We start from the raw sequence: 57,671 nt of genomic DNA, 5'->3' as shown, positions 1-57,671 counted from the left end.
CTAATATTTTTTATGATTTCTAAGGGGGAATATCAATGGAGGGAGACCCTGGTAGTAGTATATTACCAGAATTATTATTAATACTATTTTTAGTTTTAATTAATGCCTTTTTTGCTGCAGCGGAGATGGCAATCGTATCGCTAAATAAAAATAAAGTAAATCTTCTTGCAGAGGAAGGAAATGAAAAGGCAAAATTATTATTAAAGTTGACGGAAGAGCCAAGTAGGTTTTTATCTACTGTTCAGGTTGGAATTACTCTTGCAGGATTCTTCGCAAGTGCATCTGCGTCTGCAAGTATAGCTGACAACCTGTCACCTTTGCTTAATGAACTAGGTATACCATATAGTGAGAAAATTTCTGTGATTTTAATTACTATTGTTCTTTCTTACATTACTCTTGTCTTTGGAGAATTGTTTCCTAAGAGAATAGCATTACAAAAATCAGAGACACTAGCGATGTTTGCAGTAAAACCAATTATAGTTGTTTCTAAGTTAACTCTGCCTTTTGTAAAGTTGCTTTCAGGTTCAACAAACTTACTTCTTAGAATCTTCGGAATAAATATAGATAATCTAGAAGAAAAAGTATCTAAGGAGGAAATTAAGTCATTAATTGAGGTAGGACAAGAACATGGAGTTATTAATGAAACAGAAAAGGAAATGATAAATGGTATATTTGAGTTTGACAATAAGCTTGCAAAGGAGGTTATGACTCCAAGAACAGAGGTATTTTTAATTAATATTGATACACCAATAGATAAAGTTATTGATGATATACTTGAGGAACAATTTTCTAGAATACCAGTTTATGAAGGTGATATTGATAATATTATAGGTATTTTATATATAAAGGATGTCTTTGTTGAGGGCAGAAAAACGGGAATGGAGAAGGTAGATATTAGGAAAATTTTACGACCAGCTTATTTTGTTCCTGAGACTAAAAATATTGATGATTTATTTAAGGAACTTCAAAATACTAAAAACCATATGTCAATTTTAATTGATGAATATGGTGGTTTTTCAGGTATTGTTAGCATAGAAGACTTAATAGAAGAGGTAATGGGTAATATCTTTGACGAATATGATGAAGTTCAGCAGGATATAAAGAAAATTGATAACAATACTTTTATCTTAGATGGATTATTACCAATTGATGAGGTAAATGAACACCTTCACCTAGACATAGAGTCATATAATACTGATACCATTGGAGGGTTTGTTGTTAGCTTGCTAGGAAGTATACCTAAGGATAATGATCAAAATGTAATTGAGTATGAAAACTTAATTTTTAAGATTGAAAAGGTAACTGAAAAAAGAATTGAAAAACTAAGATTATGTATACAAAAAGAGGCCTAGGCCTCTTTTTTTTTTACTTAAAATAATGGAAAGGTGTATTGCATTTATATTCATTAATATGTATAATTATAAATATATTGTAGTATATTATTATAATTATACAACTACACATAGTTATTAGGTAATTCAATACTCATATTATTATATATTTTCATGTCATTATGAAAAAGGTATGCAGAGTAATGGAGGATTATAATTATACACAAGGATTTGTAAAAAACAATAAAGCAAAACTCAAGGAAAAGAGAATATTTATCTATAGAATAGAAAGGAGATTATAAATGAAAGCAATACTTGTACTTCAAGATGGAACCTATTTTTCAGGAAATTCTTTTGGATCTCAAGGTGAAACCTTTGGGGAAGTAGTCTTCAATACCTGTATGACTGGATATCAAGAAATTCTTACAGATCCATCCTACAATGGTCAAATAGTTGCTATGACTTACCCCCTTATAGGAAACTATGGCTTCAACGATATTGACAAAGAATCATATAAACCCCATGCAGAGGGATTTATTGTTAGAGAAGGCTGTGATACTCCAAGTAATTGGAGGGCTAGCATGAGTGCAGAAGATTACCTGATTAAAAGTGGAATTGTAGGAATTAAAGATATTGATACAAGAGCTCTTACGAAACACATTAGAAAATTTGGAAGTATGTTTGGAATAATTTCAACGGAATGTTTTGATATAAAGAAAAACATTATGCTTATAAAAGAAAAAGCATTAGAAAAGAGAAAATTAGTTAGAGAAGTAAGCACTAAGGAAATGTATAGAATAGAAGGTAACGGTAAAAGGGTGGCAGTAGTTGATTTCGGAGTTAAGCGTAATATACTAAGGTCTTTAAAAGAAAGAGGATGTGATATATACGTATTTCCTTCTGATTCATCAATAGATAGTATTTTATCCGTTAATCCAGAAGGAATTATGTTGTCTAATGGCCCTGGAGATCCTGAGGATTTAACAGATGTTGTAGAGAATGTTAAAAAACTTATCGGTAAAAAGCCTATAATGGGAATCTGTCTTGGACATCAGCTTTTAGGAATGTCTCTTGGCATAAAAACCTATAAATTAAAATTTGGTCATCATGGAGGAAATCATCCGGTAAAAGATTTAACTACAGGTAGAATATATATTACATCTCAAAATCATAACTACGCTCTTCAGGAAAGTTCTAATGAGGAAATTCAAGTTACACATTTAAATGTTAATGATGGAACAATAGAAGGTTTCAGGCACAAGCGTTTTCCAATTCTCAGTGTACAATATCATCCAGAAGCAACTCCTGGTCCACAGGATTCAAATTACATTTTTGATCAATTTATTAAGATGATGGAGGTATAGTTATAATGCCGAAAAGAGAGGACATAAACAAAGTAGTAGTAATTGGATCAGGGCCTATTGTTATAGGCCAGGCTGCAGAGTTTGACTATTCTGGTACCCAGGCCTGTAGATCCTTAAAGGAAGAGGGAATAGAAGTTGTTCTTATAAATAGCAATCCGGCAACTATTATGACAGATAAGGATATAGCAGATAAGGTATATATAGAGCCTATAACCTTAGATTTTGTTAAAAAAATTATTTATAAAGAAAGACCAGATGGAATTCTTCCTTCTTTAGGAGGACAGACAGGACTGAATATGGCTGTGGAGCTTGCTGAAGATGGAATACTAGAGGAGTTTAATATAAGGTTACTGGGAACATCACTAGAATCCATTAAGAGGGCAGAAGATAGAGAATTATTTAAATCCACCATGAAGGAAATCGGAGAAAAGGTTCCACATAGTAAAATAGTAACTAACTTAGAAGATGCAATTGACTTCGCAGAGGCAGTTGGTTTTCCTATAATTATTCGTCCTGCCTATACCCTAGGAGGTACTGGCGGTGGAATAGCTAATAGCCTGGAAGAATTTAAGGATATTGCTAGTCGTGGATTAAAGCTTAGTATTATACATCAAGTTCTTCTTGAGCAGAGTGTTGCGGGATGGAAGGAAATCGAGTACGAGGTTATGAGAGACAATGTAGATAACTGTATTGTAATATGCAATATGGAAAACTTTGATCCTGTGGGTGTTCATACTGGAGATAGCATTGTAGTGGCACCTAGTCAAACCCTTAGTGACATTGAATATCAAATGCTTCGCTCTGCATCAATAAAGATAATCAGAGCCCTTAAAATAAATGGAGGATGTAATATCCAGTTTGCTTTAAATCCTAATAGTCTTGAATATGTGGTTATAGAGGTAAATCCAAGAGTAAGCCGTTCTAGTGCATTAGCTTCAAAGGCTACTGGCTACCCGATAGCTAGGGTTACTGCTAAAATTGCCATTGGTTTAAATCTTGATGAAATAAAAAATTCTATTACTGAAAACACCTATGCTTGCTTTGAACCATCACTGGACTATGTGGTGACAAAGGTTCCTAGATGGCCTTTTGATAAATTTATAACTGCAAATCGTACATTAGGTACACAAATGAAGGCAACCGGTGAAGTTATGGCAGTAGGAAGAAACTTTGAAGAGTCCTTTCTAAAGGCAATAGATTCACTAGATGTAAAGCTAGATTATCAGTTAGGATTAAAGCTATTTGAAGATAAATCTGTAGAAGAACTTAAAGAGTTTATAAAAAGTGCCAGTGACGAAAGAGTATTTGCTATATCAAAGGCTCTTCAGAAAGGAGTATCTGTAGAAGAAATAGTAGGAATAACGGAAATAGATTACTTTTTTATTAGTAAATTGGAAAAAATAGTTCTACTGGCAGAAGAGATAAAAAATAGTGATATTTGCAATATAGATTATGAGCTTATGTATAAAGCTAAAAAGATAGGCTTTGGAGATAGCTATATAGCAAACTTATTAAACACTTCAACGGAGGCTGTAACTGAAAAGAGAAAGAAATTTAATCTCCGCCCTGTATATAAAATGGTAGATACCTGTGCCGGAGAATTTGAAGCTGCTACACCATACTATTATTCAACTTATGAAGAAAAAGATGATGTAGAGGCAGATGAAGGAAGAAAGGTTATAGTAATAGGCTCTGGCCCTATAAGAATAGGCCAGGGAATTGAATTTGATTACTGTAGTGTTCACTCAGTTAAGTCTCTTAAAGAAAAAGGCATAAAGGCAATAATTATAAATAATAATCCTGAGACTGTAAGCACTGACTTTGATACTTCTGATAGACTTTATTTTGAACCTCTTACCATTGAATGTGTACTGGACATCATTGAAAGAGAAAAACCAGAAGGGGTAATCATTCAATTTGGAGGGCAGACTGCTATAAACCTTGCAGAAGGTCTTGAAAAAGCTGGTGTTAGAATCCTGGGAACGGATGTAGAAAGTATAGATACTGCGGAAGATAGAGATAAATTTTTAAAACTGCTGCAGAAGCTTCAGATCCCAATTCCAGAAGGAAGTACTGCTTATTCTATTGAAGAGGCTCTGAAAATTGCTGGTGAAATTGGCTATCCAGTCTTAGTGAGACCTTCCTATGTGTTAGGTGGAAGAGCTATGGAAATAGTTTATAGTGATAAAGAATTAAGAGAGTATATGCAGCTGGCAGTAGATGTGTCTAATGTGCACCCAATACTTATAGACAAATATATTATGGGAAAAGAGGTAGAAGTAGATGGAATTTGTGATGGGGAGGATGTACTGATTCCAGGAATAATGGAGCATATAGAGAGAGCAGGAGTTCATTCAGGAGATAGTATGGCTGTATATCCACCCTGGGATTTAAGCGAAGACATCCAAAATACCATTGTAGACTATACTATGAAATTAGCAGTTGCATTAAGAGTAAAGGGATTATTTAATATACAGTTTGTTATAGATGAAGAGAATAAGGTTTATGTAATTGAAGTGAATCCTCGAGCCAGCAGAACGGTACCCCTATTAACAAAGGTTACAGGTATACCTATGGTGAAACTAGCTACTGAGATTATTATGGGAGGTACTCTTAAAGATATGGGGTATGCTTCAGGTCTTGCAGACATAGGAGAGTTGATAGCTGTAAAGGCTCCTGTTTTTTCCTTCTCAAAGCTTACAATGGTGGACACTTTCTTAGGTCCAGAAATGAAGTCTACTGGAGAGGTTATGGGAGTAGATAAAAAAATAGATAAGGCCCTATATAAAGCTTTATTGGGCTCTGGTATGAAGCTATCAAAGGATGGTAATGTGCTTTTATCCATTGCAGAAAGAGATAGAGATGAAAGTATTAAACTATCAGAGGAACTGCTCAGCCTAGGGTATAAGTTGTTTGCTACAGATAACACATATTCTTATTTAAAGGAACAAGGAGTTAATATTAGCTTACTTCCTATGAAGGATGTTAACAAGTGGATTAAGGAAAATAAGTTGACTATGATTGTCAATACTCCTACAAAAGGAAAGGTAAATATAAGAGATGGGTTCTTACTAAGACGTACTGCCATGGAGTATAATGTGACCTGTATAACTTCCCTAGACACTATAAAGGCAGTTATTAGGGCCCTTACAGTTTACAAAGAAGAAGATGAAATTGAAATTTATTCATTAGATCAGTACTAAAAATGCAGAGGGGGTTATTACAATGAAGGATTTAATAAGCTTACACTACCTAAGTACGGGGGAAATTTTTGAAATTTTAAAGGTAGCTGAAAAGTTAAAGTATGAGCTTAAAAATGGTATAGCTCATAATATATTAAAGGGTAAAACTTTAGGAATGATTTTTACTAAGTCCTCCACTAGAACTAGAGTTTCTTTTGAAGTTGGAATGGCTCAGCTAGGGGGATATGCCCTATTCTTGAGTTCTAATGACATACAGCTTGGAAGAGGGGAAACTATTTATGACACAGCTAACGTACTTTCAAGATATATAGATGGAATCATGATAAGAACTTATAAACACAGTGATGTAGAAGACCTTGCTAAATACTCATCTATACCAGTTATAAATGGACTTACAGATCTCCTTCATCCCTGCCAGGTATTAGCAGATCTATTAACTATTTATGAGCACAAGTCAAAGCTTGAAGGACTTAAGCTTGCATATGTAGGAGATGGAAACAATGTAGCACATTCTCTTCTTTATGGTTGTGCAAAGGTAGGAATGGATATATCAGTAGCTACACCTAAAGGATATCAGTGCAATTTCGATGTGGTTGAAAGTGCAAAGGAAGATGCAAAGCTTACAGGAGCCAAAATAGTGACTACAGAAGATCCTGTAGAGGCTGTTAAAGATGCAGATGTGATATACACAGACACCTGGGTAAGTATGGGACAGGAAGATGAAAAGAAGGAAAGAATAAATATATTTAAACAGTATCAGGTTAATGGAAAACTTTTCTCAATGGCAAAGGAAGATGCAGTGTTTCTTCACTGTCTTCCTGCTTACAGAGGTCTTGAGGTAACAGAGGAGGTTATTGATGGGCCACAGTCCTTGGTTTTTGATGAAGCGGAAAATAGACTTCATGCTCAGAAGGCGGTTATGGCACTGCTTTTAGGAAAATAAAATAAGTGAAGAGGATGTAACCTAGGGAACAGTACCCTAGGTTACATCCTCTTTACTGTAGTTATAAAGTTCACTAATGTGCAAATGCCATGAAAGATAGCTTCATCAGAAGCATCAAAATCACAGGAATGCAGGGGATGAGTCCCTTTAACTCCATCTGATATTCCAAGCCTAAAGTGAACTGCTGGAACTTTTTCAGCAAAAAAAGCAAAATCCTCGGCAGCAAAAGTTCTCTCTAGAGGAAGAACATTATGTTCCCCAACTAATTTTTTAGCAGTTTTAATAAAAGCATCCGTTAAGTCAGGATGGCTTACAAGTGGAGGATATTGAAATTTATAATCTACCTCAGCACTGCAATCATATTTTTTAGCACATATATAAGAGTTCTCTAAAAAATCTTCATGTATTTTTTTTCTCAGATTGTTATCAAAAGTTCTAACGGTTCCACAAATTTTACAGTCATCTACAATTATATTAGGTGCATTACCACACTGAATTGAAGTAAAGGTGATCACATGAGAGTTTAAAGGATTGCTCTCTATCTGGGATTTTACATTAATTGTTTGAATAAAATCTATAGCAGGATATAATGGGTTTTTAGAAAGGTGGGGCATGGCTGCATGACCACCTTTTCCCTTAAAGGTTATATAAAAATCATCCACTGAGGCCATAGAAGGACCGCTGGAAACTTCTATCTTACCAACATGTAAATTAGGCCATACATGAAACCCTAATATAGATTTAACTTTAGGGTTTTCAAGAACTCCTTCTGCTATCATTGTCTCAGCACCACCAGAAGCTTCTTCTGCCGGCTGGAAAATAAATTTTACTGTTTTATTTATTTTAAGCTCTTTAAGAACTAAGGCAGTTCCTAATAAGATTGCAGTATGGTAATCATGTCCACAGGCATGGGAAATGCCATTGACAGGGAGAGCATCTATATCAGCCCTAATTGCAATACAATCATCACCACTATTTAAAGTAGCTGCAACTCCAGTTTTAGCAAATATTTTAGCATCTAACTGGAGTTTGTTTAAAAAATCTAGAATAATAGCCTTAGTTTTATATTCTTGAAAGGCTAATTCTCCATTAAGGTTAAGTTTTTTTCTTAAGTTTATTAACAGGTTCATATTTTCCTTTACTACTTCCTTGATACCCATTAACTTAACTCCTTAATTGCTTCTTCAAGTATTTTAACAGCTGCATCAATTTCTTCTACAGTAACATTAAGTGGTGGAAGAAGTCTTATAACATCTGTTCCAGCAGTGACTACTAGCAAACCCTTCTTAAAGCATAAGTTTGTAAATTCCTTTGGACTTGTATTAATACTTATTCCTAATAATAATCCCATACCTTTAACTTCATTAATTAAACTATACTTATTTTTTAATTCATTTAGCTTTTCTTCAAGATAGCTTCCTTTTTCCTGTACAGAATTGATAACACCACCATCAGTTAACTCCGTTATAACTGCTAAAGCAACAGCGCAGCCTAGAGGATTTCCTCCAAAAGTACTGCCGTGGTCACCAGGTACAAAAGCTTTAGCAGCTTTTTCATTGGCAATAACTGCTCCTATTGGAAAACCACCTCCTAAAGCTTTAGCTATAGGAATTACATCAGGAATTACATCAAATTGTTTATAGGCAAATAGATTCCCTATTCTACCCATGCCGCATTGTATTTCATCGAATATTAATAGAGCATTAAATCTATCACATAGTTTTCTGGCTTCTTTCAGGTATTCAGTACTTGCAGCGTTAATGCCGCCTTCACCCTGAATTGGCTCAATAATTATGCCGCAGACTTCATTGGTGAAATTTTCATATAAGTCTTCTATATCATTAAAGTTAATCTTCTTCACTCTAGGAATTAAAGGAAAAAAGTCCTGTTGATATTTTTCTTGACCTGTTACAGAAAGGGCTCCCATAGTTCTGCCATGGAATGAATTATCCATATATAAAATTATATCTTTATTAGTATTTTGAGATTTTCCATATTTTCTAGCTAATTTTAAAGCCCCTTCTATTGCTTCTGTTCCACTATTGCAGAAAAATACCTTGTTATGATCACAGTGCTCTATTAACTTTTCAGAAAGCTTTATGTGTTCAGTATTCCAATAGTAATTTGATACATGAATTATTTTTTTGCTTTGCTCTGAGAGAGCTTTAACCATAATAGGGTGACTGTGTCCCAGACAGTTGACGGCTACACCAGAAACAAAATCCAGGTATTCTACTCCATTGGTATCATAAATTTTAGTTCCAATACCCTTTTCAAAGATAACATCAAATCTTCCGTAGGTATTCATTAAATTATTTTTTTCCATTGATTTACACCTCTTTCACTAATAATTTTAGTTCCACAGTTTCTAGTTATACCATAGATAAGACTATGCTCTTTTCTACCATCAATTAAATGAACATCTTTAGTTCCTTTTTCCAGAGCACTGATACAACATTCTAGCTTTGGAATCATACCACTGCTAATAGCACCAATTTCTGAAAGGTGTTTTATTTCATCAGTTGTTATAGATGATAAGAGGGTAGAGGGATTATTTATATCTGTGTATACCCCTTCGATATCTGTCAAAATTATTAGTTTTTCAGCCTTTAAAGCACTACTTATAGAGGAAGCTGCATAATCTGCATTTATATTATAGCTATTGCCATCTGTATCTGAGGCTACAGGAGAAATTGTAGGAACATATCCCCTCTCAAGAAGGCCTAAAAGAACTTTTTTATTTATATTTACAATTTCTCCTACAAAACCTAAATCTATCATCTCATTATTTTCAAAAAGGTATTTTTTCTTGGCATTGATCAAATTACTATCTTTACCGCTTATACCAATAGCATTAATTCCTATTCTACTTAAATCTGATGCAAGTTCCTTATTTACGTGCCCTGATAATACCATTTCAACAATTTCCATTGTAGTTTTATCTGTAACTCTTAATCCTTTAATAAAGTTGCTTTCTATACCTATTTTGTCAAGCCACTTAGAAATTTCAGGTCCGCCGCCATGTATGATGACAACTTTAATACCTAAATTTGTTAATTGTAATACATCATTGACAAAGGCAGTTTTAGAGAGTTCATTGTTCATTATGCTGCCACCATATTTAATAACAAAAGTTTTTCCACTATATACTTTAAGCTTTGATAAAAGTTCTATGTCTACAGAACCATGTTGGACAACCATTTCATCACTCCACTCTGATGTATAATATATGAATAATTATACTAGTTATTTAATAAAAATTCAATAAGTTATTGTATTTTTTCTAAAAATGTTGCATAATTATACTATAAATAAATTAGCAAATCTGAGGTGGTATTTATGATTAATGTTGGTATAATTGGAGCTACAGGCTATGCAGGAGAACAATTAGTTTGGATACTGAATAATCATTCAAAGGTGAATATAGAGTTTATAAGTTCCTATAATTATTCAAATGAGAGATATAGTGAAATTTATAATAATTATTATAGTTTCTTTCAGCAAATTTGTATTGATACAGAAGAAGCATTAAATAAATTAGAACTTATAGATGTATTATTTATTGCTCTCCCTCATAGTAAGTCCTTTGAGATAACTAGAAAGGCCTTGCAATTAGGAGTAAAAGTTATTGATTTGGGGGCTGATTTTAGGTTGAATTCAGAAGAAGAATATGAAACTTGGTATGGAGCTCAGCATGGCTATCCTGAAGTACTAAAGGATGCAGTTTATGGCCTAACTGAAGTTAAAAGAGAAGAAATAAAGAAAAGCTCCTTAATAGCTAATCCAGGGTGTTATCCTACTGCAAGTATATTAGGGCTGGCACCTCTTTTAAAAAATAGTTTAATAGATGACAGATCAATAATTATTGATGCAAAATCAGGTGTATCCGGTGCAGGAAGAGCAGCGACCATAGGAAATATTTTTTCAGAATGTAATGAATCTATAAAGGCTTATTCTGTAGGAAAACACAGGCATACTCCAGAAATTGAACAGGAATTAGGTAAAGTTTCAGGAAAAGATATAATTTTATCTTTCACTCCCCATTTAGTACCAATGAATCGAGGTATTCTTGCTACCTGTTACAGCAGATTGAAAAATAAAATTACAAAGGAAGATGTGTTGGAATTATACAGGAATTTTTATAGGGATGAATATTTTATTAAGATTATTGATGGTCTTCCTGAAACCAGATGGGTTAAGGGGTCTAATCTTTGTCATATAGGAATAGAAGTGGATTCCAGAACGGATAGGGTAATTGTAGTATCTGCAATAGATAATCTAATAAAGGGAGCTGCTGGGCAGGCAGTTCAAAATATGAATGTGATGTTTGGTATAGAAGAAACTAAAGGTTTAGATTTTGTAGCAATGTTCCCTTAACTAAAATAAAGTTAAAAAAATTTTTTATCTAGGGTTGTTATTTATAAGTATACCTTTGTTCAATGAAAATATTATAAGAAAGGATGATTAGCGTGGAAGTTATAAACAATAAAACTATTACTGATGTACCTTATTTTAAAGCCTCAGGAATTCACATAGGATTAAGAAAGAAAGAAAAAAAGGATTTATGTGTGATATATAGTGAGAAAAAAGCTGTGGCAGCTGGGGTGTTTACAAAGAATAAAGTTAAAGCAGCCCCTGTTATAGTAGATATGAATCATATTGGTTCAAGAAATACTCAAGCTATTGTAGTTAATAGTGGTTATGCTAACTCTTGTACAGGCAGCAAAGGGATCGAAGATGCTTACGAAATGGCAAGAGTTACAGCGGATTGCCTAGGGCTAAAGCCAGAGGAGGTGCTAGTTGCGTCCACAGGGAGAATTGGAGTGTCATTACCTATGGATAAAGTTATTCCAGGGATAAGATGCGGCTGCAGCGAACTGTCTTATGATGGAGGAAAGGATGCAGAAGAGGCTATTTTAACTACAGATACCTTTACAAAAAGTATCTTTGTTGAACTTAATATAGATAATAGAAAAGTTTATATAGGTGGTATTGCTAAAGGTTCCGGTATGGTTCATCCTAATATGGGTACAATCTTAGGGTTTATTGCTTCTAATATAAATATAACTAAAGAGATGCTAACCAAAGCTTTAAAAGATAGCGTTACTGATTCTTATAATATGATATCCGTAGATGGTGATACTAGTACCAATGACATGGCTATAGTTCTTGCTAATTGCACTGCTGGAAATAACTTAATAGATCAGGAAAATAGCCAGTATTATAAATTCAAAGAAGCTTTAGATTTTGTAAATAAAGAACTTTCAAAGATGATAGCTAAGGATGGAGAAGGTGCTACAAAGCTTATAGAGATAAGCTTAAAAGGTGCAAGAAGCAAAGAAGATGCCAGAATTTGTGCCAAGTCTGTTATCTCTTCTAGTTTAGTTAAATCTGCTTTTTTTGGAAGTGATGCCAATTGGGGAAGAATTATGTGTTCCCTAGGGTATTCAGGAGCTGATTTTACACCACAAAAGGTTGACATAGTCTTTAAAAATAATTCAGGAACTATAATGGTAGTTAACAAAGGTGCGGCAGCTATATTTAATAAACAACTAGTAGAGGAAATATTAAAACGGGATTATGTAAATATATTAATCGACTTAAATGATGGGATTCATGATGCAGTAGCCTGGGGCTGTGATTTAACTTATGACTATGTGAAAATTAATGGATATTACTGGACTTAGCCTATATTGCCAAAAGAGGAGTAAATCCTCTTTTGGGGACTTAGGGGTAAGTAAGGTGAAAACTTAAGCTTTTTTAAAAGTATGTCAAGGTTGCCTTTAAAAGTGAAGAATAGTGCTCTATCTTTATTATCAAATACCATAAGGTAAGGCGTTTCATCCTTTGGTAGTATTATAATCACTTCATCTACAAAGGATTTAAGTAGTGGATTTTCTACTTCTACAGGAGTATCAAAAGGAATTTTAATCATATAACCATTATTAGGAATAGGATTAAATTTAGTAATTACACCATTTATATTTTTCAAGTAACCTTCCGCTTCTTTTTGCAGTTCAGGATCTGATTTAATTCGTTTTACTACTGATTCTTTTCTTACATCAAAAATCTCTATATTTGTAAGTTCTTCTGCTGAAACATTTATTGAAAATAGTATTAAAGAGATTAAGACTATCAATAATTTTTTAGTCATTAGCCATCACCTCATAATTAGTATTACCAATAAAGTAGAAGCTATAAAAAGTTATCTATAACTAATGAAGATATTTTAAGTTTTAATACTAAAAACAAATAAACAAGGAAAGTAGTTATATATTAAAAACTCATCCTTGTTTATTTATGTGGCTATTTTATTTTAAATTTATTATTACCAATAGTAATTAATTTATACATGATTTTCAATAATTATTTAATTTGGCTATAAAACTTAACCTAATAGTGAAAAAATCTACTTAGCTTCTTTAGCAGCTTTTAAAATAGCTTCATAGTTTGGATAATCTGTGACTTCAGGTACATATTCTACGAAAACAACCTTATTACTACTATCAATTACAAAGGCAGCCCTAGCAAGAAGTCCTAAATCTTCAATGTAAGTTCCAAAATTCTTGCCTACTGTTCTATCTTTATAATCAGATAGAGTAATTACACTTTTTATACCATGAGCTGCACACCATCTTGATTGGGCAAAAGGTAAATCCATAGATATTGTGTAAACAGTAACGTCAGGAATTTCAGAAGCTCTTTCGTTAAAAGTTCTTGCTTCTAAATCGCAAACAGGTGTATCTATAGAGGGAACGGTAAGTATTATTCTTACTCCTTTTGTATCTTTTAAAGAAATTGGTGCCATAGAGTTATTTATAACAGTAAAGTCTGGTGCCATGTCGCCTACCTTAACTTCATTCCCCAAAACCTTTACTGGATTTCCTTGAAATTTTAATTCCATATTACACGCCTCCAATAGTTTATATTATTTAGTAATTATTATCTAATAATATTTTAACATTATCTTTAATGTTATTCAACTAGTTTTTTCCTAAAAAAATTAATTGTTCCATATATAATGGAAATATCAATCTATAGTAAATTTTTTAGCTAATTTAGTGGGTACGTAAGTAAGTTTTGCTTGTCTAAGCCCCTCTATTCCTAAGTCTTGTTCTCTATTTATATAAGGCACCTCCATAAAATGATCCTCAATAAAGGTTTTATTAATAAAATTATATAAACCTCTAATGTCTGGATCAGCCTTTTCTATATGAATTATAGCCATGTTTTCATTCATTTTTTCCCCAATGGTGAAGGCTGACAATTTACCTTCTACATAAACTACCATACCTATAAAGTCTAAATTTGATGAATTCCTTAACATTTCCTCTATAGATCTTAGTTCGTAAAGTAAGTATCCTTTGCAAACATGTTTATGACACCATTCCCGCGCAGACTTTATACAAGGCTGAATTAATTCAGAGGTAATAGGAGCCACTTCATAATTATAATTTTTTATAAAATAATTATAATGGTTTTTTTTCTTATGAAGTTTTTTTCCAGACAGGCTAGAAAGAGCCTTGCTTTCATATATGTAATCAAAGTTATCTCTATCTTCTGATATAGCAAATTTACCTTCGCCATAGACTGACGTTAGTTCTTCAACAAACCATTCCTCAACATCCTTAAAAAGATGAGGGAGGCCTAACTGGCTTTTTAATTCTATTAAGAAGTTAATAATCTCTTCTAAGTTTTCTCGTTTATAACCTATAGGTTGCATGAAGTGAAGTTCACCTTCAAAATCAGATTTAAGAATAATTAATACATCTTTATATAAAGCATATTGTATGTCTAAAGCTTTTCTCCATATAAAAAGGTTTGTAAAGGAATATTCACAGGTTTCGAAGATATATGGTTTTAGATATTTGTCAAAGAGGTCTTTATCATTAATGGTTAAAGGTTTAAATTCAAGCATGTTAAAAACATCCTTTCTCTAAAAATAAGCGTAAATCAAAGTGTAACGTTGCTGAATTTTGCAATAGTATTATATTATGAAAAAAATTGATATAAATGCAGCTATAATAATATTATTTTAAATTAATTAACAAATTTAATACTTCCTGCAGTACAAAAGTTCAATTATTATTAAGGTATTTGGTAATAAGTTATAAGTTTGTTAATTTGATAGAAATTAATTTGTTGAATTTAATTCTTCATAGGATTAATATATTAATATGTAAGTTTTAAAATACATTAATAGCAGCTTATATTTTAGCAGGGAGTGAATAGTTAAGTGGAAAATTTAAATGGCAAAGTTGCAGTTGTTACTGGGGCATCGAGGGGGATAGGGAGAGGAATTGCAGTGGAGTTAGCTCGTTGTGGAGCAAGTATTATTATTAACTATAAAAATAGTGAGGAAGAAGCACAAAAAACTTTAGATATAATAAAATGCTTAGGTGGTTACGCTATTAAAGTTAAGGCTGATATAAGTAATTATAGTCAGGCAAAGTTACTTATAGATACTGCCGTAGAAACCTTTGGAAAAATTGATATTTTAGTTAACAATGCTGGAATATCCAGTGTAGGATTATTTATGGATATGAGAGAAGCTGAATGGAATGAGATGATAGATATAAACTTTAAAGGAGTTCTAAATTGTTCTCATAGCGCTCTCAAGTATATGGTTTCTCAAAGAAGTGGAAATATAATCAATATATCTTCAATATGGGGAAACTCAGGAGCATCTTGTGAAGTAATCTATTCTGCTGCAAAGGGAGCTGTAAATTTGTTTACTAAATCCCTTGCAAAAGAAATGGCTCCTTCAGGTATAAGAGTTAACGCTGTGGCACCAGGAGTTATAGACACAGAAATGAATAGTTGGTTAAGTAGTGAAGAGAAAAAACAATTAGAAGAGGAAATTCCTATGGGCAAGTTTGGAGGTGTACAAGATATAGGTAGAGCAGTGGTATTTTTAGCTAGCAAGGAATCTCAATATATAACAGGACAGGTATTAACTATAGACGGTGGTATGATTTAATTATAGTTATTATAAACTTAGGAAGGAAAAGTGCGTACAAGACTTGAAGAACTTAAGTTTTTAGGTCAAGTAAAGAGTGTTTAGATAAGAGAAAGAAGAAGGAGTTGTGATTGGTGTTTGGAAGCTTAAAAAAAAGAATAAACTTTGGCTTTATTGCAGTAACACTTTTGTGTATATTGTCAATAACCTCTCTGTCTGTATATCAGACAATAAAAACAGCAGAAAATCAGATGAAAAATGATGGAGAAACTATTGTGGCTTTAACTAATCAAAGCATAAGTACATATAGTGTAACTAAAGATTTGGATAAAATAACAAAAGTACTGAAAGATACTAAAAGTGCCAGTGGTAACAGTATAGCATATGTTTCCGTAATAGATACTAGTTGCAAAATAATAGCACATAATGATGATAGTATGTTAGGTCAAAGTTCAGATAGAAGCAAGTTTAGCAAGGTTCTTGATGATGGTAAGAATGATGGGTTTATGTTTTTAAGACCTACAGGAGATAGAGTTTACAATGTGTCCATGCCCTTAAAGGAGCAGGGGAAAATAGTAGGGGCTGTCTCTGTTGGTATTTCACTAGAAGCTATGACTAGTATAGCTAGAGAAAGTTTTATGTTGAATATAGTATTATCCTTAATAATATTAGCTATTTCAATTATTGTAGGAGCTATCATTTCTCATAATATTTCAAAGCCGTTAGTACAAATACAAGATAAAATGAAAAAGCTGGCAGAAGGGGACTTTACAGTAGAGTTTCATGCAAAATCTAAGGATGAAATAGGATCTCTGATGACTACATTAAGTTTTGTAATAGGAGAAATAAGAAGTATGATGGCTAGGCTAAAGGAAGCTATAGAAAACTTAGATAACATGTCAAACAACTTATCAGCTTCCGGTGAAGAAGCGGCAGCATCAAGTGAAGAGGTGGCAGCTTCCGTTATGAATGTGGGCAATTATACTGCAGACCAGAATGATAAGATAGAGAAGATGAAAGGCTCTATAGAGGATTTTGCAGAGTCTTTAGATTTAATAAACCATAAGCTTTCAAAGGTTTCTCATGGAAGTGAAAAGATAAAAGTATCTGCAGATACGGGAGCTGTAGAGTTAGAGAACTTGGTAAGTTTAATAGATGAGGTAAGAAGAGAATTTGAGGATACGGAAAAAAGAATAAGTAATTTAAATCAAAATGTAGGTAAGATATCAGAAATAACTGACGTAATAAATTCTGTAGCTGAGCAGACAAATTTACTGGCTTTAAATGCGGCTATTGAAGCTGCAAGAGCAGGAGAATCAGGAAGAGGATTTTCTATAGTAGCAGACGAAATAAGAAAGCTTGCAGAACAGGTACTAGAATCCTCCAAGACAATAAATAGTTTAGTTAGTACTATTACAAATAATACAGAAAATGTTTCCAGTATGACTAAAGAGGTGTCAGGCAAAATGGAAAACCAAGTTAACTCTGTAAAGAAAACAGTAGAATCCTTTGGTCATATTCTTCAGCAAATAGATGGAATACTTCCGCAGATGGACAATGTTTATGGTGAATTAAACAGCTTGATGAACAAAAAAGATAATTTATTAGAGCAATCTAGCTTTATTGCAAATTTATCAGAACATATAACAGCTTCTTCTCAGGAAATATCTGCTGCTGTTGAAGAACAGAATTCGATTACTGAGGAGCTATCAGCTTCTGCAGAAGATCTTAAAAATACAGCAGATAGCATAACTGATGCTTTGAATAAATTCAAAATATAGTAATTATTCAAAATAGACTAGATTTTTCTGAGAATTTGTTTTATCATAATGACATAATACTTTGACAAGCATAATTATTTAAAAGGGGTGTGGCATTATGATAAACTCATTAATTTTTGGACTAGTAACACTAGCGTTTGGGATAATTCCTAAAATAGTAAAACCTAAAAAAATTAATTCATGGTACGGTTATCGTACACCTTTGTCAATGAAGAATCAAGAGATATGGGATGAAGGAAACAGATATTCAACAAATCAATATATAATTGCAGGAATTATTTTATTAATAATAGGTAGAATAGGGTATGCTTTTTTAGGAACTAAAGGATATCTAGTTCCACTAATAGGTTTTTTGCCAGTACTATACTTCACTATATTTACAGTTGATAAACATTTAAAAAAGACTTTTGATAGTAATGGGATGAGGATAAATAGTAGTCCTGCAAAATTAAATAGAAAAAGTGCCGAACAATAGAATAAATATTGAACAATATAGGGGTTGATTGCTACTTAAGCATTGAACTCCTATATTCTTTTTATTTATATTATTATTTGATTAATACTTATATAAAACATATATTAAGATAATTATAAAAAAATTACAAAAATTTACATATAATAATAACGCAACTATGATATAATTTTAATTAGGAAATGATTTGAAAAAATTCATTATTTTTCGTGACGATAGGAGGTTATGTTTTGAAAAAGAATAGCAAGTTATTAATTGGATTATTCATAGGGATAATGGTTTTATCTGGAGTAATTGGTTTTGCAGCAATTAATAAGGGCTTTAGTAAAGATAGTAATACTTCAGAAAACATTGACAAAATCACAAAGGTATTTAAGAAAGATGAAATCAAAGACAAAAAAACCTTAGAAGCGTATCAAAAGGTTCATGAAATGGCCAATACAAAAATTATTGCAGAAGATGGTTTAATATGGGGTGAAATAGAGCCTACGGCAGAAAAAATTGACTTGCTTATAAAAGAAGTTTCTAGTTCTAATTATGAAGATAAAGACAAGCTATTACAAATCTTAAATAGGTGGAAAAGCAGTGATTTTAGTAATTGTGTAGAAGAACATAATTTTGTTTGGAAGAAGCTGGGAGGAGAGGTAGGGAAAGCCTCAAAGTTAAGAGAAGGAGTTAAATAGCATTTTATTGCGTAACAAAAGTTTGGTGCACTGAACACCGGTGTTCAGTGCATCTAAACCTTTATGTCGCATTATACTTATATTTTAATGTAATCTGAGTGAACATATCCAACTTCTGATCCCGATTTTACCTTTAGCCATCTTCCGTTAGTCCCCAAAACCTCAACTTTCGTTCCGTAAGAGAGAGTTGAAACTATTCGTCCAGTCCATGGATTATTTCTTAAGTTTAGAGTGGAGGAGTGATCGCTTAGTACAACTGTTCCGATCTTAGAATCTGGTGAAGTGTTATTTGCGGTATTAGTTTTTGCTGCTTGAGAAACACTTACAAAGTCAGAATGAACATAGCCTATACTTCCATTTGCCTGTACCTTATACCAGCTACCACTAGTCTCTAAAATATTAATTTTTGTGCCATGACTTAAAGCTGTTAGCACATTCCCACCTGGCGCAGTTCTTAGATTTAAGGAAGATGATGTATTCTTCAATTGTACTACTGCAGAGGTTCCACTACCGGAAGATATGGAAGAAGGGTTTCCGGTTGAAGTTGACGGCGTTGTAGTATTTTGTCCTGATATACTTATATATTTAGAACTTACATAGCCATAGGAGGAATTATACTTAACTTTATACCAGTCGCCGTAGGTACCAACTATGTTAACGGTTTCTCCCTTTCTAAGCAGTCCTATAACTTCAGAGGAGGCAGCTCCACTGCTTCTTACATTTAGAACAGAACTGGAACTTGAAATATTAACTGTTCCTTTGTTAATTACAGGCTCATTATTACTAGGAGCTTGTACATTTCCATTACTCGGTGTACCGTTATTAGAAGACTGATTTTTACCATCACCTAAGTAAATGTATCCCTTTAAATATAGGTTTCCTCTTTTTTTAATTTCTTCTTTAGAAAGGGTTTTGATTTTACCATCATAATCACCACGAACACTAAAGTTTCCCTCTGTAAAGTATACTGTATTGCCTTCTACTTTCTCAACGAAGGCAACATGGCCGTAGCCTTTATTACCGCCAGACCATACAACAATAGAGTTAGCTTTTGGCTCAGTACCATAGGAGTATACTTTATCCCGAGCATTAGCATACCACCAATCTACTGCATTTCCGTAAAATTCCGTTGGTAATGACAGGTTTAGCTTTTCAAGCACTCTTCCATATGTAAACCATGTACATTGCCCTTTATACCCGTACTTTGTAAAAACATTAGCACTACTGGTGTAGGCACTGCTCTGAGGATTAGGTGTAGTTTCAGCAGCTTGTACACTATTATGTAATAACAATTTGTTATTCATAAGAGCTGCAGATATAAAAAAAGCGAAAATTATTTTCTTAGAGCTTTTCATGCTGGAGCCTCCTTGAATTATATGATATGAAATTAACTTTCATTAAAGTTTCAATTAAAGTTTATGAATACAAAAGTATTATCGTAAATAACTTAAAATAATTTATAGTTCTTTGGAATAATTTAGTGATAAATTCAATATATTTATATTTTATCACAATTTCCAGTACTTTGGGAGTAATTTACTTTACTATTTTATTCTTATTTTTATTAGAAATCTTTTACTTACTTTTTTCTCAGTAAGATGTAATTATAAGAAAACAAGGCACTAGAAATAGTTACACTTGTTAAGGGTTGTAAATTCTGTTTTACGACATAAAATTAGTAGATTTTTTCACAAAAAAAGAGGAATTTGGAAGATGGTGTAGAATTTATTTTCTGACGTAGAATTTATTTTTTGTTGAGTTAACAGAATTTATATGGGGATTAGGTTATTGTTATTAATGCACTTTAAAATTTGCAGGAGGGGAATATTGTTATGAAGAAAATTAGAAGCAAAATCATTCTAGGAATATTAGTTTGTACCTTTATAATGGCACTGTTAATTGGTGTAACTAGTATAAACGAGGCATCAAGAGCAATAGATAAGGAGGCTAGAGATAAGCTTCTTTCTATTACAGAGAGTAAGTCAAAGGATTTCAGCGCAATGTTTAAAGATATAGAAAAAACTGTAGATTTTGTATCTAATACAGTTTTGTCGGATTTTGATTTAGAAAAAGCAAAGTCGGACCCCGCTTATCTACAGGAATATGAAAATAAGATAGAACCTCTTATTAGAAAATTAGGAGAAACTACAGATGGGGCAATGGGAAGCTATATATACTTTAATCCTGAACTTGTAAATGTATTAAATTATGTTTCCTACGATGATACAGATAAGGATAAAAAATTTACAAGGAAGACTTCTTATACTATTGATAACTTTAAGAAGGACAATAAAGATATGGATTGGTTTTATGGACCAGTGAAAAAAGGAGCTGGAACATGGAGTGATATTTACGTAGATATGCATTCAAAGGTAGAAATGATTTCTTATGGTAAGCCTATTTTAATAAATAATACTTTAGTTGCTGTTGCTGGTATGGATGTTGATTTCAATTTATTTCGAAATGCCATTAACAAGATAAAGCTATATGATTCAGGCTACTCATATTTAGTGTCGGCAGAAGGAAATATGTTAGTTCATCCTAAATACAAGAGAGAGAATACTATATTCTCAGTAGAAAACGGAACTTTTAAAAATGTATGGGATGAATTTAAGAAAAATAAATCAGGAGTAACAGAGTATAATTATAATGGAAAAAAGATGACAGGATACTATACTATGCCTAACGGGTATATTCTGAGTACTAGCGTTCCTTATAATGAAGTTTTAGCAAGTATTAATAAGTTAGAATTACTGATACCTATTATAGTAGTAGCAGGTATGATTATAGCTGTAATAGTTGCGGTACTTATTGCTAATAAAATCTCAAAACCTCTTATGGAAGCTATAAGATTATTGAATAAGATTTCCAAACTAGATCTAACTTATGATATCAGTTACGAAAAGTTAGCAACAAATAAAGATGAGATAGGAATTATGGCTCATGCACTGGGAGCAATGAGAGAATCCTTGCAGACTATGGTGGGAAGCATTAAAGGTGGTTCAAGAAATACTGCCACTAGCGCTGAGGAACTATCAATTATATCTAAAGAAAATGCTAATTCTATCGATGCAGCTGCAAAGGCCACATCCGAAATTGCACAAGGATCTACTGAACTTGTTAAAAACGTAGAAGTTGGAGTAGAAAAGCTAGACTATTTAGCTAAACAGATAAATAATTCTGTAACAAACTCAAACCTAATCAGAACTAATATGGATAAAACCAGCAAAGTTAACGCAGAAGGTATAGAATATGTAAATAAGTTAGAGACTGCAGTTAAGGAAAATGTTCAAGTTATAGAGAAGGTAACTTACCAGGTTAGTGAACTAAATAATAAGTCTGAATTGATAGGTAAAATTACAGATACTATTAAATCTATTACAGATCAGATTAATTTGTTATCTTTAAATGCAGCTATTGAGGCTGCCAGAGCTGGAGAACAGGGTAAGGGTTTTGCGGTAGTAGCAGATGAAATTAGGAAACTAGCTAGCGAAACGGCTACGTCCACAAAGGAAATTGAGAACATTGTCAGAGATTTTAAGTCAAACATTGAGGATACTAAACAACAAGTTGGTGAAGCGAAAACTGTTATTGATAAAACAAATGAAGTTTCTAAAAATACAAAAAAAGCTTTTTCAGCTATTGATAAATCAGTTTCTAATGTTATAAAGCAAGTTGACATGCTTATAGAGAATATTAACAGCATAGGTGAAAATAAGAACGAAGTAGTTAATTCTGTGGATAGCATATCTGCAATTTCTCAGGAGACTGCAGCAACTATTGAAGAAATCTCAGCATCTGTTCAGGAACAATCTGCAAGTATGGAACTTCTTTTTAAATCTACCAATGAGTTAAGCAATATAGCTATGGATTTAGAGAAACAAGTAGATAAGTTTATAATTTAAAAGTTTGAAATTTTAGGTAACAGAGCAAGATAAGGAGATGTAGTTTTATTCCTGCTCTATTATCTATATTTATTTGTAATTATATGATATTGCTCTAAAGTTAATATGCCCTTAGAGTTAAAATTTAATTCATAGGCATCTAAACTCTAATGGTTGCAATTTCCGGTTTGAAAGAGATAAAACATATATTATAATAAAAATATCTCCTTTTTAAACTTAATTTTGTTTGTTGTTATTTAAGTAAAGGGAAAGCTTGATTAAGAAGACAAGCTTTCCCTTTTTTTATATTTTAAATCTATTAAGTTGGGATGTGATCTTCTGTGCTACTTCATTTAGCTTCTGTGCGGAATTTGATACCTCTTCCGAACTTGCACTCATTTCCTCACTGGAGGCAGAGATTTGTTCTGCAGCAGCAGAAGTCTCCTCAGATACAGAAGATACAATTTCTATCTTTTCTACTATCTGGTCTTTTTCTACATTAATAGTCATAGCTGAATCTTTTATAGCATTCATTTGAGGAAGTATTACCTGGATGGCTGCTACAATCTCCTTGAAAGAATTTATTGAATCCTTAATTCCTTCTACTTGATTAAATAGTACATCTTTAACCTGCTTAGTGGAATCAGTAACTACACTAGACCTTCCTGTTATATCATTTAGAAGTTTATTTATGTCAAGAGAAGACTCTTTAGACTGTTCAGCTAGTTTTCTAATTTCATCTGCAACTACAGAGAAACCCCTTCCAGCCTCTCCAGCTCTAGCTGCTTCTATGGCAGCATTTAAAGCTAGTAAATTTGTTTGATCTGCTATATTGTTAATAACAGTAGTAATTTCATTAATCTTTTTCATATCTTTCTCAAACCCTAATATCTCACTAATTAGTCCTGAAAAAGCATTATTTAATTCTTTTATTGAGTTTGACATTGCTTGCAGTTCAGTACTGCTGTCCTTTGCCATTGAATCTATTCTTAGAGCACTGTCATCAACGTCATCTATTTTTCTGCTAATATTATTTACTTCATCACCGAAATTAGCGGTTCTATCATTTACTGCCCCTAGCTGCTCAGCCTGTTCGGAAGCCCCTTGAGCAACTTCTTGTATAGCGTTTGCAACTTCCTGAGATGAAGAACTTAACTCTTCTGATATAGCGGATAAGCTTTCTGCTTGCTCGTGAAGTATACTAGAGTTAGCTTGAATTCCTTTAATCATTCCTGATATATTTAAAACCATAGAGTTAAAGTTATCTGAAAGCTCCTTTAGTTCATCTTGTCTATTTAACTTAATAGGTTGAATTTTTAAATTTCCAGACTTAACTTCATTCATAGCTTCAGCAATTCTTTCTATAGGGTTTGATATCTTTTTAGACATAAAGAAGGTTATTATAGAAGTTAAAATCAATATAATAAACCCAACTCCAAATACAACAAGTAATGCTTTGTTTTGTGTTCCTGTAAAATCTTTAATATCTCCACTTAATACAACATACATGTCCCATTTCTCATAGTAAGTATAGTAAGCAAATTTCTTCTTCCCTTGCCAATCGTATTTAAGTTCTTTAACCATTGCATGTCCATACTTTTGATTTGAAAATTCACTGTTATTTTTGATCATTTCTTTTATGAAATCATATTGGTTTCCATCAGTGCCTATAAGTTTTGTATCAGGATGAAAGATAAATTTTCCCTTAGAGTCAAAGGTGTATCCGTATCCATTATTTCCAACTTGACGAGAGATTATGTATTTAGAAAAAGCAATTTTAGCTTCTTCTTCTGTTTTAGAGTTAAAATTTAGTCCATCTGCAACATCCCAGGCGCACATAACCCTTTCTTCCATTTGAATTCTTAGAGTTTTATTTGATTCACCAACAATGGTAAAGTAACTAGGTACTGCAATAGCTATTAATGTAATTAGAATCAAAGAAACGATTGAAATTACTAATTTTACACTAAGTTTTTTCATATTCATATATTTACTCCTTTCAGGATTAAAATCTAATATTATTTATCGATAGTATATATTTATGCTATAAAGAGGCTAGAATATTATCACAACTTATTATAAGGACTTTATAATTATGTTAGAACTAAGTTAGTTGCAAGAGTTATATCTATCATAAGTGAATTATAACAGATTTTGGATTGAAATAAAAGTAATAATTATTAAAAAGTAATAATTATTACTTTTATGGTTTATAACCTGTTAATACTCTCTTCATTGAATTTGAGGAGAAAGTAGTATATACTATATCCGTAAATATAATAATTAAATAATGTATAAAAGGAGAAGTGTAAATGGATTTACTAAAGAGTTTTATAGATGTTATTATTCATCTTGATAAGTATTTAAACATAGTAATACAAAACTACGGAACAGGAACATATTTAATTTTATTCTTAATTGTATTCTGTGAGACTGGATTGGTAGTACTTCCTTTTCTTCCAGGAGATTCTTTGCTCTTCGCAGCAGGAGCTTTCGCAGCTCTTGGATCACTAAATGTTTACTTGCTATTTTCACTTTTAGTCATCGGAGCTATTCTTGGAAATACAGTAAATTACTATGTAGGAAGAGCTATTGGACCTAAAGTATTTAGTAAAGAAAATGTTAAGTTTCTTAATAAAGAATATTTAGATAAGACTCAGGCTTTTTACGATAAGCATGGAGGAATAACTATAATAGTAACAAGATTTATGCCTATAATACGTACTTTTGCGCCCTTTGTAGCGGGAATTGGAAAAATGAATTTTGTTAAGTTTATGTCTTATAATATAGCTGGTGGAGTATTATGGGTTGCTTTATTTGTATTTGGTGGATATTTCTTTGGAAATATTCCTATTGTGAAGAAAAACTTCACTGTGGTTATCTTTGCTATAATTTTCATTTCGTTACTTCCAGCAGTAATAGGAGTATTAAAAGAGAAATTTGGGAAAAAAAAACAGGTTAATGAATCAAATGAACTAGATAACAAGATAATATAGAAGATAAGTATAATTCAATAACTATAGGGTTCCAAGCTTTAAGAGTGGAACCCTATAGTTATTTGTGAGTCTAACATAAAAATCCAATTGTAAAATATAAGAACATTCTTTAGAATGTAAATAGGTGATTTTATGGAAAGTAATATAATTAGGATATCCGTAAGAAATTTAGTAGAATTTATTTTAAGAAGTGGAGATTTAGATAGTAGATTTACGGGATTTAGTAGAGCACAAGAAGGTACTAAGGCTCATCAAAAGCTTCAAAAAGAATATAAAGATAAATACTCTGAGGAAAGACAGGTACAGTTAGAGGAGATTGATCAAACTAAAAATATAAGAATTGAATACAATGCAGAGGTGAGTTTAAAGCATACCTTTGAATATAAAGATTTCTCCTTTGTAATTGAAGGCCGTGCAGATGGAATAATAGTAAAAGATGAGGAGGTAACTATAGATGAAATAAAAAGTGTAACAAGACCACTAGAGTTTATAGACGAAAATTATAATCCTCTTCACTGGGCTCAGGCTAAATGTTATGCCTATATCTATGGTGTTCAAAATAACCTATCACATATCAATGTACAAATATCATATTATAATTTAAATAGTAATACGACTAAAAGGCTGGTAAAAGGCTTTGATATAGAGGAACTACAGCAATTTTTATTTTTTTTATTAGATAGTTATTACTTTTGGGCTAACTTCACTAGAGATTGGATGATAAAGAGGAATATTTCAATAAAGAATATGTCCTTTCCCTTTGAAGCTTATAGAAAGGGTCAAAGGGAACTAGCTGTTGCAGTGTATGGGACTATAAAGGAAGGAAAGAAACTTTTTGCACAAGCACCTACAGGAATAGGAAAAACTATATCCACACTGTTTCCTTCTGTAAAGGCAATGGGAGAAGGGTTAATTACAAAAGTATTCTATTTAACAGCTAAAACAATAACGAGAACTGTTGTAGAAGAAACGGTATTAAAAATGGGTGTTGCAGGATTACAACTAAAAACAATAACGCTGACAGCTAAGGATAAAATATGTTTTCAAGAAAAGTCTTCTTGTAATCCTGAAGACTGCCAATATGCAAAAGGACATTTCGATAGGGTAAATGAAGCTATTAAGGAAATTTTGACTAAAGAAAACATTATGAGTAGAGAAGTGATAGTAAAGTATTCAGATAAATATAAAATTTGCCCCTTTGAATTTTCACTAGATTTAGCACTATTAGCTGATTGTGTTATTTGCGATTACAATTATGCCTTTGATCCAAGAGTTTACTTGAGAAGGTTTTTTGATAGCGGAGAAGAGGATTATGTATTTTTGATTGATGAAGCACATAATTTAGTAGATAGAGCTAGAGAAATGTTTTCAGCAGAACTTAATAAGAGTTCCTTTTTAGAGTTGAAAAAGGTTATGAAGAAAGTAGCGCCTAAGGTTGCTAGAGCTCTTGAAAAAATAAATTCTTGTATGTTAGGGTTTAGAAAGCTATGTGAAGGGGAGGCTTTGGAAAAAGACTCCATAGATGGATATAGTGATGTAAATACAGAGTTAAAGATGGCAGATAAGAATGTGTATATACAAAAAAAAGAATTTGAAGAAATATATCCCCTTTTAAGAAGATTTTCCTCTGAAGCTGAAGAATTTCTTACTAGTAATGAAAAGATAGAAAACCAAGAGGAACTGTTAGAATTATATTTTAACGTGCTTACATATACTAGAATAGCAGAATTATATGATGAACACTTTGTTAATTACTTGCAAAAAATCAATAGTGATGTAAAAATGAAAATATTTTGCCTAGACCCTTCTCATCTTCTAAGGGAGGCTATGAAAAGAGCAAAGGCTATTATTCTGTTTTCAGCTACACTATCACCTATGAATTATTTTAAAGAGATATTAGGTGGAACTAAAGATGATTATTCAGTTAGATTGTTATCACCTTTTTCTGTAGAAAATAGAAAACTGTTAATTGCAGATAGAGTTTCTACAAAATATAAGCATAGAGAAAACACTTATTCTACAGTATCAGAGTATATAAAGGCTGCTGTTGACAATAAAGTAGGAAATTATTTAGTGTTTTTTCCATCCTATAGCTACATGGAAAGGGTTTATGAGGATTTTAGTGAGAACTATCCTGGATATGGCACTATAATACAAAAAAACAATATGGTAGAAGAAGAACGAGAGATTTTTTTAGGAAATTTTCAGGAAGGTAATGGAGAAACGCTAGTAGCCTTTGCCGTATTGGGAGGAATATTTTCAGAAGGCATAGATTTAAAGGAAAACAGACTAATTGGTGCTGTTATTGTTGGAGTAGGACTACCTCAGCTTTCTTTGGAGAGAGATATAATAATGGACTACTTTAACAAAAAGAATAGTTCTGGCTACGAATATTCTTATATGTATCCTGGCATGAATAAAGTATTACAGGCTGCAGGAAGAGTAATTAGGACAGAAAGAGATAAAGGTATTATTTTATTAATAGATGAAAGGTTCGGAAATAGAGCATATAAGAATCTTTTTCCAAAAGAATGGCATCCTAATACAGTTGTCAGAAGTGCTAGAGATATACAAAATAATATAAATGATTTTTGGAGAAAATAATATCACTAATTCTTAAAAGAAGGTGAGAACTAGATGGAAGATTTACAGGAAATATTTAAAGACTTTGATAAACATTTGATGTCAGATGAAGAGCCTTCAAGATATTTTAATGAATTAATAAAAAGTGGAGTATTTGAAAATACTTACCCCCTTACTATGTTAGGAGATTTAATTAAAACTCCCCAATCACCAGTATATCATCCAGAAGGAAGTGTATGGAATCATACTATGCTTGTGATTAATGAAGCTGCAAAGAGAAAGAACAAAAGTGAAGATTCAAAAGCCTTTATGTGGGCAGCTCTTCTTCATGATATTGGAAAGGCACCAACCACAAAAATGAGAAAGGGAAGAATAACTTCCTATGATCATGATAGGGTAGGTAAAAAACTTTCTATAGAATTTTTAAGAGAGTTTAATTGCAGCGAAGATTTTATAAAAAAGGTATCTTCTATAGTAAGGTGGCATATGCATACTTTATTTGTAGTTAAAAACTTACCTTTTGCAGATGTTAATACCATGATAAAAGAAGTTAGTATTAAAGAGATAGGATTATTTTCTTTATGTGATAGACTTGGCAGAGGTAATATAACTCCAGAAAAAGTGAAAGAAATACATGAAAATATAGAGTATTTTACTAGAAAATGTGAAAAGTATATGGCTGTGCCGATTCATAATTAACCATTAGTTATAATTAATAGTAGAATAGATAGCTAATTACTACAAAAAGGCTTTTCTCAGCTTAACTGAGAAAAGCCTTTTCTTTAGAGCTTAATATATGTTAATTATTATTCAAAAATATTTTTAATTTAAGTAATATTATTCCATAACTCATCATATGGTAAAGTGTGTTTACTATTTATATGTTAGAAATGATGTAAACATAATAAACTATTTGGGGATGATATTATGGAAAAACTAAAATCATTTATATTGGACATTCTTATGTTCATGATTATACTTTCAGTCGTATCTGTAGCAGGACTAATAGACATAAGGACATCACAATCTAATGAAGGGTCACCTATAGAAAAAGAAATAGGATTGCAATTAGAAAAGTATAATAATGATATTAAGACTATGGGAGATAAAATAGCTAAAGAAACTAAGGAACTTGAGGAATTAAAAAAACAGATAGATAGCATGAAGGACAATAACAACTCTAAAAGTTGGAATAGCAGCATAATAACCTACAACACCAAGTTAACTCAGTATAAAAAAGATATGGAGGAATATAACAAGAAAATAGAAGAACATAATAAAATCTATAGTCAATATACATTACTTGGAGAAAAAAATGAAAGTGTCCTAGTATGGGTTAAGACGCTAATAGGAATATGATAAGACAAAGTTAATAGGCTTTGTCTTATTTTTATACTTGTACTAATATTTTGAATTATCTCAGTACTAAATAGTCCTTACCAATTGAAAATAGCTCTGTATTAGAGTAAAATTTAAATTACTAGGTGTATGTTTAGTACAATTATGTTAAATAATGCTTGATTTTTTATATACAGTAAAAATTTATAGGCAAGAGGTAAGATTATGAAGTGGATAAAAAATATGAAGATAAGGCAGAAGCTTTTAAGTGCATTCTTACTTGTATCCTTATTTATAGCAGCTGTTGATTTTATATCTATAAGCAGTATGCAGAGAATAAAATATAATTCGGAAAGTGTTTATGCAAATAATCTCGTTTCAATACATGATTTAGATGTATTAAACGAAAATATTTTAGATATTCGTTCAAGTATACTAACTATTATAAACACAAACTTTGATGAAGATAACATATATAGGACTTTAAATCGAATAGAATACTTAGATAGAGTAAATAAAGCCCTTATGAGTAAATATGAAAGAACTAAATCCACTAATCATGAGAAGGATATCTATTCTAATTTCAAACAGGAATATGAAAGTTATATAGCAGAAAGAAATGAGATAATTAAACTTATCCAAAAAGGAAATTTTGAAGAAGCTAAAATAGAAGTTCAAAAGGCTTCGAAAATTAAAGATAGTGTGTTTAAGTCACTAGATACACTCATAAGTATTAATATGAATAATGCAATGCAGAGCAACATAAGAAGTGATGAGGTATATAATAGAGTATCATTAGCAATTAAGCTTTTAATGGTTGCTGAATTATTTACAGCAGTATTCCTAGGAATTTATATTTCCAAGTATATGTCCACACAGTTGGAAAAGGAATTAAAGTTTGCTGAAGAATTAGCTGAAGGTAATTTAAATGGAGTTATTGATATAGACACTAAAGATGAGTTTGGTGTGTTATCAAAAAAATTAAATAAGGCAGCGGAAAATACTTTAGAACTCATAGAAGAGCTTACTGCTAAAGAAGAGGAGCTAAGAGAGCAGATGAGTGAGCTGCAGAATATGCATGAAAAACTAATGCTTAGTGAAGAGAGGTATAGGCTGGCTATAGATGGGGCAAATGATGGTATTTGGGATGCAGACTTTGTAAATAATAAAATTTTTGTATCAGATAGATGCAAAGAAATTATGGGACTTCAATCTAAAGGGAATAACTATAACTTGGATTACTGGCTTACAATGGTATTTGGATACGATAGAGAATATATTATGAATAAAATTACAGAAAACTTTGAAGAAAATACATCTTTTTATAGTTTTGAATTTCCTGTGTGCACTCCTTTTGGTGAATACAAATATGTTTTATGTAGAGGCAAAGCTATAAAAAGCAAAAAAGGATATGTGTCGCATATGGCAGGTTCACTTACAGACATAACTGAAAGAAAGAAAGCTGAGGAAATAATTAGTAATATGGCTTATTACAGTGAAATCACAGGTTTACCTAATAGAACCTATGTTATGAAAAAACTATACAATCATGTGGAAGATTTAGCAGTTAATAATAAAAGTTTTGCCCTATTCTTTCTAGATATGGATAACTTTAAGACAGTAAATGACAGTTATGGTCATGATGTTGGAGATGGATTTTTAAGTAAGGCCGCTGAACTGTTTAAAAGTTGTTTAAAGGAAGGAGATGAGGTATGTCATCTAGGTGGAGATGAATTTATATTCTTAATTTCCTCCTGTGAGGAAGCAAAAGAAATTACTGAAATTGCAGAATTAATACTAGATATATTTAAAAGGCCCTTTAATATAAAAGGTCATGAGATTCTCTATGTTACAGCTAGTATGGGAATTGCTATCAGTCCTTGTGATGGAAGAGATCTAGAAGAACTGCTAAAAAATGCAGATACTGCTATGTACTATGCTAAAAATACTGGAAGAAATAAATTTGAGTTCTTTAATGGGCATATGAACTCTGAGGTAGTAGAAAAGATAAAAATGAAAAGCGAGTTGAGTAATGCACTTATTAATAGAGAATTTACTGTGTTTTATCAACCAAAGGTCTCTGCTAAAGAGGGTACTATCGTAGGAGTTGAGGCTTTAGTAAGATGGCAAAATCCTAAGGAAGGATTAGTTTCTCCAGGGAGATTTATTCCTGTTGCAGAAGAAACTGGTCTAATAGTACCTATTGGTGAGTATGTTCTTAGAAGCGCTTGCATGCAGAGTAAGGCTTGGCAGGAATCTGGCAAAGAGCCCTTGAGATTAGCGGTAAATTTATCTGTAAAGCAACTTCAGAGGAATGATATAGTAGAGGGAATTAAACAAGTATTGCAGGAGACAGGTTTAGAAGCCAAATGGCTTGAGATAGAAATTACAGAAAGTGTTGTCATGGAAAACTTTGATAGAGCTATTGATGTATTATCTGAACTAAAATCTATGGGAATACATATATCTCTAGATGATTTTGGAACCGGATATTCATCACTAAACTATTTGAGAAAGCTTCCTATTAATGCTATAAAAATAGATAAATCATTTATTGATGGACTTCAACCAGGAGCTACAGAAAATCTTATTGCTTCTTCCTTAATAAACTTAGCCCATGGAATAGGAATAAGAGTTGTTGCAGAAGGTGTTGAGAATATAGACCAAATAAACATCTTAAGAAGTTTCAATTGCGATGAAATACAAGGATACTTTTTCAGCAGACCTGTTAACGCAAAGGAATTTGAAAAATTAATAGATAATGAGCAATGCCAGCTGGTTATATAGAATGTTTAATGAGTTGTTAAAAATAATTAAATTTTTAATGGCTCATTTTTGTAATTTGTGTTAAAATTTCTATATAGATGTGTATAGAGGAGTGATAATCTTGAAAAGAAAGAAGAATCTTTCTCCTGTATTATTTTTTGTGTTTGGAATAGTCTTAATTTCTCTTATTACAGGATTATCTATAAAAAGACATGTAAAGAATAAAAACATTGAATCATATAAACAAGTAAATACCAGTAAGGATAAAGAATCTACGGAAACATACAATAGCAATCAAAGTAAAGTTCAGGAACTTGAACTTTTTTTTAGTAAACCGGAGACTACACCAAGCAAGACTTTAGTAAAAGTTTATAAGGAAAAGAGATTGCTAGAGCTTTATGGAGATGGAAAGCTCATAGCAAGATTTAAGATAGGCCTCGGAAGATCTCCTTGGGATGATAAGGAAAAGGAGGGGGATAATAGAACACCAATAGGAACCTATTACATATGCTCTAGAAATGGAGCAACAAAGTACACCTATTTTATGGGACTAAGCTATCCAAACACTAAGGATGCACAAAAAGGTTTTGATAAAGGTCTTATAGATAAAGCTACATATAATAAAATAAAAGATTCTATAGAGTTAAAACAGCAGCCACCATGGAATACTCCACTGGGCGGGGCAGTAGGAATTCATGGTGGAGGAAATAAATATGATTGGACCTATGGTTGTATTGCAATGACAAATGAAGATATAAATTTACTTAAACAGTATACTCCTGTTAAGACTCCCGTTGAGATTTATAAGTAACTAACAGAAATCTTGAGCAGTAAAAAGGGCTCCCTTTTGGAGCCCTTTTTACTGCTCAAGATTGTCTTAAGATATTTTACCTTTAGATGCTTCAATAGATATACTTTTTAAAGCTTTTACGAGTATATCTATGTCTTTCTTTCTATTAAAGTATCCTATACCAATTCTAACTGTCCCTCTATCCAAAGTATCTATAACAGTGTGGGCTGTTGGTGCGCAGTGAAGACCAACCCTTACTGCAATATCATATTTACTATCAAGTTCACGAGCTATTTCCTCTACAGACAGGTTGCCTAAGTTAAAAGATATAACGCCAACTATTTTCTTTGTATCCCTAGGACCATAAATTTTTATACCCTCTACTTCTGTTAGCCTTTTAAGAGCATAGTCTACTAGTTCTTCTTCTTTTTTTCTAATTTTATCTATTCCGATGGAAGAAAGGTAGTTTAAGGATTCACCAAGTCCTACAATACCCGCTGTATTTGGCGTGCCTGTTTCATATTTAGTTGGGAAACCCTCTGGTTGATATGGATTTTTAGAATCACCACCGGTACCTCCAGATTTTAGCGGTGACATGCGAGTATCACAATTTATTAGGAGACCTCCCGTACCAGTAGGGCCTAAAAGACTTTTATGACCAGTAAAAGCTAGGTAGTCTATGTTGTCTTTTACAACATCTATGGGGTATGCGCCTGCAGTTTGAGCTGAATCAACAAGCAGTGGAATTTTATGAGTTTTAGCTATTTTGCCAATTTCTCTTATAGGCTGGATTGTACCTATTACATTGGAGGCATGAGTAAATACTATAAGCTTGGTATTTGGTTTTATTAGTTTCTCTACGTCGATAGGATCAGTAATTCCAGTAGTAGTACAAGCAGTTATGGAAATTTGAACTTTTTTATCTCTTTCTAAAGTCTTTAAAGGTCTTCTTACGGCGTTGTGTTCTAGACTACTGACTATAACATGATCCCCTGATCTTAAGAGACCAGTGATTACTAGATTTAAAGATTCTGTAATATTAGATGTAAATATTACCTTGTTCGGGTCACTGCCGTTAAATAATTTACATATTATTTTACGACAATTAAAGAGGAGATTATCTGTTTCTTTTGCATTTTTATAAGCTCCCCTACCAGCGGTGGCGCCTATCTTTTTCATATAACTAGCCATTGTGTCTATAACTACATTAGGTTTTGGGTAAGAGGTAGATGCATTATCTAGGTAAATTGGCAACTTAAACACTCCTTAATTATGGTTACATTAATATTATATTCTTTTATATAACTAAGGTGCTTTACAATACAAAGATAGAACGGTAAATTAGCTTACCGCTCTATTTTTGTGTTGTAAAATATTATTAACGCATCCACCAAGGTCTTGGTCTATGAGGATAATAAGGATATTGAGGATAGTAAGGATAAGGAGGATAGTAAGGAGGACGGCGACGACGGCGTGGTCGATGGTGATGATGCTGTCTATCCATATCGTCATCATCATGTTCATAAACATCATCAAAATCTTCACGAGTCATATTACAAGGCATCATAGCAGCAGGTTGTATTTGCTGATCATGCATCATAGGGCAGTGCATCATCTGTTGTCCGTGCATCATAGGGCAATGCATATTTTCATGTTCATGCATCATAGGACATTGCATCATCTGCTGTCCATGCATCATAGGACATTGCATACATGGTGAATAATGCATTGGCTGCATTTCAAATGGCATCATTTCAAATCCGTCAGTAGTTTTATCAGTAGTAGTATCAGTAGTGTGGTGGTGATGGTCGGTAGTATGATGATGATGATCAGTAGTATGATCTGTGCAGCCGCACTTATTTTGATGTTTTTTCTTACGAGGATCGTCTACTGCCTCATTAAAGTTTTGATCAAAATCCATATTGTCATTTCTATAATACATAAGTACCTCCATAAAATTAACTACACTATTATACTATTCTGAAGGTAAAAAAAGGTTACAACTTTTAAGAAAATTCCAGTTGAATAAAACTTCTAGTATTAGAAAAAACTATAAAAAAGTAAATAGGGGTTTTGCCTATGAATATCATTAAACATTTTATAAATAAGAGTAAAAGTTCGTCGACATCTAATAGTATTCAATCAGATACAGTTTTTCAAGCGGACCCGTTAAGTTGTAATATACAGGAGAATATCAATAGTATTAATAAGAAGACAGGGAGCAGTTCAGATATAGTTATAAGAGAACTAACCGGTGGAGCAGATAATAGTGTAAGGATAGCAGTGCTCTATACAGAAGGTTTGGTAGATAAAGAGTACATAGTAGATTATGTGCTAGAAAATATAGCAGAGGGACTAAAAGGAAACAGTCTAAATCAGCAGAACTGTTTTGATGCTCTAAAAGGAGTAGACCTTCCTGTAGCTAGTATAAAGGTAATAGAAAAAATAGATAATCTTTTTACAGATCTGCTTTCTGGAGAAACTATTATTTTAATAGACGGATTCAATCAATGCCTTTCTATAACCTCAAAGAAATGGATAGATCGTGGTGTACAAGAGCCAAGTTCTCAGACCGTAGTCAGAGGTCCAAAGGATGGGTTTACAGAAACTTTGAGAACTAATACAGCACTTATTCGAAGGAGAATTAGAGATCCTAATCTTTGGATAGAAACAAAGCAGATTGGAAGGAGAACAAAAACAGATGTAGCTGTTGCTTATATAAAAGGTATAGCAAATGATAAAATCATTCAGGAGCTATATACACGATTAGATAAAATCGATATAGACGGAATATTAGAAAGTGGATATATAGAAGAGCTTATTCAGGATGAAGGCTTCACTGTTTTTCCTACTGTATATAACACCGAGCGGCCAGATGTAGTGGCTGCAGGATTATTAAGTGGGAGAATAGCAATAATAGTAGACGGAACTCCTTTTGTTTTGCTGATACCTGTACTATTTGTTCAATTTTTTCAGGCTAGCGAGGACTATTACAATAGAGCTGATATAAGTACTCTTATACGTATCCTCAGATTTATTTGCTTTATGCTAGCACTACTTGTTCCAGCTACCTATGTGGCAATAACTACCTTTCATCCAGAGATGATTCCAACAACACTGCTTACCAGTCTTGCATCCCAACGTGAAGGAGTGCCTTTTCCTGCAGCTGTAGAGGCTCTGCTTATGGAAGTTACCTTCGAAGTTCTTAGAGAAGCAGGTATTAGAATGCCAAGAGCTATCGGATCAGCTATATCTATTGTAGGGGCGCTAGTATTGGGGCAGGCAGCGGTGGAAGCAGGAATTGTATCACCTATAATGGTAATTATAGTATCTTTTACTGCTATATGCAGTTTTGTATCTCCATCTTTTAATATGGCAATGTCTATAAGAATGCTCCGTTTTGCATTTTTGCTTTTAGCTGCTACCTTTGGATTATTTGGAATTGCTTTAGGGTTAATTACTATGGTACTTCACCTTTGTAGTCTCCGTTCCTTTGGAATTCCTTATTTATATCCTATGGGGCCTTTCAATTTAGAAGATCAGGAAGATTCAGTAATTCGTGTTAATCGGAGAAATATGGTTACACGTTCTCGTTTAATTAACGAAGACGATGTTGTCCGTGAAGGTGCAAGTCTACAAAAGGAAACACAGGATAAAGGCGACGAACAGTAGAATAGTAAACCATAAAGGTAGGAGAATCCTATTGAATAAAGGGGAATGGTTATGAAGAGAAGGATAGCTATAATATTGATTTTCATATCAATGGCAAGTCTACTTACGGGATGCTGGAGCAAAAGAGAGCTGAATGAACTTTCTATTGCGACAGCTATTGGTATTGATAAAAGTGGTGACAAATACACCGTTAGCGTTCAACTTATGAATCCATCAGAAATTGCTGGCCAAAAATCCTCTGGACAACGGGCGGCTTCAGTTGTGTATAAAGCAGAGGGGAAAAGCATATTTGAAGCTTTAAGAAGAATGACCTTGTCTACTTCCAGAAGAATATATGTTTCCCATGTTAGAGTAATTATATTTGGAGAACAAGTATCTAGAGAAGGCATTAAAGATCTGCTAGATTTTTTGTCAAGGGATCATGAAATGAGATCCAATGTATATATGTTGACGGCAAAAAATTCTAGAGCTGAAGATGTTTTAAGCGTATTATCCGTTATTGAAAAGATTGCAGCCAATAAAATATACTTATCTCTTAGAAGCTCAGAACAGTCTTGGGCAGCAACTAGTGTTGTCAAGTTAGATGAATTAATAAATAGTATTAGTAGTAAGGGAAGAGACGCGGTGATGAATGGGGTATTAGTAAAGGGAAATTTAGAAATTGGCAGCACAAATGAGAATATAAAAAACTCCCAACCCCCTGCAACTTTGGCCATAGACAACATAGGGGTATTTAAAAAAGATAAATTAATTGGATGGTTAAGTGAAAAAGAGGGCATAGGGTATAACCAGATAACAGGAAAGATTAAAAGCACAGTTGTTACCGTTAATAGTCCTGAAGGTGGTAACGTAGGTATTGAAATTAAGAATTCAAAGTCCTCAGTAAAAGGAAAGGTTGAAAATGGTAAACCCAAGATATATATAGATTTTAAAGCATCGGGAAATGTGGGAGATGTACAAAGTACTGTAGATGTAACAAAGACAGAAAATATAAGAAAATTAGAAGCGGAAACAGAAAAGAATATGGAAAAAAACATGAAGGAGGTGATAGAGAGAGCGCAAAAAGAGTTTCAGAGTGACATATTTGGCTTTGGAGAAGCTATTCGTAGAAGCAACCCTAAAGAATGGAAAAAAGTTGAGAGAAATTGGAATAATAAATTTAAAGATTTATCTGTAGATATAAATACGACAGTAACTATTAAACAAATTGGAACTACAACAAAACCTATTCCAGGGGAAATTAAGGAGTAAGGAATATGAAAATAGTTTTACTTATACTGCTACTAACTGTAGTTATCATATTGATAGAGGTTCCAGCACTGATAAAAAAAGGACTAAAGAAAGAGTTAAAGGTTTTTTTTGTACTGCTTTTTATTTCAATGTCCTTAAGTATAGCAAAAGGTTTAAACATGAATATACCTAATCCTTTTGATTTATTAACAATTATATACAGTCCTATAATTAAAATTGTAAGCAATATATTTAAATAGAAATCAGTATTTTAAATTTAGAAACGAGGAAATATAATGCTAGAAAGTGGAAGTATTAGTGAACACCAAATTAAGGTCTTAGTAATGTTAAATTTTATAGGCACAGCTGTAATAAATGCACCAGGGGCCTTAATGATGGAGGCAAAACAAGAGGTTTGGATTGTTGGCATTATTGGGTTAATAATTGGATTAGCACTTATGAAACTCTACACGGCTTTAGGAATGATGTTTAAGGGAATGACCATAGTTCAATATTCTAGAAAACTACTTGGTAAGATTTTTGGCACATTGATATCCTTTTGGTTTATTTTGTTTCTAATACTTAACACTTCCGCCTTTCTTTGGATTGAGGGCGATTTTATTTCTACACAGATTATAACTGAAACACCACAATTAGCCACAAATATACTTTTTATGACTGTTGTAATTTTTGCAAGTAGGCTTGGTATAGAAGTATTAGCAAGAACAGCGGAAGTTCTATATCCCTGGGCGGTAGGTGGCATTGTGATTCTAACCATACTTGTATCTCCTTCAATAGAAGTTAGAAATCTAATGCCTATACTGGAAGTGGGCATAAAACCTATAGCTAGAGGAGCATTATTTTATCAAAGTTTTATTTCACTTACATTTGTGGCTTTTTTGATGATTTTTCCTGCCTTTGTTAACAATGTAGAGAATGCGAAAAAATCCTTTTTCACTGGTATGATACTTGCAGGATTATTATTTGAAACTATAATACTAGCAACAGTGCTGGTAATGGGAGCTAATGTGGCCTCTAGAAACCTATACTCTACTTACGCATTAGCGAAGATGATAAGTATAGGTGAATTTGTTGAGAGAATAGAAGCAATAATAGCCATGGTGTGGGTAATTTCAATTTTTTTCAATACAGTATTGTACTTCTATGGAGCATTGATAGCATTGGCCCAATTGCTAGACTTAAAGGATTATAAGGCTTTAACTATACCTTTAGGTATCATAGTAATTATTCTTACAGAAATTAGGTTTCCAAACAGTGCCTATGCCCTTCAATGGAATACTACAACCTGGGTAGCTTACGCACTTACAAATGGATTAGTTATTCCATTACTGCTTTTGGTAGTTGGTAAAATAAAAGGTAAGAAGACCTAAGTATATTCTATACAAACAAAAGGTAAAGGAGCGCTATCTATGACAAAATACAAAATTAGCTTAAGACAGCTATTTGCCATGATGGTATTATTTCAGCAAGGCAGTGCAGTAGTTGTAGGATTAGGAATGAAGGCAAAACAGGATGCATGGATAGCTATCCTTTTGGGGATGATCGGTGGATTGACATTATTTATATTATATTTTTATATTTATTTTAAAAATTGCAATTTACCTTTCACCAGTATTATCAAGAAGCTGTTAGGTAGGTACTTAGGAGGTTTTGTTGCAGTTGTTTATATTTTATATTTTGGTTATATTTCTGCAAGAGTACTAAGAGATTTTACTGAGCTTGTTATAACTAGTATTTTAGAAGGAACACCTTTATCTGCAGTCAGTTTTATTATTATAATAGTTGTCGGTTACAGCTGTTATTTAGGAATTGAGGTTTTAGCAAGAACAACTGAAATATTGTTTATAGTAATCTTCCTTCTTACCCTGCTGCTTGTAGTTTTAGTTATAAGTGGTGCTAACCCTGAAATTAAGAATCTTTTACCGATATTAGAAAATGGGTTGAAGCCGATTTTTGCTACAGCATTTCCTTTGACCATAACATTTCCCTTTGGTGAAACTATTGTATTTACAATGTTTTTTTATAATTTAAATAAACCAAAGGCTGGTATAAAATATGGAGCTTATTCCATAATTTTCAGCGGATTACTGTTAAGCTTCATTACTGCAGTGAATATTAGTGTCCTCGGCCCTAGAAGAGCTGGTATGTCTAACTTTCCTCTTTTGGAGACCTTAGAAAAAGTAGAAATTGGAGAATTTGTAACTCGTTTAGACTCAATTGTAGTGCTGATATTAATTATTAATGGATTTGTAAAAATTGCAGTTTTTGCCTATGCTGTGGTAATAGGATTACAAGATATATTTAGGTTTAAGAATTATAGGATAATAATAATTCCTGTTTGTGCTGCTATTCTCATTAGTTCTTTAAAAATGGCATCTAATTACTCAGAACATATCCAAATAGGTTTAGAACTAGTGCCTAAATATATACATATACCACTTCAAATAGTAACGCCATTATTACTAGGTATAATTACTTTCGTTAAGTCTAAAAAAGAAAGGTGAAAAAGTAATGGCAAAGAATGAAAAAATAAGTGAACACGGGTTCAAAGTTTTCGTAGTTCTAACCTTTACTGGAACATCGGTGCTAAATGTTCCAGGAGCTTTAATTGGAAAAGCTAAGCAGGATGCTTGGATTGCAACTATAATTGGTATTATAATCACCCTACTAATAGTAGCTTTTTATAATAAGGTAGCGGTTCAGCTTGGTAACATGACTTTAGTAGGATATGCTCATAAAGTTATGGGAAAAAGAGTTGGAAAAATAATCTCTGTATATTTTGTTCTATTTTTAATCCTTAATTGTGCAGCAATATTATGGATAGTAGGAAACTTTATTTCAACGGAGATTTTAACAGACACTCCCACACTTGTAGTTAATGCTTTGTTTATGATAGTAGTTATTTTTGGGTGCAGATTAGGAATAGAGGTAGTTACTAGATCAGCAGAAGTTTTATATCCTTGGGCAATTGCAGGCTATATTATTTTAATCACTTTTACACTGCCTAGTATAAAATTGACCAATTTTAAGCCTTTTTTTGAGGTGAAGCTAATAGATGTATTCCATGCAGTAATGCTTTTTCAAGCTTTTGTATCCTTAACCTTTGTAGTCTTCTTGATGATTTTTCCAGCATCAATAAAGAATATTAAAGAAGGAAAAAAATCTTTTTATAAAGGAGGAATATTTGCAGGGATTTTACTTTTTGTGTTAACTAATATAACTGTTTTAGTTCTAGGCGCCCAGTGGGCCAGTAGAAGTATGTACCCCAGCTATGCATTGGCCAGAAATATACAATTAGCTAATGCGCTGGAGAGAGTAGAGGCAATTACAGCTATGGTATGGATTATTGCTATATTCTATAAAACAGTTTTATATTTTTATGGAGCTGTTATAGGTTTTAGCGAGATTTTAAGTTTGAAAGACTATAAGGCATTAACTTTACCTTTAGGAGTAATTATAGTTATTCTTTCTCAGGTGATATACCCAGATGTAGTTTATGAAATGAATTGGGATACTACTACTTGGATACCTTATGTCTTTACTAATGCAATCCTTATCCCTTTGTTCCTTATCATAGTTGATAAAATGAAGAATAAATAGGAGTATATTATTGAGTTTACTTATAAAATCATTTTGTATAAGAAAAAATTATAGTTAAGATTGAAACTATTACAAAATGTTATTTTACCAAGTGCACAGAATGATATAAAATAACTATGAATACAAAATGATAATCGTTATCGTTTTTATTTAATATTAATTTTAAAAAACATACTAAGGATAAATTGGAGGTATACTATGAAAAAATTTATGGGAGTTTTCTTAGCAGGACTTATGATGTTTTCATTAACAGCTTGTGGACAAAAAAACACTAGTGATACTGCTAAAAAAGAAACTACAAAGGAACAAAAGGAGTTCAAAATAGGAGCAATTCCAGATCAAAGTGCTGCTGAACTAAATCCAAATATGGAGGCAACAGCAAGATATCTTAGCGAGAAGACAGGATTAAAGGTTAAATTTGTTCCATCCAATGATTATGCAGCCTTAGTTACTGCCTTTGAAAGAGGAGAGATTCAATTGGTTTGGTTTGGTGGTCTTACAGGAGTTCAGGCAAGAGCGGTAGCGCCAGGTGCTGAAGCTATTGCACAAAGACCAAGGGATGCTAAATTCCAATCAGTTTTTATAGCCCAAAAGGATTTAAATGTTTCTAAGTTAGAAGATTTAAAGGGAAAGACTTTTACGTTTGGTAGTGAAAGTTCAACATCAGGAAGCTTAATGCCTCGTTATTTCTTAACAAAGGAAGGCATAGATCCTGAAAAAGATTTTAACGGCAAACCAAATTACTCAGGTTCCCATGATAAAACAATTAAGCTTGTAGAATCAGGAGCTTTTCAAACAGGAGCTTTAAATATATCTGTATGGGAAAAAACTATTAAAGAGAATAAAGTTGATTTAAATAAAGTTAAAGTTTTCTATACAACACCAGAGTATTTTGATTATCACTGGACAATTAATAAAGATGAAAATATAGATAAAGTATACGGAGAAGGAACTAAACAAAAGGTTAAGGATGCATTACTTTCCATGAGCCTTGATAAAGGTGGAGATCAAGCACAATCTTTAAAGTTCTTCCAAACAGACAAGTTTGTTGAAACTAAAAATGACAACTATAAAGCAATAGAAGAAGTTGCTAAAAAACTAGGTATGGTTAAATAGTAGAATAATTTAATATACTAATAGATAAATAGATACTTAATTTATTATTAAGTATCTATTTATCTATGTGAACAGAAGGTGACATTATGAAGAATATATTTGAATTACAGGATGTATCTAAAATCTATGGTAATAAAACAGCACTAGCACCTCTTTCTATTACTATAAAAAAAGGTGAGATAGTTGCTCTAATAGGTCCAAGTGGAGCAGGAAAAACAACTCTACTGAATGCTTTAGCTAATATTATTAAGCCAGATAGCGGTAAACTACTTATTGATGGAATTCCAGCTGCTGAATATAAGACTGGTAAGCAGCTAGCTAAGAAGGTTGGGATTATTCGTCAACAGTTTGATTTAGTAGGTCAGTTACCAGTAATTCAAAATGTCTTGGCTGGCAGACTGTCTGAATGGGGATTTTTTAAATCCTTTTTATCGTTGCTTTTCCCACAGGAGAAAGAGCTAGCGGCTAAGGCTTTAAAAAGAGTAGGGTTATTAGAAAAAATCTATGAAAAGACTTCTACTTTATCTGGTGGAGAGCAGCAAAGAGTTGCTTTAGCTAGACTGTTAGTGCAAAAACCAGAAGTTATACTAGCGGATGAGCCAGTTGCATCTTTAGATCCTGCTCGTTCGGAGGATGTTTTATCTATGTTAACAGAGCTTGTAAGAGAAGAAAATCAGACGCTTGTGGCAAGTATGCACAGCGTCGAGTATGCTAAAAGGTATTTCACACGTGTTATAGCACTAAGGCAAGGAAAAGTTTACTTTGATCTTCCAACAGAAAAGGTGACGGAGAGAGATTTAGCTATGCTCTATGATTTAAAGGAGCTGAGGAAGGATGCATAACATTAAATCTTATTTAGAATTTCATAAAAAAAACATACTTACTTTAATTCTCATTTTAATTTTTATATGGAGTCTATTTTCAATCCATTGGGGACCAGAGCTTTTACATCCAGGTGGAAAGGTTACTATAGTTCAGGTTGTGGAATCATTGTTTAAGCCAGACTTATCCTCTGAAACTTTACAGTCCGCATTGATTGCCGCTTGGAGGACTCTTGCCTATGCTGTAGCAGGTATGACACTAGCATTTATCATTGCAATGGTTTTTGGAATACTAGCCTCTGGTATTTTAGCATATAGTGAAGTTAATCGTAGGGTTTCTAAGACTATATTCAGAGGTGTACTTGGATTTATGAGGGCTATTCATGAGCTAGTCTGGGCTTGGTTATTTGTTGCTGCCATTGGATTAACTCCTTACGCTGCAATTTTTGCTTTGGCAATACCCTATGGAGGAACTCTTGGACGTATTTATGCGGATATGCTAAATGATGTTCCAAAAGAACCTATAAAAGCCTTAAAGGCAGCAGGAGCTTCTAGGTTACAGGTTTTGATCTACGGATATTTTCCTATAGCTAAGATTGATATGCTAAGCTATACCATGTACAGGCTGGAGTGCGCCGTTCGCTCATCAACGATTATGAGCTTTATTGGACTTGGTGGATTAGGCTATCAAATTCAATTGGCATTGCAAGATTTAAACTATAATGTTATGTGGACATATATGTTTTTTTTAACAGCGCTTGTAGTTCTTATTGACCTCTGGAGCAACATGCTTAGAAGGAGGCTTGTAATATGAAATATGAAATAGATATACCTAAGAAAAATATAAAATTTGATTTTATCAAGTTCTCCATTCTTCTTATTTTTATAATAACCATTGGATCCTGGATATTTATATATAAGGTAGATAATGCAGATTTTTGGGGATTATTCTCTGAAAGTAATGTTAATTATGGAAAGAAGTTTTTAAATGGATTATTAGGTGTTGGAGAAGAAAATCCTGCATTTTTCAGTGGTGAAAGTTGGACAAATGCCTTAAAGCTTACTTACGAAACTCTTCAAATGAGTATTATGGCTATTGGCTTTGCAACAATAGGGATGCTTTTAACAGTAATTCCTGCTGCAAGAAATACTGCCGATGGTACATTGACCTTATCGAAGAAATGGTATAGCTGGATTCTATTTGGAGTAATGAGAGGCTTATATATTTTTTCAAGAGCAGTTCCAGAGTTAGTCTGGGCTATGATTATAGTTTTTATCTTTAAACCAGGTATTCTTCCAGGAGCTATAGCATTAGCACTGCATAACTTTGGAATACTGGGCAAGCTTTGTGCAGAGGTAGTAGAAGACTTAGATTTAAGACCTATAAGAAATCTCGCCTCCTGTGGGGCAAATTCCTCGCAAATACTTATTTACGGGGTAATACCAACGGTAATGCCTAAGTTTCTCACATATATTTTATATCGTGGAGAAGTAATACTTCGTACTACTATTGTTGTAGGGTTTGTAGGCGCTGGCGGATTAGGTCAGCAATTTAAGCTTAGTATGAGTTATTTTAGATACACAGAAATAACATTGCTTTTAATTTGTTATTTATTGCTAGTAGTACTTGCAGATTTGTTGTCAGAGGTTTCACGTAAAATAAGTGAATAAAATTCTCATATAAATACTAAGGACTTACGGTTAATACTGAACTACTTTTACTATAGGTTCAGTATTAGCCGTTTATTTATGGTATAAGTTTAAATTAAATAATTCTCTCCAATATTTCATTAGATATTCTTTATTGAGTTACTATTAGCCATATAGCAATGTAGATAAGGATAAATTTTTAGCGAAATATTATATAATTTAATATCAAGTTATTATATAATGTATTTGTTGTAGAAATTGATAATGCATTATTGGAGGACATATGGATAAGAAAGAGTTGATTCGTAAACATGCAGAAAAGCTGATATCTAAAAAAGGTTACCATAATACTAAAATACAAGAAATAACTAAAGAAGCAAATATATCTGTTGGCACAGTATATAATTATTTTAGTAGCAAAGAAGAAATAATTGAATATATTTTCTATACACAATGTAAAAAAATATCAAACTATATTGATGAGATCAATATGACTGCTATAGATACAACTACTAAAATAAGATCTTTTATTGAATTTTGTATCACAGATTTAGAAGATGCTCCAGATACCTTAAAGATAATTGTTCAAGAGGGAAGCTTGCTTATGAGCCTTAACAGCAAGATTAATAAAATTATTAATGAATTGATAGCTAAGGTAGCAAGTTTAATAGAGGAAGGAAAGAGAAAGGAAGAAATAAAGGATGTAGACACCTGTTTTTTTACAACTATAATTCTTTATGTAATCCATGGAGCTATTAATGGATGTCTTTTTAGTGAAAAAGAATATGATTATAAGAAGAATAATGAACAGTTAATATCTTTTATTATGGATGGGTTAAAAAAATAATTTTTTAAGATAATGTGAATGAACATTCATTCAGAGAATATAAAACTAAGAATGGGGGAGATTTTTATGAAGTGGTTTAAAAACTTGAAAATATCACACAAACTAATATTTTCTTGTATTTTAGGAGCATTATTTATTGCTGTTATGGGAGCTATTGGCGTAATGAACATGAAAAAAATATATTCAAGCAGCGATTTAATCGTAGTACATAATTTAAAACCTTTGCAGCAAATAACAGCTATTAGACGTAACATAATGGAGATAAATTATGATATGCTTCTAGTTATTAATGAAGAGAATAAAGGAGATATTCAGAGATTAGAGGAAGCTGTAAAGAAGTTGAGAAAAGCTGATGATGAATTGTTGAAAGAATATAATAGTTTACCTGAACTTGAAATAGAAGTTGAGGAGGATAAAATATATGATGAGTTCTCAAAATTACTTCCAACCTACAGAGAAAAACAGGACAAGTTATTTATTCTTGTTAAGGAAAATAACTATGCTGAGGCAAAGAAAGTATTCAAGGAGTATTACGATACTCAAAGTAAGATTCAGGATTCAATCCAGAAAATTGTAGAATCCAATATACAGCAAGCGGAGAAACGAGTAACGAATAGTTCGCAAGTGTATAAAAGCTCTTCTAGTATAATGATTGGCTTAGCTATTTTAGGTTTGGTAACAGCCAGCTTACTAGGTGCTGTTATAGGTAACATGATAGGTAAAAATTTAAAAAAGGTTGTGGTTTTTGCAGAGAGGTTAGCACAGGGGGATTTAACTAAAAATATTGATATAGACACAAAGGATGAAATTGGTGATATGTCAAAAGCACTAAATAGGGCCATAGAAAATATAAGGGAATTAGTGAACGAAATTGTTGATAGTACTGGTAAAATAACTTCTTCAACTAAAGAAATTTCAACTACAGTTGAGGAAGTTTCCTCTAAGATGGAACTTATAAATCAAAGTACAATAGAAATATCTGCTTCCTCTGAAGAATTAAGTGCAACAGTAGAAGAAGTAAATGCATCAACAGAAGAGATATCTTCTTCTGCAAGTGGATTAGCTGTTAGGGCTAAAGAGGGAGAAAGTTCTTCAATAGAAATAGAAAGCCGTGCTTTAGGGATAAGGGATAAGGGTCAAGAGGCAATTACTGTAACAGAAAGAGTATATGAGGAAAAGTATGGTAACATTTTAAGGGCAATAGAAGCTGGAAAGATAGTAAGTGAAATTAGATCTATGTCTGATGTTATTGCTGCTATAGCAAATCAAACTAATCTTCTTTCATTAAATGCTGCTATAGAGGCTGCTAGGGCAGGAGAGCATGGAAAAGGTTTCGCTGTAGTTGCCGATGAAGTTAAAAAGCTTGCGGAGAATTCCTCCATATCAGTTTCAAAAATTCAAAGTTTTATAGGTGAAGTAGAAGAAGCCTTTATAAATCTTTCAAGTACCTCAGAGGAAATTTTAAAACATATTGGAGAGAATGTAAGAACGGATTATCAATTATTTCTAGATGCAGGCTTTAGATATGAGGAAGATGCTCGATTTGTAAAGAACATGTCTCAGGAAATATCATTATCAACTAAAACTATGTTATATTCTATAAAAGAAGTAAGTGAAGCTATTCAAAATGTGGCAGCTACGGCACAGAGTTCTGCTTCAAGTTCTGAGGAGATACTAGCTAGTATAGAGGATGCTACTATGTCTATTCAGGAAGTTGTTAAATCAACTCAAGTTCAATCTGAATTGGCAGATAAATTAAATGAAATGGTGCAAAAGTTTAAAGTGTAATATTTCAAAAAAAGTTATAAGTTTATAAATAGAAGAAGTTTTGTTTATATTTTTACAAAAAGTGTCATTGTTATGTCTATATTTTGTCTATTTATCATCTAAATAGTACGCTAACTTCCGGCGTACTATTTTTTATTTACTTTAAATTAAATATTTCTGAAAATTTTTTATTCACAATATTTGACAAAGATGATAAACTGTAATTAATCGAATTATATACGGAGGTGTCAAAAATGAAAAAAAGTAAGAAGAAAGTTGAAAAAAGTAGTATAAAAGTAACGATAACTAGAAAAATTGGCACAAAAATTTTTATTGCTTTAATAGCTATATGTATAATTCCAATGTTACTTTTAGGACTAGTTTCATATAATCAAGCTTATAGTATACTTGATAATAAATTCAAAATAACCACAGAACAAACTCTTACAGAAGTAAATAGAGGACTTGATAACTATTTCGAAGCAATGTCAAAGCAGATAGTGATGCTATCTAACAATATGGATTTGAAGGAAATTGAAGCAAAGCCAGAGTTTGAGTCTTTTGCAAGGTATTTGCTCCAAAATGTAAAAGAAAGCAATGAAGAAATTTTTACTGTATATTATGGAACTGAAACAAGAAAAACGATTACCTATCCTGAAGTTGCTTTGCCAGCAGATTTTAATCCTACAACAAGACCTTGGTATGCAGATGCAGTTAAAAATAAAGGAAAGCTAATTTTCAGTGAAGCTTATAAAGACGCAGCTACAGGTAACATAATTATTTCTATATCTAAAGCTGTAGAAAAGGATGGACAACTTGTAGGTGTAGTTTCCATGGACTTAAATTTAGATAAACTATCTCAGCAACTATCTGGAATAAGAATTGGAAAAGAAGGATATGTATTTATTGCTGACTCTAAAGGTACTGCTTTAGCCCACTTAGATAAAAAGTTGGTTGGAACAGACGTGGTTTCAAAACAAAGCTTTTGGAGTGAAGTAAAGAGTAAAGAAAAAGGTTTTGTAGAATATAAATACACAGAGGATAATTCAAATAAATTTGCAAGTTATACTACAAACAAGAAAACAGGCTGGAAGATTGTTGCTTCTATGAAAGAATCAGAGTTACTAGGTGATACTAATATCATTAGAAATTTGACCTTTTTATTTATTTTTGCAGCAGGAATCTTTTCTATAATTATAGCGATATTCATAAGTAAGGGGATAAGCAAAAATGTACTTAAACTAAAGGGTTCCTTTGAAAGAGCAGCAGATGGAGACTTAACCACAAGGGTAATTATAAATTCGAAGGATGAATTCTTGGAATTAGGAAATAGTTTTAACGCAATGATGGAAAATATATCTGCCTTGACTAAGAATGTAGAAGAATCCTCTAAGGTTGTTTTGGAAACCTCTAGTATTCTAAATGCTATGACAGAGGAAGTTTCTGCTTCTATAAATGGGGTTAGCCAAGCAATGGAGGAGATTTCTAAAGGTACTGTAGAGCAAGCAAGGAACGCAGAACAAGGAGCATTACAAATTAATGAGTTGGCAAGTAGAATTGAGGTTATTACAGAGTCAACAAAGGAAATGGATAGTATATCTTCAGAGACCAATAGTCTAAGCAATAAAGGTTTAGAAATGGTAGATACATTAGTAGAGAAGTCCAGCAATACTAAACTATCTACATTTGAAGTTAATGAAATAGTTAAAGAAGTAGATATAAGTACCGAGGCTATAAGTTCTATAACAGAAACCATAACACAAATAACAGAACAAACAAATTTATTAGCTTTAAATGCAGCTATTGAAGCTGCAAGAGCAGGGGAAGCTGGTAGAGGTTTTTCAGTTGTTGCTGAGGAGATAAGAAAGCTTGCGGAAAGATCCAGAGATTCAGCGAAGGAGATAAGTGATATTATTGGAAAAATCCAAGGTAAATCTAAATCAGCAGTAGATGCTATAAATAGAGCAGAAGAATTTGTTCAGGATCAGGAGTTGGCAGTTGAACAAACTAGAGTGATTTTTACTGAAATATTAAAGTCTATTAATAGTCTTATAGACAAAGTAAGCGAAATCAGATTATCTACCGTAGAAATGAATGATAGAAAAGAAGAAATTGTACAGGAAATAACTAATGTATCATCTATATCTGAAGAAACCGCAGCAGGAACAGAAGAGGTATCCGCTTCTGCAGAAGAAATTTCCGCTACTATGGATGATTTTATAGAATATGCTGGCAAGTTGAAGGATTTGTCCAGTAAATTAGAACTTGAACTGAAAAGTTTTAAATTAAGTTAATACTATAAAGGAGTAGAGCACCTTCTAGCGATTAGATTGTGCACTGCTCCTTTATTTTTTATATTCACACTATACAAAATAAAGCAAGTATAAATAAATAGTAGCAAGTATAATTGTAAAAATCATTATAGGAAAGGCCACTTTAAAGTAGTTTTTGAAGGAAATTCTATAGCCTCTATCTGCTGCCATACCCGTTGCTATAACATTAGCACTAGCTCCGATTATAGTTCCATTACCACCTAGACAGGCTCCTAGTGAAAGTGCCCACCAAAGAGGAGTAAGATTCATACCTGAGATTGTTCCCATATCTTGAATCATAGGTATCATTGTTGCAACAAAAGGAATATTGTCAACAAAGGCAGAAGCAATAGCGGAAACCCAAAGTATTGCCATAGTTGATAAGATTAGGTTTCCATTAGTCAGGTCTAATACCCACTGAGCGAGAAGTTTTATTGCTCCTGCTTCCTTAAGACCGCCTACTAACATAAATAGACCAATAAAGAAGAATATTGTGTTCCACTCAAGTTCATGTAGAACCTCTTCTGGTCCTATGCGAGATATAGTCAGAAGTACAACAGCACCTATAATAGCTATAGTTGCAGATTCATAGTGAAGAACACCATGAAGCATAAAGCCAGCTAGGGTTACTCCTAGTACTAACAGGCTTTGTTTAAGAAGTCGTGCATCTTTTATTGCTAACTTTTCATCCATTTTTAAAACTTTTTCTTTTGATTCTTCTGTTGTAGTTAACCCTTTTTTATTTAGAACAGCAAAGATAAGAGTAGTTGCTATTAAGGTAAGTAGAGCAATAGGTGCATTAACTTTTAAGAAACTTATAAAATCTAGGCCTACTGCACTTCCTATCATAATATTAGGAGGATCACCTATTAATGTAGCTGTTCCTCCCACATTAGAAGCAAAAACCTCAGCTATTATTAAAGAGACAGGAGATATTTTTAGTTCCTTAGCTATATCAAAGGTCATTGGTGTTATTAAAAGTATCGTTGTAACATTATCCAATATAGCTGAGAGACCACCGGTTATCATAGATAATAAAATTAGTAATCTTAGAGGCTGAGCCTTTGAAAGCTTCACCACTTTGATTGCTAAGTATTCAAATAAACCTGTCCTTTTAATAACCATAACCATAATCATCATCCCAATTAATAGTCCTATAGTATTAAAATCGATGTGACTGAAGGCATTTTCCTGATTTATTATTCCTGTAACTATCATAAGGGATGCTCCTATAAAGGCAAGCAAAACCTTATCAAGTTTTTCAAAAATTATTAATGTGTAGTTAGAAAGAAATATTGCGCAAGCCATGATGAGATTAAAAGAATGAGTTTCCATGATTAATTCCCCCTTAAAAGTTAAATAAATAACTATGATATTTATAAATATAGTGTTTAAATATATAAAAAAGGGCGAGAAAATCCTAAAAGGACTTCCCTCCCTAGAAGTCAGTTCTTGAAAACGATGTATTCTTTAATGCATCGCCCAACCGAGTCTTAAGATATGTTATTTTTTTATCAATATAATGTCAATATATCATAATGATGGGAAAAAGTCAATGTAGTTTTCAGAAGATTTAAATTGAGCTGAAAATACTGTTAATTATAAAAGAGAACCGGCAAGACTGGTTCTCCTTTATAATTAATCTATTAGATATATATATATTTGTCTGTTTGTTCGCTTATTGTAGTCAACTAAAATATTAGAGTTATAAGTATGAGCTAATTCTTCTTCTAAAAGTTTGATTTTTTCATCTGTGAAGCCTATAGGAGTTATAATTCTTAGTTCATATCCATTGGGTATTCTTTTAATGTCTCCTATAGCATAGTATTCTCCTAAATTATTTTTCAAGTTTTTTTCCTGCATTAGCTTTCTCCAGGCTAGTTTTATTGCTCTTTTTTCTCTGAGTGTTTGTAGAGAGGACTTTGGAACGCATAAACAAATACCGCATATAGCAGCACCAGCTAATACTATTTGATTAAACATACAAACCTCCAGTAAATGTATATACAATTTATCTTATTAATACACTAGAATTTTTATGACAATTGTTATCATTTTTTCATCCAATTTCATAGGGTAATAATCCTGAAATTACACAAACTTTAAATGTAAATATTGAATTATAGAAAATTAAAAGGAGGAATTTAACTATGGCAAATAGAAGTAATAGAGTATTAGTACCACAAGCAAAGGCTGGATTAAATCAATTTAAAATGGAATCAGCAAGAGAAGTAGGAGTAAACTTAAAGGAAGGTTATAATGGGGATTTAACTGCAAGAGAAGCAGGATCAGTAGGTGGAAACATGGTTAAAAAGATGGTTGAAGCTTATGAACAAGGATTAAAGTAAAGACTAACATTAAATAGAACATAGAAAGATAACCTGCATTCTGTATGAGTGCAGGTTTTTTAGTAATTCAAAATTGATAGCTAATCAACTTGGTAAAGTATATTAAAAATACTAATTGAATTTATGCATAGTTATGAATAAACCATTCTATAAGCCTACCAGCTATACTGCCCTTAGGAGGTGTTTTAGGTAATTCATCTACAGCATACCAGTAAGCCTCGTCAATTTCTACACCATCCACTTTAATTTCACCATCATCATATTCACAGGTGAAGGCTACCATTAAAGAGTCAGGAAAAGGCCAGGGTTGACTTCCGAAATATTTTATATTTTTAACTTTTATGCCTGTTTCCTCAAAGACCTCTCTAGCAACACAATCCTCAAAGGTTTCACCAGGTTCTACAAAGCCTGCGATTACACTGTATGTTTTATTAGCAAAATTTGTATTGTGAGCTAGAAGTAGTTTTTTATTTTTAGTAACGGCAGTTATGATTGCAGGAGATATTCTAGGATAATTAATAAAACCGCACTGGGGACAGATTTTTGCTCTTTCATCTTCTTTTTCTTTCATTAAAGTTCCACATCTGTTGCAATATTTGTATGTATTATTCCAGCGTATTAAATGAAATGCTTTCGCAACTAGATTGAAAAGAGAGTTTTCTATTAGGTTAGCTAGAGGACGCAACCCGTAAAACTCAAATCCAATTGGAATACTGTCTATTTTTGATATTTCTCCGAAAAAAATTTCCTGGTTAGTTCTTGATAAAGAAGAATCCAATACATCTAAATCAATGTTGAAATCTTTCATATTTTTTTCATTAGGTATTATGATATTTTCACTTTCTACTTTAACTAATAGTTCACCATTGTAAAAAATCAAATATAGTTTATCCTTCATAAAAATCCGTCCTTTTTTCAAGTTTTAGTATAGTACTATAATAACATATTTTTGTTATAGACAGTTATATAATACTGTAAAAATGTGATATTATAAAGGTAAATGGATTTTGCTGGAATTTTGGGGTGGGGTATGAATAAAAATAAAGTTAGCAAAAAGAATACATACATTATTGGTGTTTTTACACTTGTATCGATAATAAGTTGTGTGATTTTTAGAATAAGTCTATTTTATGGTTTTTTTAGTAGTATAGTGCTTTCTTTAAGTATATTGTTAAAAGGCGGATTTACCATAGAACAACTATTGTATATGATTAAAAATAGCTTAGTTGAATGTAAAGAGCTATTTATTCTAATATTACTAATTGGTGCTACAGTACCTATATGGTTTTCAGCTGGTGTTATACCAACTATGATGTATTATGGATTTGTATATATGCAGGGAGTTAACCTGCTATTTATGGTCTTTATATTTACTTCTATTGTTTCAGTTTTTATGGGTTCAGCCTTTGCAGTTATTAGCACTGTAGGAATTGCAATATTAGGAGTAGGAAAGGTATTCGGAATTCCTGACTATATCCTTTTAGGGGCTATAGTTTCCGGTGCGTTCTTAGCAGATAAAATTTCTCCTATATCTGGGTTGATGAATCTTACATTGATCACTACTAAAACCTCGTACAGGAATGCGTTATTATCCATGTCTAGAACTTTATTGCCCGGTTACTTTTTTTCAGGAGCAGTATATTTTTATCTTGGTAAGGGATATAATTTAGTTTTAAATAGTTCTGATCTTGTTATTATGGAACTGGTGCTAAAAAAGAGTTTTTATATTTCTCCAGCATTATTGTTGTTGCCTGTCTGCATGTTCATATTATGTTTCTTAGGAATAAAAATAATCAGGGCAATATCCTTGGTTTTAATAAGTGGAGTAGTAATTGCTGTTACTACTCAGAAAATAAGTTTGGCTAATATTTTTTGGTCTATTCTAGCTGGATATAAAGGGAATACAGAGTTAGAGGAACTAAACAGTATACTCCTTTGTGGAGGGATTACTTCTATAGTTGAAATTTTATTAATAATAATAGGAGCCATTACCTTAAGTAGCCTCTTCCGGGGAACGGGCTTAATAGCTCCTCTAGTAGATAGAATTATTGCTAGGGTAAAGTCAAAATGGGAAATAGTTTTTAAAACTAGTGTTATAAGCTCTACGCTAACCTTAATTTGTGACCAAAGTGTAGGAGTAATATTGCCAGGTGAACTTCTAAAAAACAAGTATAGAGAGTTAGGAATAGACAATGCAACACTAGCTAGAACTATATCAGATACAGGAATTATTATTGCACCACTTATTCCTTGGAATGTAAATTCCTTGTTTATATTAATGCTTACAGGGGTTTCTGCAACTACTTATGCTCCATATGCAGTATTATGCTACGCTTTACCGCTTATAACAGTGTTATCAGGATGCATTGAAGGACTTAGGAAACTTCCAAATTCTCAGTGAAGACAAAATAGAATGATTAGACATCCGGTAACTTACCGGACATCTAATCATTCTATCATTTTAATGAAGGTATCTATAAGACTTGGGTCAAATTGAGTACCTGAATTTTTTTTCAACTCATCTATAGTTGCTTGCTTTGACATAGGTTTTTTATAAGGTCTTTCATTTAGCATAACATCATAAGCATCAATAATAGATATAATTCTAGATAGAAGAGGAATTTCTTCCCCCTTTAAACCGTGAGGATATCCACTGCCATTCCATTTTTCATGGTGATATAGTATAAGCTCTGAGATACTGCTGAGATCAGGACTAGAGTTAGTAATATTATAACCAATCTGACAGTGTCTTTTCATTATATCCCATTCCTTATCCGTAAGTTTATCAGGTTTTTCTAGAATATTTTTAGGAATAGCAATTTTGCCAATATCATGTAAAAGAGATAGTAGTATGAGTTTATCAAGATCTACATTAGATAACTTGATTATATGACCAAATTTAATAGCCATTTCTCTCATTCTTTGACAATGATCACTAGTTTCAGGGGTACTGGCGTGCAGGGTTTCCTGTAGTGATGAAATAACTGAACTTCTTAAGCTTTTACTTTCTAGAAGTTTATTTGTGTACATAAAGTTTTCTGCTTCTTTAAAAAGCTCGTCAATATTTTGATGAAGACTATCCATAACTGCATATCCTATAGCCATATTTGGTTTTATTGGATTAAGAGTACTTTCTTCACATTTAGCTTTAATATTGCTAATTATATGTTTTGTTTCATCTTCTGATGAAAGAGGTGTAACAATTATAAACTCATCTCCACCCCATCGACCAATTATAGAGTTATGCTGGCAACTGGCTTTTAATATTCTACCAGATTCCCTAAGAAGTTTATCTCCAATTAGGTGTCCAAAGGCATCGTTAGCTAGTTTCAATCCATTTACATCAGTAATAATTATGCTAATAGGGAATTTGTTCTCGGCTATAAGCCTATTTAACTCTTGCTCCAAAAACAAACGATTATATACTCCAGTTAATTTATCATGATAGGTTAAGTATTTAATTTTTTCCTCAGCAGCTTTTCTTTCTGAAATATCTCTTGCAATAGTTTGGAATTCATAAGGTCTTCCATCTTTCCAGAGGATATTTTCACTTATTTCCAAAATAACTTTTTTACCTGAAATGTGAATAAACTCAAGTTCTAAGTTAGTAACTGATGACTTACCCAAAAAACTTATATTCTTTAGACAGGGAAGCATTGACATATATTCAGGAGATATAAGATCTTTGATATTCATCTCCAATAATTGGGCTCTTTCATAACCTAAAACTTCTTCGCAGGCTTTATTCACAGAAGTTATTTTTCCATCTAAATCATGAGTGTAAATAATCTCATTTGCATTTTCGAACAATAATCTATATCTTTCTTCACTAGCTCTTAAATTTTCCTTAAATGTTTTTCTTTCAGTAATATCTCTTACTATGGCACAACGCACTAACTTCCCATCTAATTCAGTTCCTATAGAATTCACTTCTACAGGAAATATACTACCATCTTTACGTTTGTGAAAGGTCTGAAAATATACTCCCTGATCAATAGAACTTTGCAACTGCTGTTCCATTACATCAACTGTTCTTTCATCTCTCAAATCACTAATTTTCATGTTTAATAGTTCTTCTTTTGTATAACCGGATACTATGACAGCTGCATTGTTAACATCTATAATACTTCCATCCATATTAAAGAATAATATGACATCCTTAGAGTTCTCAAAAAGTGCATTAAATTTATCTAAAGATTGTTTTATCTCGTTATCCCTAACTAGATCTTTAAAAATTGAAACTATGTATTTTGAATTGAGCTTGAAAACATAGTTTTCCTTCCAAAGATTTAGATTTCCTTTCTTATAATATGAAATTGGAGTTTGTTCAGGAATTCCTGTTTTGTATACCTTTTGGAGTGTATGATAAAGCTTATATTTTCCGAAATTAGGGAAAGCGTCTAACATGTTCTTATCAATTAAATCTTTTTTCTTTATTTTCAAAATTTCTTCTGCAGCATAGTTTACATCCCGTATTACAAATGAACTATCTTCATCCTTAACCTCATAGATGATTGCACCACTATTTGAATTATAGAATAGTCCTCTATAAACTTCACGTTTAAGTTTATCAACTGCTATGTATTGGTTAGATAATTGAATGATTTTATCTTCTGTGATTTTCACTTGTAATCCTCCCGCTGATCAACCTTGTATTTATTATAACATGGATGATTAAACAAAAAATACTAATTTTCCACAAATATTATAACATTTCTTATAGAAATGCTAAACAGTTTTGTTGGTAAATTTTAATTATATTATGTTTAAAATTAAAATTGAATAAAGTATTTCTTTTCTGTAATAAAAACAAGGAGTTCAATTTCGTATATTCTGAGAGATATGTTTAGCTATACAGTAAACTTATCCTGGTGTGCTTACATATATAAGCGAGAGATTTGGTGAGAATAAAGCTGATTTTTTAATATATTGTAACATATAACTGAATAACTGATGTGATGGAGAGAATTATAAATGATATTATTAAGTTCGTCACTTAGATTTGTGGCAGATAAAATTATAATATCTGAAAAATAATCAATAAAAAACAGTAAAAATGTACTTGACGTAAAAATATGTTTATGATATTATAATAAAGTCGTCGGAAACGACGGAAAACAAAAAATATTTACAAAGTTCTTGACAGTAAAAAACGAAGATGTTAAAATATCTAAGGTAGTCAAGATGAGACAAA

General features: G+C 32.3%; 46 protein-coding genes and 1 other annotated feature. Of the genes, 32 read left to right on the top strand and 14 right to left on the bottom strand.

The features are described from left to right. Positions 1–35 precede the first annotated feature (35 nt). The 4 genes from N4T77_RS08270 to argF all read left to right on the top strand — a co-directional run bounded on the left by N4T77_RS08270 (position 36) and on the right by argF (position 6,841). Positions 36–1,352, top strand: a complete 1,317-nt coding sequence (locus N4T77_RS08270) for a hemolysin family protein (RefSeq protein WP_261671296.1) — start codon at positions 36–38, stop codon at positions 1,350–1,352. Positions 1,353–1,633: 281 nt separating this feature from the next. Beyond that, complete coding sequence (gene carA / locus N4T77_RS08265; protein WP_261671295.1) at positions 1,634–2,695, top strand: glutamine-hydrolyzing carbamoyl-phosphate synthase small subunit; 1,062 nt, start codon at positions 1,634–1,636, stop codon at positions 2,693–2,695. A 5-nt stretch (positions 2,696–2,700) separates the two neighbouring features. Further along, entirely contained in the window at positions 2,701–5,898 is a 3,198-nt protein-coding gene (gene carB / locus N4T77_RS08260) for a carbamoyl-phosphate synthase large subunit (RefSeq protein WP_261671294.1), read from the top strand. A 22-nt stretch (positions 5,899–5,920) separates the two neighbouring features. After that, positions 5,921–6,841, top strand: coding sequence for an ornithine carbamoyltransferase (gene argF, locus N4T77_RS08255; protein WP_261671293.1), 921 nt, complete (start codon positions 5,921–5,923; stop codon positions 6,839–6,841). A 41-nt stretch (positions 6,842–6,882) separates the two neighbouring features. Here argF and N4T77_RS08250 read toward each other — a convergent pair whose 3' ends face one another. From N4T77_RS08250 to argB, 3 genes are read right to left on the bottom strand one after another with little or no spacing between them, the layout of a single operon-like run. Beyond that, complete coding sequence (locus N4T77_RS08250) at positions 6,883–8,001, bottom strand: M20 family metallopeptidase (RefSeq protein WP_261671292.1); 1,119 nt, start codon at positions 7,999–8,001, stop codon at positions 6,883–6,885. Then, the gene (locus tag N4T77_RS08245; RefSeq protein WP_261671291.1) at positions 8,001–9,167 is read right to left on the bottom strand and encodes an aspartate aminotransferase family protein; all 1,167 of its coding nucleotides are present in this window, start codon (positions 9,165–9,167) and stop codon (positions 8,001–8,003) included. Before N4T77_RS08245 ends, N4T77_RS08250 begins: the two co-directional genes overlap by 1 nt. Beyond that, positions 9,149–10,042 (bottom strand): acetylglutamate kinase, encoded by an 894-nt coding sequence (argB, locus tag N4T77_RS08240; protein ID WP_261671290.1) that lies wholly within the window; start codon positions 10,040–10,042, stop codon positions 9,149–9,151. Before argB ends, N4T77_RS08245 begins: the two co-directional genes overlap by 19 nt. Positions 10,043–10,180: 138 nt before the next feature. Between argB and argC the strand changes: the two genes are divergently transcribed. Continuing rightward, the gene (gene argC / locus N4T77_RS08235) at positions 10,181–11,218 is read left to right on the top strand and encodes an N-acetyl-gamma-glutamyl-phosphate reductase (protein WP_261671289.1); all 1,038 of its coding nucleotides are present in this window, start codon (positions 10,181–10,183) and stop codon (positions 11,216–11,218) included. An 83-nt stretch (positions 11,219–11,301) separates the two neighbouring features. Beyond that, a complete protein-coding gene (argJ, locus tag N4T77_RS08230) occupies positions 11,302–12,528 on the top strand; it encodes a bifunctional glutamate N-acetyltransferase/amino-acid acetyltransferase ArgJ (RefSeq protein ID WP_261671288.1) in 1,227 nt (408 codons plus the stop codon). Here the strand turns inward: argJ and N4T77_RS08225 are convergent. The 3 genes from N4T77_RS08225 to N4T77_RS08215 all read right to left on the bottom strand — a co-directional run bounded on the left by N4T77_RS08225 (position 12,525) and on the right by N4T77_RS08215 (position 14,759). Next, a complete protein-coding gene (locus N4T77_RS08225) occupies positions 12,525–12,995 on the bottom strand; it encodes a hypothetical protein (RefSeq protein WP_261671287.1) in 471 nt (156 codons plus the stop codon). The genes argJ and N4T77_RS08225 overlap by 4 nt on opposite strands. A 255-nt stretch (positions 12,996–13,250) precedes the next feature. Further along, positions 13,251–13,745 (bottom strand): thiol peroxidase, encoded by a 495-nt coding sequence (gene tpx, locus N4T77_RS08220; protein WP_261671286.1) that lies wholly within the window; start codon positions 13,743–13,745, stop codon positions 13,251–13,253. A 126-nt stretch (positions 13,746–13,871) separates the two neighbouring features. After that, positions 13,872–14,759, bottom strand: a complete 888-nt coding sequence (locus N4T77_RS08215) for a DUF2156 domain-containing protein (RefSeq protein ID WP_261671285.1) — start codon at positions 14,757–14,759, stop codon at positions 13,872–13,874. Between the two features lie 318 nt (positions 14,760–15,077). Here N4T77_RS08215 and ymfI point away from each other — a divergent pair, with 318 nt between their 5' ends. The 4 genes from ymfI (at position 15,078) to N4T77_RS08195 (ending at position 18,736) form a co-directional block, all read left to right on the top strand. Continuing rightward, entirely contained in the window at positions 15,078–15,821 is a 744-nt protein-coding gene (gene ymfI, locus N4T77_RS08210; RefSeq protein WP_261671284.1) for an elongation factor P 5-aminopentanone reductase, read from the top strand. A 113-nt stretch (positions 15,822–15,934) separates the two neighbouring features. Further along, on the top strand, positions 15,935–17,581 hold the full coding sequence (locus tag N4T77_RS08205; protein WP_261671283.1) for a methyl-accepting chemotaxis protein: 1,647 nt from the start codon (positions 15,935–15,937) through the stop codon (positions 17,579–17,581). 97 nt (positions 17,582–17,678) lie between these two features. Next, positions 17,679–18,056: an SdpI family protein gene (locus tag N4T77_RS08200; protein ID WP_261671282.1), complete on the top strand. Its 378-nt coding sequence runs from the start codon at positions 17,679–17,681 to the stop codon at positions 18,054–18,056. A gap of 227 nt (positions 18,057–18,283) precedes the next feature. After that, on the top strand, positions 18,284–18,736 hold the full coding sequence (locus tag N4T77_RS08195; protein WP_261671281.1) for a DUF6241 domain-containing protein: 453 nt from the start codon (positions 18,284–18,286) through the stop codon (positions 18,734–18,736). Between the two features lie 77 nt (positions 18,737–18,813). On the opposite strand, the gene N4T77_RS08190 is transcribed toward N4T77_RS08195, so the two are convergent. Beyond that, on the bottom strand, positions 18,814–20,091 hold the full coding sequence (locus tag N4T77_RS08190; protein WP_261671280.1) for an SH3 domain-containing protein: 1,278 nt from the start codon (positions 20,089–20,091) through the stop codon (positions 18,814–18,816). A gap of 477 nt (positions 20,092–20,568) precedes the next feature. Between N4T77_RS08190 and N4T77_RS08185 the strand changes: the two genes are divergently transcribed. Beyond that, positions 20,569–22,641 carry a methyl-accepting chemotaxis protein gene (locus tag N4T77_RS08185; protein WP_261671279.1) on the top strand — a complete coding sequence of 691 codons (2,073 nt, stop codon included), beginning with the start codon at positions 20,569–20,571 and terminating at the stop codon, positions 22,639–22,641. Between the two features lie 282 nt (positions 22,642–22,923). On the opposite strand, the gene N4T77_RS08180 is transcribed toward N4T77_RS08185, so the two are convergent. Further along, the gene (locus N4T77_RS08180; RefSeq protein WP_261671278.1) at positions 22,924–24,606 is read right to left on the bottom strand and encodes a methyl-accepting chemotaxis protein; all 1,683 of its coding nucleotides are present in this window, start codon (positions 24,604–24,606) and stop codon (positions 22,924–22,926) included. 326 nt (positions 24,607–24,932) lie between these two features. Here N4T77_RS08180 and N4T77_RS08175 point away from each other — a divergent pair, with 326 nt between their 5' ends. From N4T77_RS08175 to N4T77_RS08150, 6 genes are all read left to right on the top strand, one after another. Then, positions 24,933–25,616, top strand: a complete 684-nt coding sequence (locus tag N4T77_RS08175; RefSeq protein WP_261671277.1) for a DedA family protein — start codon at positions 24,933–24,935, stop codon at positions 25,614–25,616. A gap of 132 nt (positions 25,617–25,748) precedes the next feature. Continuing rightward, positions 25,749–28,220, top strand: a complete 2,472-nt coding sequence (locus tag N4T77_RS08170) for an ATP-dependent DNA helicase (protein ID WP_261671276.1) — start codon at positions 25,749–25,751, stop codon at positions 28,218–28,220. Positions 28,221–28,253: 33 nt separating this feature from the next. Beyond that, positions 28,254–28,898, top strand: coding sequence for an HDIG domain-containing metalloprotein (locus N4T77_RS08165; protein WP_261671275.1), 645 nt, complete (start codon positions 28,254–28,256; stop codon positions 28,896–28,898). Positions 28,899–29,126: 228 nt separating this feature from the next. Beyond that, the gene (locus N4T77_RS08160; protein ID WP_261671274.1) at positions 29,127–29,558 is read left to right on the top strand and encodes a hypothetical protein; all 432 of its coding nucleotides are present in this window, start codon (positions 29,127–29,129) and stop codon (positions 29,556–29,558) included. A gap of 204 nt (positions 29,559–29,762) precedes the next feature. Further along, a complete protein-coding gene (locus N4T77_RS08155) occupies positions 29,763–32,324 on the top strand; it encodes an EAL domain-containing protein (protein WP_261671273.1) in 2,562 nt (853 codons plus the stop codon). 100 nt (positions 32,325–32,424) lie between these two features. Beyond that, positions 32,425–33,114, top strand: coding sequence for a murein L,D-transpeptidase family protein (locus N4T77_RS08150; RefSeq protein WP_261671272.1), 690 nt, complete (start codon positions 32,425–32,427; stop codon positions 33,112–33,114). Positions 33,115–33,180: 66 nt separating this feature from the next. On the opposite strand, the gene N4T77_RS08145 is transcribed toward N4T77_RS08150, so the two are convergent. Both N4T77_RS08145 and N4T77_RS08140 read right to left on the bottom strand, forming a co-directional pair. After that, the gene (locus tag N4T77_RS08145) at positions 33,181–34,347 is read right to left on the bottom strand and encodes a cysteine desulfurase (RefSeq protein ID WP_261671271.1); all 1,167 of its coding nucleotides are present in this window, start codon (positions 34,345–34,347) and stop codon (positions 33,181–33,183) included. Between the two features lie 124 nt (positions 34,348–34,471). After that, positions 34,472–35,047 carry a hypothetical protein gene (locus N4T77_RS08140; protein ID WP_261671270.1) on the bottom strand — a complete coding sequence of 192 codons (576 nt, stop codon included), beginning with the start codon at positions 35,045–35,047 and terminating at the stop codon, positions 34,472–34,474. 125 nt (positions 35,048–35,172) lie between these two features. Here N4T77_RS08140 and N4T77_RS08135 point away from each other — a divergent pair, with 125 nt between their 5' ends. The 13 genes from N4T77_RS08135 (at position 35,173) to N4T77_RS08075 (ending at position 50,111) form a co-directional block, all read left to right on the top strand. Further along, positions 35,173–36,765: a spore germination protein gene (locus N4T77_RS08135; protein WP_261671269.1), complete on the top strand. Its 1,593-nt coding sequence runs from the start codon at positions 35,173–35,175 to the stop codon at positions 36,763–36,765. Between the two features lie 51 nt (positions 36,766–36,816). Then, positions 36,817–38,016: a Ger(x)C family spore germination protein gene (locus tag N4T77_RS08130; protein WP_261671268.1), complete on the top strand. Its 1,200-nt coding sequence runs from the start codon at positions 36,817–36,819 to the stop codon at positions 38,014–38,016. Positions 38,017–38,021: 5 nt separating this feature from the next. Further along, positions 38,022–38,255: a hypothetical protein gene (locus tag N4T77_RS08125; protein WP_261671267.1), complete on the top strand. Its 234-nt coding sequence runs from the start codon at positions 38,022–38,024 to the stop codon at positions 38,253–38,255. A 36-nt stretch (positions 38,256–38,291) separates the two neighbouring features. Further along, positions 38,292–39,386, top strand: coding sequence for an endospore germination permease (locus tag N4T77_RS08120; protein WP_261671266.1), 1,095 nt, complete (start codon positions 38,292–38,294; stop codon positions 39,384–39,386). Between the two features lie 39 nt (positions 39,387–39,425). Continuing rightward, complete coding sequence (locus N4T77_RS08115; protein ID WP_261671265.1) at positions 39,426–40,520, top strand: spore germination protein; 1,095 nt, start codon at positions 39,426–39,428, stop codon at positions 40,518–40,520. Positions 40,521–40,527: 7 nt separating this feature from the next. Next, complete coding sequence (locus tag N4T77_RS08110) at positions 40,528–41,616, top strand: spore germination protein (protein WP_261671264.1); 1,089 nt, start codon at positions 40,528–40,530, stop codon at positions 41,614–41,616. Between the two features lie 198 nt (positions 41,617–41,814). Continuing rightward, positions 41,815–42,732, top strand: a complete 918-nt coding sequence (locus tag N4T77_RS08105) for a putative selenate ABC transporter substrate-binding protein (RefSeq protein WP_261671263.1) — start codon at positions 41,815–41,817, stop codon at positions 42,730–42,732. Between the two features lie 86 nt (positions 42,733–42,818). Further along, positions 42,819–43,574: a phosphonate ABC transporter ATP-binding protein gene (locus N4T77_RS08100; RefSeq protein WP_261671262.1), complete on the top strand. Its 756-nt coding sequence runs from the start codon at positions 42,819–42,821 to the stop codon at positions 43,572–43,574. Continuing rightward, positions 43,567–44,367, top strand: coding sequence for an ABC transporter permease (locus N4T77_RS08095; protein WP_261671261.1), 801 nt, complete (start codon positions 43,567–43,569; stop codon positions 44,365–44,367). The genes N4T77_RS08100 and N4T77_RS08095 overlap by 8 nt, the downstream gene beginning before the upstream one ends. Beyond that, complete coding sequence (locus N4T77_RS08090) at positions 44,364–45,224, top strand: ABC transporter permease (RefSeq protein ID WP_261671260.1); 861 nt, start codon at positions 44,364–44,366, stop codon at positions 45,222–45,224. The genes N4T77_RS08095 and N4T77_RS08090 overlap by 4 nt, the downstream gene beginning before the upstream one ends. A 262-nt stretch (positions 45,225–45,486) precedes the next feature. Continuing rightward, the gene (locus N4T77_RS08085) at positions 45,487–46,050 is read left to right on the top strand and encodes a TetR/AcrR family transcriptional regulator (protein WP_261671259.1); all 564 of its coding nucleotides are present in this window, start codon (positions 45,487–45,489) and stop codon (positions 46,048–46,050) included. Positions 46,051–46,116: 66 nt separating this feature from the next. Continuing rightward, positions 46,117–47,838 (top strand): methyl-accepting chemotaxis protein, encoded by a 1,722-nt coding sequence (locus tag N4T77_RS08080; RefSeq protein WP_261671258.1) that lies wholly within the window; start codon positions 46,117–46,119, stop codon positions 47,836–47,838. Between the two features lie 233 nt (positions 47,839–48,071). Next, on the top strand, positions 48,072–50,111 hold the full coding sequence (locus N4T77_RS08075; protein ID WP_261671257.1) for a methyl-accepting chemotaxis protein: 2,040 nt from the start codon (positions 48,072–48,074) through the stop codon (positions 50,109–50,111). A 69-nt stretch (positions 50,112–50,180) separates the two neighbouring features. Here the strand turns inward: N4T77_RS08075 and N4T77_RS08070 are convergent, their stop codons facing one another. Together N4T77_RS08070 and N4T77_RS08065 are read right to left on the bottom strand one after the other, a co-directional pair. Continuing rightward, entirely contained in the window at positions 50,181–51,464 is a 1,284-nt protein-coding gene (locus N4T77_RS08070) for an ArsB/NhaD family transporter (RefSeq protein WP_261671256.1), read from the bottom strand. A 92-nt stretch (positions 51,465–51,556) separates the two neighbouring features. Beyond that, positions 51,557–51,617 (bottom strand) — a sequence feature (sodium ion sensor (DUF1646 type); this cis-regulatory element may regulate processes involved in with the transportation of sodium ions). Between the two features lie 150 nt (positions 51,618–51,767). Next, positions 51,768–52,112 (bottom strand): hypothetical protein, encoded by a 345-nt coding sequence (locus tag N4T77_RS08065; protein WP_261671255.1) that lies wholly within the window; start codon positions 52,110–52,112, stop codon positions 51,768–51,770. A 167-nt stretch (positions 52,113–52,279) separates the two neighbouring features. Here N4T77_RS08065 and N4T77_RS08060 point away from each other — a divergent pair, with 167 nt between their 5' ends. After that, positions 52,280–52,477: an alpha/beta-type small acid-soluble spore protein gene (locus tag N4T77_RS08060; RefSeq protein ID WP_261671254.1), complete on the top strand. Its 198-nt coding sequence runs from the start codon at positions 52,280–52,282 to the stop codon at positions 52,475–52,477. Positions 52,478–52,598: 121 nt separating this feature from the next. Here the strand turns inward: N4T77_RS08060 and nudC are convergent, their stop codons facing one another. Continuing rightward, positions 52,599–53,375 carry an NAD(+) diphosphatase gene (nudC, locus tag N4T77_RS08055; protein ID WP_261671253.1) on the bottom strand — a complete coding sequence of 259 codons (777 nt, stop codon included), beginning with the start codon at positions 53,373–53,375 and terminating at the stop codon, positions 52,599–52,601. 132 nt (positions 53,376–53,507) lie between these two features. On the opposite strand from nudC, the gene N4T77_RS08050 reads away from it, so the two are divergent. After that, the gene (locus N4T77_RS08050) at positions 53,508–54,878 is read left to right on the top strand and encodes a Na+/H+ antiporter NhaC family protein (RefSeq protein ID WP_261671252.1); all 1,371 of its coding nucleotides are present in this window, start codon (positions 53,508–53,510) and stop codon (positions 54,876–54,878) included. A 47-nt stretch (positions 54,879–54,925) separates the two neighbouring features. Here N4T77_RS08050 and N4T77_RS08045 read toward each other — a convergent pair whose 3' ends face one another. Continuing rightward, positions 54,926–57,103 (bottom strand): PAS domain S-box protein, encoded by a 2,178-nt coding sequence (locus tag N4T77_RS08045; protein WP_261671251.1) that lies wholly within the window; start codon positions 57,101–57,103, stop codon positions 54,926–54,928. Between the last annotated feature and the right edge of the window lie 568 nt (positions 57,104–57,671).

The organism is Clostridium sp. CX1 (assembly GCF_025398335.1).
Taxonomy (GTDB): Bacteria; Bacillota; Clostridia; order Clostridiales; family Clostridiaceae; genus Clostridium_AM; species Clostridium_AM tanneri.
Note: the sequence above shows the minus strand (reverse complement) of the source record. Positions and strands in the feature narration are given on the sequence as shown.

Bases quoted from the DNA above. Each gene is read 5' to 3' on its own strand.
- N4T77_RS08125 (WP_261671267.1), top strand. From the start codon at position 38,022: ATGAAAATAGTTTTACTTATACTGCTACTAACTGTAGTTATCATATTG.
- N4T77_RS08050 (WP_261671252.1), top strand. From the start codon at position 53,508: ATGAATAAAAATAAAGTTAGCAAAAAGAATACATACATTATTGGTGTT.
- N4T77_RS08095 (WP_261671261.1), top strand. From the start codon at position 43,567: ATGCATAACATTAAATCTTATTTAGAATTTCATAAAAAAAACATACTT.
- N4T77_RS08170 (WP_261671276.1), top strand. From the start codon at position 25,749: ATGGAAAGTAATATAATTAGGATATCCGTAAGAAATTTAGTAGAATTT.
- N4T77_RS08270 (WP_261671296.1), top strand. From the start codon at position 36: ATGGAGGGAGACCCTGGTAGTAGTATATTACCAGAATTATTATTAATA.
- N4T77_RS08090 (WP_261671260.1), top strand. From the start codon at position 44,364: ATGAAATATGAAATAGATATACCTAAGAAAAATATAAAATTTGATTTT.
- N4T77_RS08105 (WP_261671263.1), top strand. From the start codon at position 41,815: ATGAAAAAATTTATGGGAGTTTTCTTAGCAGGACTTATGATGTTTTCA.
- N4T77_RS08135 (WP_261671269.1), top strand. From the start codon at position 35,173: ATGAATATCATTAAACATTTTATAAATAAGAGTAAAAGTTCGTCGACA.
- N4T77_RS08070 (WP_261671256.1), bottom strand. From the start codon at position 51,464: ATGGAAACTCATTCTTTTAATCTCATCATGGCTTGCGCAATATTTCTT.
- N4T77_RS08110 (WP_261671264.1), top strand. From the start codon at position 40,528: ATGGCAAAGAATGAAAAAATAAGTGAACACGGGTTCAAAGTTTTCGTA.
- argB (WP_261671290.1), bottom strand. From the start codon at position 10,042: ATGGTTGTCCAACATGGTTCTGTAGACATAGAACTTTTATCAAAGCTT.
- N4T77_RS08165 (WP_261671275.1), top strand. From the start codon at position 28,254: ATGGAAGATTTACAGGAAATATTTAAAGACTTTGATAAACATTTGATG.
- argJ (WP_261671288.1), top strand. From the start codon at position 11,302: ATGATTAGCGTGGAAGTTATAAACAATAAAACTATTACTGATGTACCT.
- N4T77_RS08180 (WP_261671278.1), bottom strand. From the start codon at position 24,606: ATGAATATGAAAAAACTTAGTGTAAAATTAGTAATTTCAATCGTTTCT.
- N4T77_RS08155 (WP_261671273.1), top strand. From the start codon at position 29,763: ATGAAGTGGATAAAAAATATGAAGATAAGGCAGAAGCTTTTAAGTGCA.
- N4T77_RS08065 (WP_261671255.1), bottom strand. From the start codon at position 52,112: ATGTTTAATCAAATAGTATTAGCTGGTGCTGCTATATGCGGTATTTGT.
- N4T77_RS08200 (WP_261671282.1), top strand. From the start codon at position 17,679: ATGATAAACTCATTAATTTTTGGACTAGTAACACTAGCGTTTGGGATA.
- N4T77_RS08215 (WP_261671285.1), bottom strand. From the start codon at position 14,759: ATGCTTGAATTTAAACCTTTAACCATTAATGATAAAGACCTCTTTGAC.
- N4T77_RS08115 (WP_261671265.1), top strand. From the start codon at position 39,426: ATGACAAAATACAAAATTAGCTTAAGACAGCTATTTGCCATGATGGTA.
- N4T77_RS08080 (WP_261671258.1), top strand. From the start codon at position 46,117: ATGAAGTGGTTTAAAAACTTGAAAATATCACACAAACTAATATTTTCT.
- N4T77_RS08185 (WP_261671279.1), top strand. From the start codon at position 20,569: ATGAAGAAAATTAGAAGCAAAATCATTCTAGGAATATTAGTTTGTACC.
- argF (WP_261671293.1), top strand. From the start codon at position 5,921: ATGAAGGATTTAATAAGCTTACACTACCTAAGTACGGGGGAAATTTTT.
- N4T77_RS08140 (WP_261671270.1), bottom strand. From the start codon at position 35,047: ATGGAGGTACTTATGTATTATAGAAATGACAATATGGATTTTGATCAA.
- N4T77_RS08190 (WP_261671280.1), bottom strand. From the start codon at position 20,091: ATGAAAAGCTCTAAGAAAATAATTTTCGCTTTTTTTATATCTGCAGCT.
- carA (WP_261671295.1), top strand. From the start codon at position 1,634: ATGAAAGCAATACTTGTACTTCAAGATGGAACCTATTTTTCAGGAAAT.
- N4T77_RS08120 (WP_261671266.1), top strand. From the start codon at position 38,292: ATGCTAGAAAGTGGAAGTATTAGTGAACACCAAATTAAGGTCTTAGTA.
- argC (WP_261671289.1), top strand. From the start codon at position 10,181: ATGATTAATGTTGGTATAATTGGAGCTACAGGCTATGCAGGAGAACAA.
- N4T77_RS08225 (WP_261671287.1), bottom strand. From the start codon at position 12,995: ATGACTAAAAAATTATTGATAGTCTTAATCTCTTTAATACTATTTTCA.
- N4T77_RS08060 (WP_261671254.1), top strand. From the start codon at position 52,280: ATGGCAAATAGAAGTAATAGAGTATTAGTACCACAAGCAAAGGCTGGA.
- N4T77_RS08130 (WP_261671268.1), top strand. From the start codon at position 36,817: ATGAAGAGAAGGATAGCTATAATATTGATTTTCATATCAATGGCAAGT.
- N4T77_RS08245 (WP_261671291.1), bottom strand. From the start codon at position 9,167: ATGGAAAAAAATAATTTAATGAATACCTACGGAAGATTTGATGTTATC.
- N4T77_RS08160 (WP_261671274.1), top strand. From the start codon at position 29,127: ATGGAAAAACTAAAATCATTTATATTGGACATTCTTATGTTCATGATT.
- N4T77_RS08085 (WP_261671259.1), top strand. From the start codon at position 45,487: ATGGATAAGAAAGAGTTGATTCGTAAACATGCAGAAAAGCTGATATCT.
- N4T77_RS08250 (WP_261671292.1), bottom strand. From the start codon at position 8,001: ATGGGTATCAAGGAAGTAGTAAAGGAAAATATGAACCTGTTAATAAAC.
- nudC (WP_261671253.1), bottom strand. From the start codon at position 53,375: ATGAAGGATAAACTATATTTGATTTTTTACAATGGTGAACTATTAGTT.
- tpx (WP_261671286.1), bottom strand. From the start codon at position 13,745: ATGGAATTAAAATTTCAAGGAAATCCAGTAAAGGTTTTGGGGAATGAA.
- carB (WP_261671294.1), top strand. From the start codon at position 2,701: ATGCCGAAAAGAGAGGACATAAACAAAGTAGTAGTAATTGGATCAGGG.
- N4T77_RS08075 (WP_261671257.1), top strand. From the start codon at position 48,072: ATGAAAAAAAGTAAGAAGAAAGTTGAAAAAAGTAGTATAAAAGTAACG.
- N4T77_RS08100 (WP_261671262.1), top strand. From the start codon at position 42,819: ATGAAGAATATATTTGAATTACAGGATGTATCTAAAATCTATGGTAAT.
- N4T77_RS08175 (WP_261671277.1), top strand. From the start codon at position 24,933: ATGGATTTACTAAAGAGTTTTATAGATGTTATTATTCATCTTGATAAG.